Raw genomic sequence first — 57,671 nt, 5'->3', positions numbered from 1 at the left:
TCGTTTAGCAGATGACTGCATGAAAGAATGGCATCCCTTTTTTGAATACATTGATTCGATAATGATGTATGACGGCGAAGAGCCGCTTGCACGTCTTCTTGAGGCTCTTGACTCTGGTGATGACAATCTCGACTGTGTTCCAAACCTTTGCCATGCTAAAGGTGGAAAGATATATAAAAACCATCGGATTGAGCAAACATTTATCAACGATACAGTTCCCGATTTCGATGGCTTCGCCCTTTCTAAATACTTCATGCCTGAGTTAATATTGCCGGTTTATTCCTCTAGGCAGTGTTTTAATCATTGCGCCTTCTGCACCATTCCCGGTGCTACCGGTGGTTGTTACCGAAAGATGCCTATATCGAGAGTATTTGAAATAATGTGTCGGTTAAATGAAAAATACGGCACGAGAGTTTTCTCTTTTGTGGATGAAACATTCGAAGGCAAAAGAATGGAGCAACTCGCGGATGAAATAAACGCATCGGGAAAAACGTTTTTCTGGCATGGAGAAACGAGGTTCTCTCCAACCCTAAGTACAGAAGTTTTTAACAAGATATACCAAAGTGGATGTAGGCAGATTCAGTTTGGCCTCGAGTCATACAACCAAAGAGTTCTTGATCTAATGAAGAAGAACACGAGAGTTGATTGGATTGATCGCAATGTCCATGATTGTCTCAATGCGGGTATTCCTGTTCATCTATTTTTTATGATTGGCTTTCCGACCGAAACTAAAGAAGAGGCTCTGAACACCTTAGCTTATACAGAGAATGTTTTGAATTATTCAAAACAGGTATGTGGTGTTCCATATTCCACGAGAGGATTTACGAATTTTGGTCTCGTTATGGGGTCGGATGTTTGGAATCATCCCGATAAGTATGGTGTCTCTGTAATGCCGAAGTCCCAATATGAGGATTTGCGCCTCGAAGTGGATTATGTTTCAGGCACTGGTTTAACTTTAAATGAAGCAAAATCCTTATCTGATGAGCATCATATTGATTTTTATATGCAAGAGGTCATAAACGGTAGCGACACAATTGACTTGCCCCAGCGGCTTCATATTTCAGAGGTGACCTGGATCCTAGATTCTATTCACGCTGTCAGGTATAAGGGACATTTGACCAAAGTAAAGCGACGGCTAACTAGTCTAAATCCAGCTGATCGAATCTGGCTGGATTCCAAGACCTCTGTCGTGCTCGTTGAGCCATTTGCCTACTTCTATAATTCTGAATACCATCATGTCTATGCTGTTTCCCAGTTGGTATACCTTAAGTTGGCCCGTTTATTGGAGGCCGATTGTAGCATTTCTCTTATTCTTGATCAGGGCGACCTCGAGCTGACAAGGGCGATAGAAGAACTGTTGCATTATGGATTGCTGAATACAAATATCGATGCCGATTATGTAATGCACGATAACGGTTTTCAATTGGTTAAAAGTTCGTTTGTTAAAGAAGTCGGACGCTCAAAAGAGGGGTTAAGAGTACTGCTGAGTTGTGCCACCCATAGAATGTGTGCGGTTAATGATTTTTCGTTCGCTTTGCTTTCGTTGTTTGAAAAGCCGATTACTAAGAACGAGGTGCGCGACATTTTGAAAAAAGAGGGACTATCGACAAACGAGGAGCAATTAAACAAGTTGGTTGATAATTGCATGAAAGCAGATATACTACAATTGATTAGATAGAGGAGGTTTCTGCATGGACGTTATTAACAAAGATCTCTTGGAGCAACTGAAAGAGTCTCAGGAAGAGGGCGTCGTGGTAGAAGTGTTCGACTTTGAGGACTACATGGATAAATTCTGCCATTAGTTTCGGAATTAACTTGCCTCGCTTAAAGGAGAAGTCGATTATCGATTTCTCCTTTTTTAATTAAAGATATTTTTGGAATACATGCTCTTAGCACAGGTTGGCGTCTCAGTAAACTGAGAGGTTGCTTTGGCTAGTTAGAGATATGTGAACGTCCGTTAGACTGAATCTCAGGGTAGAAGGGGCCTCCAGTGTCCAGATCAACAAGGCAATGCTGCGTTTCGGCTAATAAGAACGACGGCTTTTTGCGTGTGGCGGCGGCCTCGCCCAAGATTCGCGTTGCCGATGTCGAGGGCAATGCCGAGGTTGCGTTGGCGGCTGTTCGTGAGGCTGCCGAGCGTGGCGTTCGCGCGCTGGTGCTGCCCGAGCTTAATCTGTGCGGCTATACCGCGGCTGACCTGTTCCATAACCGCACACTACTGCATGCCTGCGAGGCGGCACTTGAGTTTATCCTCGATGGAACCCGTGAGTTGCCGATCGTCTTTACCGTTGGCTTGCCCGTTGCGGTGGCAGAAAACATCTACAACTGCGCCGCCGTGTGCTGCGCGGGCGAGCTTTTGGGCCTTACGGCCAAGAAGTATCTGCCTAACTATGGCGAGTTCTATGAGCGCCGTTGGTTTGCTCCGGCGCCTGCGGATCCCGTGTGGGTTGATTTTGCCGGTCAGGGTCCGGTCCCGCTTGGCTCGGGGCTTATCTACCGCTGCTGTGATGAGGGCGCCGAGGACCTGGTGCTGGGTGTTGAGGTCTGTGAGGACCTGTGGGTGCCGGCACCCCCGTCGACCGAGATGGCGCTTGCCAGTGCGACGGTGATCCTCAACCCGTCGGCCTCGGACGAGATCATCGGCAAGGCGGATTACCGCCGCGGCCTTATCTCTAACCAAAGCGCGCGCCTGTACTGCGCCTATGCCTATGCAGACGCGAGCGAGGGCGAGTCCACGACCGATATGGTCTTTGCGGGCGAGAACCTTATCTACGAAAACGGCTCCAAGCTTGCCGCGACCAAACTGCTTACCTGCGATATGGCCATCGCCGACGTTGACCTTGACCGTCTGGTTGCCGAGCGCCGCCGCTCGACGACGTGGACGCGCGCCGACGATGCGCCGGAGGCCACGACCGTTGAGTTTTCGTTTGAGGGCGTGCTGACAGACGAACCTGTCCTGCGCAACGCCTGCGACATCGACCGCGTCTTCCCCCGCGCGCCCTTTGTGCCGGCCGACCACGGTGATCTGGCCGAGCGCTGTGAGACTATTCTCAATCTGCAGACTGCTGGCCTCAAGACCCGCCTTGCCCACACGGGCACCAAGGCTGCGGTCATCGGCCTTTCGGGCGGCTTGGACTCCACGCTGGCGCTGCTTGTGACCGTGCGTGCCTTCGATGTGCTGGGGCTGCCGCGCACGGGTATCACGGCGGTCTCCATGCCAGGTTTTGGCACGACGCATCGCACCAAGTCGAATGCCGAGTCGCTCGCCCGCGACCTAGGCGTGAGCTTCCGCGAGGTTTCAATCCATGCAGCCGTGGAGCAGCACTTCAGGGACATTGAGCACGATCCGGCCGTCCAGGACGTGACCTACGAGAACAGCCAGGCGCGCGAGCGTACGCAGATTCTGATGGATTTGGCCAACCAGGCTGGCGGTTTTGTCATCGGCACGGGCGATCTGTCAGAGCTGGCGCTCGGCTGGGCTACCTATAACGGCGACCACATGAGCATGTACGCCGTCAACGCGAGCGTGCCCAAGACGCTTGTGCGTCATCTGGTGCGTTATGCGGCTGATGTCTTTGGCGGGCGTATTGCCGAGGTGCTGCTCGATATCCTCGATACGCCGGTGTCCCCCGAGCTTCTGCCACCAACGGGCGATGGCGAGATTGCGCAGAAGACCGAGGATTTGGTGGGCCCGTATGAGCTGCACGACTACTTCCTCTACTACCTGCTGCGTTTTGGCTTTGAGCCGGGCAAGATCTACCGCATGGCGCTCAAGAGCTTCGAGGGCGTCTACGACGCCAAGACCGTCCGCGCGTGGTTGCGTACGTTCTATCGTCGCTTCTTTGCCCAGCAGTTTAAGCGCAGCTGCTTGCCCGATGGTCCCAAGGTGGGCTCGGTGACGCTCAGCCCGCGCGGCGATTGGCGTATGCCGAGTGACGCCAGCTCGCGTTTGTGGCTTGCGCAGATCGACGCGCTCAATGCAATTGACTAAGGTTGGCTAAATTGAACCAATGCGGGGTTTGTAAGCGTTACACTTTTGCAATCTGATGGCCCGTATCGCGCGGCGCTCTTGTCGGAGCGCCGCGTTTTTTATATCGAAAGGTGGCACCATGCAGGCATCGCAGCGTCTCGACCGCTTTGGCGCGGAGGTCTTCGCCTCGCTCAACAACATGCTCCTCGCGCTGAAGGCTCAGGGTAAGACCATTTACAACATGAGCGTGGGAACGCCCGACTTTAAGCCGTACGGCCACGTGGTCGAGGCACTCACGCAAGCAGCCCAAGATCCCGAGATGTGGAAGTATGCCCTGCGCGACCTGCCCGAGCTCAAGCAAGCCGTGTGCGATTACTATGAGCGTCGCTTTGGCGTTTCGGGCATTACGCCGTCCATGGTGCAGTCGTGCAACGGCACGCAGGAGGGCGTGGGCCATTTGGGCCTGGCCCTGCTCGATCCGGGTGACACCATTCTGGTTCCCGATCCGTGCTATCCGGTCTTTGAGGCGGGTGCCAAGATCGCCGATGCCAAGCTCGAGTACTATCCGTTGGTCGCCGAGCATAATTACCTGCCCTATGTGGCGGGTATCGATCCCGAGGTTGCCGATCGTGCCAAGTATATGATCGTGTCGCTGCCCGCGAACCCGGTCGGCTCGGTGGGCACGCCCGAGGTCTACGAGGAGATTATCGCTTTCGCCCGTGAGCACGACCTGCTGATCGTTCACGACAACGCATATTCCGACATCGTGTTCGACGGCGAGCCGGGCGGCAGCTTCTTGCAGTATCCCGGCGCGCTCGAGGTGGGCGTGGAGTTCTTCTCGCTCTCCAAGTCGTTTAACGTCACCGGTGCGCGTATCGGCTTTTTGGTTGGCCGAGAGGACGCGGTCTCTGCCTTTGCCAAGCTGCGCGGCCAGATCGACTTTGGTATGTTCTTCCCGATCCAGAAGGCTGCTATCGCCTGCCTGAACGGCCCGCGCGATGAGGTCGAGGCGCAGCGTCTGAAGTACCAGGAGCGTCGCGATGCCCTGTGCGACGGTCTTGAGGGACTGGGCTGGGAGCGTCCCAACGCGCATGGCTCTATGTTTGTGTGGGCCAAGCTTCCCGGCGGCCGTACCGATTCCATGGCGTTTTGCGAGGAGCTCATGGAGAAGGCCGGCGTTGTGGTGACGCCGGGTGCGAGCTTTGGTCCTTCGGGCGAGGGGCACGTGCGCATGGCGCTGGTCCTGCCGCCCGACCAGATTGCTTTGGCTGTCGAGGCCATTCGCGAGGCGGGCCTGTATTAGAAATCCATTTAGGCGCGTCAATAGCTCGAAACCGATTTCGTGCAGTTATTTTACGAATCCTGCAAATAATTTCGGTAAACGGTCGATATTTGGCTGCGAATAGGAGCATAATCAAAGTCCCGATTGGATGTATTGGGATTACGGCAAGCCGCTCGGGTCGTTCCCGGGCGGCTTGTTTGTGGAGAGAGATGGGAGTTTCTAATGGTTAACGAGAAGAAGGTCGCTATTGTCGGCTGCGGTTTCGTCGGCTCGTCTTCGGCGTTTGCGTTGATGCAGAGTGGTCTGTTCTCCGAGATGGTCCTCATCGACGTGGACAAGAACCGCGCCGAGGGTGAGGCTCTGGATATCGCGCACGGCATGACGTTTGCCGAGCCGATGAAGATCTACGCCGGCGATTATTCCGATGTCGCCGACGCCGCCATGATCGTCGTCACCGCTGGAGCTGCCCAGAAGCCCGGTGAGACCCGCCTGGACCTTGTCAACAAGAACGTCAACATTTTTAAGTCCATTATCCCCGAGATTAAGAAGTCCGGCTTCGACGGCATTCTGCTCATCGTCTCCAACCCGGTCGACGTTTTGACCTACGCCGCCATCAAGATGTCCGGCCTTCCTGAGGGCCATGTCATCGGTTCCGGCACCGTGCTCGACACCGGCCGTCTGCAGCAGATGCTTGGTGCCCACGTTGAGGTCGACCCGCGCGATGTCCAGGCCTATGTCATGGGCGAGCACGGCGACTCCGAGTTCGTTGCTTGGTCCAGCGCCCAGGTTGCCGGCGTTCCGCTGAACACCTTCTGCGAGCTTCACGGTCATCTGGAGCATGAGGCTGCCGAGAAGCGCATCGCCGAGGACGTCAAGAACTCCGCCTACACCATCATCGAGAAGAAGCACGCTACCTACTATGGCGTCGCCATGGCCGTCAAGCGCATCTGCACTGCCGTCATGCGTGACGAGCAGACCGTTCTGCCCGTTTCCTCGCTCATGGTGGGCGAGTACGGCCTGTCCGATCTTGCCATCTCCATGCCGACCGTCGTTGGCCGCGACGGCGTTGTCTGCCGCGTCCCCGTGCCGCTGAACGATGACGAGCAGCATGAGCTTACCGCCTCCGCCAAGGCCCTCAAGGACATCATCGACAGCGTCGACTTCTCCTGCTAAATCAAGCTCTTTTGGGCAACAGGCTACAATGAAAGGCGTCCGGTCCACACGGTCCGGGCGCCTTTTTGGTGCAAAGTAACCTTATCCCAATGCGCCATAGTTGATGGGAGCGCCATGTCGGATTCGCCTAATTTTTTGACCTATGCCCAGACGGCGTTTGACCCGTTTGAGGAACGGCCGTTCTGCGCGGTGGATAGCCTGGTCTTTGCGTGGTTGTCCTATTTGCGTTTGCCGGGTGATATGGCGGAGCTGACGAACTGGCAGGGCCTAGACGTACGCGAGCTGCTTCGTGCCGAGTGCTACCGGGACATGATTGGCGACCTGTGGGACCCAGAGGGGAGCAGGGCCTTGTTGGAGGCCGTGGCAGCAAGCCCTCGCTACCGTGGCGTGCACGTATGCGGCTATCGTGCCGTGAGCGATGTGGTGGCGACAGAGCAGTTTGCAGCCATGGCGTTCCGGTTTCCGGCGGGGTTTAGTTATCTTTCCTTCCGGGGGACCGACAGCACGATTGTGGGCTGGAAAGAGGACTTTAACATGGCGTTCCGGTGTCCCGTGCCCTCCCAGGAATCCGCGGCGCGTTATGTGGACGAGGCAGCGGATGCGATTGGCGGGCCGCTTTTGTGCGGAGGTCATTCCAAGGGCGGAAACCTTGCGGTGTACGGTGCAGCGATGTGCTCCGATGTCGCCCGTGGGCGAATCGAACGGGCGTATTCCCATGATGGTCCGGGCTTCGTCGAGGAGTTTCTGAGCGGCAGCGCCTTTGCCGATCTTTCCGGTCGAATCGATAAGACGCTGCCTCGGTCGTCGATCTTTGGCATGATGTTCGAGACGCAGGAGGACTATGCCATCGTTGAGAGCACCGAGTTCAGCCTGCTGCAGCACAATCCCTTTAGCTGGGTGGTTGATGGTCGCGACTTCGTGTACTGTGAGCGCCTGTCTGCCGGCGCTCGATACGTTGATGGCTCCATTCGCGAGATGCTGCTTGCGGTGTCACCTAGCGAGCGCGAGCGTTTTGTAGATGCGTTGTTCTCCGTGTTTGAGGCTACGGGTGCTGAGCGGTTTGCGGATATCGCTGGGAATCTGCGCGAGAGCCTGCCTGTGATGCTCCAGGCTGCGCAAGGCTTTGACAAGGATACGCGACGCTTTGTCTCGCAGACCATCGTGGCAATCCTTAAATGCGCGCTGTTGCCCAAACGACCCCAGGTCGACATGCCCGTTGCCGGCAAGAGCTTTGCCGAGCAGCTCGAGGCATGGCAGTCCGAGCTCCTGCGCTAACCATTGGTGCAAAGCAACCTGACCCCGATGCACCAATCTGCCGACCGCTATACTGATTTGTGCTCAATTCGATCTAGAACGGAATGCCGTATATGAAAATCAATCACGCGATTCTGCATATCCTGGACTTTGACTCTGCCGTCAACGTCATGAGCCAGCGCGAGCTCGATATCGAGAGCCGTACCGTGCGCAGCTTCGTGACCACGCATCTGCGCCGCGCACGCACCTCTGCCGATAATAAACGCGCCACGTTTGCCGAGAACTCTGCGTTTGGCGGCGAGCTCAAGGGCTATTTCTTTGGCGAGCGCGAGTTCGTGGACCTGTCGCAGCAGATTGCGGAGTTTATCTCCTCCGAGCTTACCAAAGCCGAGAAAGCCGAGTCCACTGACGTGCTCGTGGCCGATTTTGACGACGATGAGGATGCCCGCTGGTTTGCCGTGATGCTGCTGGGCTCCAAGCAGGCTTTTATGCACGAAGTGGGCCGCGAGGAGGGGGAGGTGCGCAACGACATCGCGCGCCACTACGCCATTCTGCCGAACCCCTCGCAAAAGGTGCCGAGCTATGCCATCGTGCGCGCGAGCACCATGGAGATCGGCTACGTGGACAAGAAGCGCAAGATTGCCGGCGAGGACCGTATGCTTATCCCCGATGGCCTGCTGCAGTGCGACACGGGCGTATCGGGCAAGGAGGTCATCGACACCGTGACGCGTGTGGTTGAGGAAGTCGCCGAGGAGCACGGCGCCAACACGGCCGTGGCACTCGCCAAGGTTAAGGCCGCTGTGGCCGAGAAGGTCGAGGATGACGAGGAGCTTCCGCCCTGGGATATCGTCGATGAGGTCTTTGAGGACGAGCCGGTCATCAAGGAAAGTGTGCGCGCGGCACTGACCGAGGAGAAGGTTCCCGAGCGCGTTCCCGTGGAGCGCAAACAGGTCGAGCGCGCGGCGGTGCGCAATCATAAGATTCGTACCGATACGGGAATCGAGATCAGCTTCCCGGCCGAGATGGGTTCGAACTCCGAGTACATCGAGTTTGTCAACGAACCCAACGGCCTCATCTCCATCGAGCTCAAAAACATCGGCAGCATCGAGAATCGATAACATAAGAGCGGGCCGAAGGAACTGTCCCTTCGGCCCGCTGTCCTTTTCTCTATTTCTGCTATTTCTCTTGGCGCGGGATGGGTGGCGGAGTTGTTGACCTGGCGAACAAATCCGCCAGCTCCTGAATGATTCCCGCGGATTGCCAGTCGGCCATGCCCTGCTTCCACACCAACGTCGAAGTGTCCAATGACCCCGCAGCGCTCATTTGACGCAGCGTTTGAATGGGAAAAGGACCATTTGCTTCGTTGCCACTGGCAACATAGTAGCCATCACGGGGGAGGGGCGGCGGAGTTTGAACGCCGACTTCCAACAGACTATTCATGTTACCGGCTATATTCTGTCCTAGGGCACCTCCGATTGCTATCCCAGCTGTGATTCCAGCCATGTTCAATCCTGAATCTGGGGTTGCGCCTCCAGTTTGGCCGCTTTGACCAAGAGCCTCTGCGCCCGCAACGCCGACAGCTGTTTGTGCTTCAATTTGATAGGCGGCCATATTGGAGGATTGAGTCTGCTTGTGAATGCTGTACTGAGATTCCTCTCGTTCAATGCGGAGCTGTTCTGCCAGGTTCTGCATCTTTATTTGCTGGGCATCATGAATGGTTTTAATATCAGCCTCGGCCTTCGCCCTAGCGGTTGCGGCTGTGATATCGCGGGTAACGGCCATCAGTTGATTGAATGCCTCGCTGTCCTTATCGATATCAATCGCAGAGACATCAACGCTGGACAGTTCGACCCCGAATAGTGCATTGAGCTTTTCCGAGAGCGTCTCAATCGCTAATCGGGAGATGTTATCCGTCTTGTTTTCAAGCTGTTGAATGGGGAGCTGTTGTGTTGTGGCCACGTCCGCCACGATGCTTTTAACCTTGCGTGCAACGTGGTCTTTGATTTGCTTCTGGAGGTCCGCGGCATCGAATTCATCGAGGCGATGCAATTTGATGAAACGTCGGTAATCGGCTATGCAATACGTGATGGTTCCTCTTACGGCGACCGGAATCCCGAACTCTGGGTAACGAGAATCGAAGACGTCGAAGTACCTGACTGCAAATTTAGATTGCAGCACTTTTGCAAGGTTGATGAAATAGACTTCGGCTTGGAAAGGTGTCCCACCGCCGTATGCTAGCGCGACGAGGTTGGCGATTATCGGCAGGTTCGACGTTTCAAGGGTCTTGTCAAATGGGCCTTCGATATATTCCTGAATGAGTTCGCCACCCCTTGGTCGATAGACAAAAACGGCAACGGATCCCTCTCTTACGCGGAGCGACGATCCCCATCGAATCGCATTCTCGCGACGAGCGTTATTGTCAGGTCGCCATTTCCAAATCAGATAATCCTTTTGATCGCATCTGATTTGGTCCATCATTCCTGTGTTTATTGGTTTTGACGACATGTTGACCTCCGGGTTTTCGATGCTAGTGGCTGCAAATGCAACGGATTTGTTGGTGAATTAATCTGCTCCACAGGCGCGCAGGGCAAATAGGACACCCAATGAGCCTAGGGAGAGCGCAATTGAAACAATGAATGGAATCGCCGTTGAGATTGCAGCGGTTTTTTCGCGATCTTGAAGTTCCTTTTCCTTACTACCCCTCATCACTTTGAATTGCTCAAAGTCCCTGGTATTTCCGAATAGTCGTTCGGCTTTCGCATATGCTTGGTCAAACTGCGACTTCCACGCTTTGGAAATAAGCCGCTCTGATTCGCTGATTTTCGAGGCGTCGTGAACATCTGTGTATGGGTCGATGTTCGAATTGGCAACAGAAAGGAATTCAATAAGATCCTCTTTTTCAGAGGGGATGGGAAACGATTTGATTGCACTTGCAATTTTCTTGTCGGTGGGACTAATGTCTGTCGATGTGGCTTTTTCCTTCTTTGGACGCTTCTCTTCAATCGAGTTGATGGTTTGATAGAGCCGTCCGATGGCTCCTTCGGAAGCTTCTTTGAGTTTGTAGCCGCATGACGGGCACGTGTTCTCATGGGGCGAGAGGAGCTCACCGCATGCTGGGCATTTGAGGGGCCCTTTATGTTTCTCCTCTGCCTCCTGCTTATTATTGTCAGACTTGTGCTGCGGCTGATTTGGCTCAGAGGATTGTTTGGCACTGTGCGGAACGGATTTTTGGGCCTCATTGGGTAGGCTCTCTTCCTCGCCTGGGATTTTGCGCATCCATTCCGGTACTGCCGCACCGCAGTGACCGCAGTAGATATCGCCATCGAGCAGTATATTTCCGCAGGTTATGCAATAACGCATTGTCAGATTCCGTATCAGTAGGGGATTGATTTAAAACAGAAAGAACAGTCTGCGAAGCATGGACCAGATGAACAAGGCGGCGATAGCGGCTGCGATTTTTCCCTTGGTGTTAAGGGTTTTCCATTTTTTGAATCCCAATGTGGCCAGGTTTGCGAGTTCGCGAAAGGTCGAATTCACCGCCGTGGACAATTCGCTGGAATCGGGAGACTGGTTTATCTCGACATTGTGGTCCTTATTTGATTCATCTGTCCGTAATTTATCGTCTGCGTCTTTGCTGGTTTGTGCCTGCTGATTGGAGTCGAGATACACGGTCTCCGTCTTAACGGCCCCTGGGGCTTTAGTAGAATTCGAGTTCGGCTGGGCTGGAGAGGGCACCGCTTTGCCGCATTTTGTGCAGAAGGAGAGTCCTTCGCGCATTTCAGCTCCGCAGTAATAGCAATACTTCATTTTTTAGGCCTTATTCTAATAGGGTAGATATAATGCGAAAGCAAACAAAAGGGCAATCTCTCGATGGGACTGCTTGTCGAACAGCACGACGATGGTTTTGTCGTCTTTTGGCTTGACAGCTGCAACAAGGCTTCCATCCCGGTAAATCTCGGTTTTCGTTGGTTTTTTGCACCCGAAAGGTTTGCTGCTCTTAGCGATGTATGGACCGGCCACGTGTTGCTGTTCACCCGAAACGAAGCCGAGCGGGTTGAAGCTCTCCTCAAATCGATAGCTTTCATCTTGAGTGAGCCTTGGCTTGTGCGTTACGAGGCGTTCAAGCAGGGAATTGGGGCGCTCAGGCATTTCTTTTCGCTCCCTATCACGAACGTCCTCATGAGAGATGTGCATCTGGACCGAGCTGTCATAGCTGCCCGAGTCGTCAGGATTAAACATATCTCCATCTATAGCCATATGCATAAATGTAAGTGATGCTTGGGGATATCCACCTTCAGCTAAAAAAGAGTAGACGGACTTATCTTCGCTTCGTTTTCCTTTGACGTGATATACAAGGTCTTTGGTTGCATTAATTACTTTGTAAGAGCGAGTTTTATTAAACGCGTCAAAAGGAGACAGATCGGCATTGCCTTTAATGAACAGCTTGTTGTCGTCCTTAGTCTTATTCTTTTTAGATTTGGGCGATTTCGGTTGTTTGGGTTGGACGGGCTCGATTGGTATGGGGCTTCCGCAATAGCTGCAATATGATTCAGAACCATGGAGCGGCTTGCCGCAATGAGTGCAGAAGGGCATCGGTAACCTCGCTAAAAGAAATCAAGCGGCTTGACGGTACCGTCAAGCTTCACTAAACAAGTTAGTGAAGCTTATTGCTCCCTCTCTGATTCACTTTAATCATTCCATCATGGAAAGGTTGATAGGTGGTTAAGTATTGCCTGGCTGTTGGGTTAACTGTAACTTGAAATACTGTCCGGAATGTTGCTCGTACGATACTGGAGACAATCATGGCTCCGTTAGTTTTGGGAAAACCGGTATTCAAGAAGGATCAGGTCCTTTCGACTACCGAGGCAAGCGAATCGCTCTCTACAATTCGCAAGTGCCCTAAATGGGCGCTGCAGTATCTGCGCGAGCTTGAGATTGATCGCATCGCGGTGGACAGAATCAAGAATGGTCCGCACGAGTTTATTCCGTTTGAGGACGCCTTAACTCCTGAGGAGCTCGCGGAGTTTGAGTCAATGGATCACGATGCGATTTCCGACGAGGACCTTTTCGAATGAGTGGGCGTTTTGTCATCGGCTTATTGAATGGTTGAATACGATGGAACCCTGAGATGAAGAAGGCCGAAGCCCTTTGGGACTTCGGCCTTTTTGCTTGGAGCTGAATTGAGTTGCAGACTGAGCATACGTTAGCGAAAACGCCCCTAGGCGAGCAAGGTGACGTGAAAGAGGAGGGAAGCGTACTTCGGTACGCGACCGACGATTGAACGTCAGATTGCCGCCTAGGGGCGTTTGTAGCGTCGACTAGTTACGCGGTTTGGTAAAACCGCGTAACCCTACAGTTGACGTAGGCCCTCTTCGAGACCGGTCTTACTGTCGGTCTTCTCGTCGCGCATCTTGATGACGCGGGCGGGGACACCGGCCACGACGGCACCGTCGGGGACGTCCTCGACGCACACGGCGCCGGCGGCGACAACAGCGCCCTTGCCCACGCGCACGCCTTCCAGGACCACGGCGTTAGCGCCGATCATGACATCGTCCTCGATGATGACGGGCGTGGCGCTGGCGGGCTCCACGACGCCCGCCAACACGGTGCCGGCGCCGATGTGGCAGTTCTTGCCCACGGTGGCGCGACCGCCCAGCACGGCGCCCATATCGATCATGGAACCCTCGCCGATGACGGAGCCGATGTTGATGATGGCGCCCATCATGATCACGGCACGGTCGCCAATCTCGACGCGGTCGCGGATGATCGCGCCCGGCTCGATGCGGGCGTTGATGCCCTTAAGGTCGAGCATGGGCACGGCGGAGTTGCGGCAATCGTTTTCAACGTCGTAGTAATCGATGGAATCGGCATTGGCGTCCAGGATGGTCTTAAGCTCATCCCAGTCACCAAAGACGGTCTTGCCACGACGACCGCCGTAGACGTGCGCATTGCCCCACTGGACCTTCATACCCGGCTTTTCGCGCACGTACAGTTTGACGGGCGTTTTCTTGGGCGCGGTGGCGATGTAGTTGATAATCTCCTGTGCATCCATCTCGGCTGCGTTGCTCATATGCTGTCTCTCCTTTGAGGGGATATGGTTGATAACTAGTTAGGCGAACATGACCTGGTCGAAGGTGTAGAAGCCGGGTTCGCGGGTGACGAGCTTTTGCGCGGCTGCCAAGGCGCCGTTGACAAAGATCTGACGACTCGTGGCGCGGTGGGTGAGCGTGATCTCCTCGTCCTGGCCAAAGAAACTCACCTCGTGCACGCCGGCTACGGTGCCGCCGCGCAGCGAGTGCATGCCGATTTCCTTGGGGTCGCGCGCGCCGCACATGCCCTCGCGGCCATAGACGGGGTGGTAGCCTGCCTCGGGCTCAGCTTCGACGACGGCGTCGAGCAACAATTTGGCAGTGCCGCTGGGGGCGTCGACCTTTTGGTTATGGTGCGTCTCGACGATTTCGCAGTCAAAGCCCGGTAGCTCGCGTGTGGCCTGTGCTACCAGATGACGCAGGGCTGCGATACCGATGGAGTAATTGCCGGAGTGCATGACGCGGGCGTTCTGACCCAGCTCACGCAGGCGATCCATCTGCTCGGGTGTGTAGCCCGTGGTGCCCGAGACCAACGCGGCGCCCGTGCGTTCGACATAGGCGACGACGGCGTCGAAGGTCACGACGTTTGAGAAGTCGATAATCACATCGGCAACCGGTGCGTTCTCGAGCTCGCTCAAATCGAAGCCAATCTGGGCCACGATATCAAAAACGGGCTCTCCAGCGGCGTCGACAACGCCCTCGGCGGTAGTGCGGATGAGCGAGCCCATACGGCCCGTTCCCATAATGACGGTCTTAATCAAGCAGACCAGCTCCCTTCAGAGCATCGGTAAGTGCAGCGCGTGTGTCGTTGGCCATGGGGCACAGCGGCATACGGTAGTTTGCCTCGATCATACCCATCTGGGCGAGCGCTTCCTTAACGGGGATGGGGTTGACCTCACTAAAGAGGGCATTGATGAGCGGCTGGCCGGCAATCTGGATATCGCGGGCACGCGCCACATCGCCGTCCAGATAGGCGCGGCACATGTCGTGTACGAGCTGCGGCTGAACATCGGCCCACACGCTGATGGTGCCCGAGGCGCCCAGGCTCATGAGCGGTACGGTAAGTGCGTCCTCGCCTGAGTACATGCGGAAGTCGTCGGACAGCAGGTGGGCGATCTTGGCCGCGTAGGCGACGTTGCCCGAGGCTTCCTTAATACCCATGATGTTGGGGTGCGCGGCCAGGCGCTCCACGTTGCGCTCGCTGATGCCGCAGCCGCAGCGGCCGGGGATGTTGTACAGGATGCAGGGGATATCTACGGCATCGGCAACGGTCTTAAAGTGCTGGTAGATGCCCTCTTCGTTGGACTTGTTGTAGTAGGGGGTAATGAGCAGCAGGCCGTCGGCGCCCAGACCCTGATAGGTGAGCGACTTGGTGAGCATGGTCTGCGTGGAGTTGGAGCCCGAGCCGGCGATGACGGGGACACGGCCTGCAACCTGCTTGACCACCGCGGCGACAACGGAGTTGTCCTCGTCGTCGGTCATCGTAGCGCTCTCGCCGGTGGTGCCCAGGGTGAGGATGGCGTCGGTGCCATTTTGCAGGTGGAAATCGATAAGGCGCTCAAGTGCGTCAAAGTCGACACTGCCGTCCTTTTTAAACGGGGTGACGAGGGCGACGACCGAGCCCTCGAGGTTGCGGACATCCATGTTTTTCTCCTTCGCTTCCGCGATCTGGACGCGTTTGTTCCATTGGGCGGCGACTGCTAGGCGCTCGTCCTGAGCGCGACGGCGGGCGCTTTCGGCGCGCGATTTGGCCAGCAGCTCGCGGCCGCACGGCAGCACGTCGAGCGTGGCAAAGTAATCGCCCGGGCGCTCGGCGCGGCGGATGAGGTCTGCCGCGCCATCGGGGCGCAGCAGGACCTCGGCGGAGCGCAGACGGCCGTTGTAGTTGTAGCCCATGGAGTAGCCATGCGCGCCGGTGTCGTGAATCACGAGCACATCACCCATGTCGATATGCGGCAGCTCGCGGTCGATGGCGAACTTATCGTTGTTCTCGCATAGGTTGCCCGTGATGTCGTAGGTGTCCGTAACGGGCGCTGTGGTCTTGTCGTCGCCACCCGGCTGGCCCATCACCGTAATGTGGTGGTAGGCGCCATACATGGCGGGACGAATAAGGTCAACGGCACTGGCGTCCACGCCGATATAGTCCTTGTAGATCTGCTTCTCATGGATGGTCTTGGTGACCAGGCACCCATAGGGGCCCATCATAAAGCGGCCCATCTCGGTACAGATTGCCGCATCGCCCATGCCGGCGGGAACCAGAATCTCGTCGTAGGCCGTGTGCACCCCTTCACCGATGGCGTGGATGTCGTTGGCCTGCTGCTCGGGCAGGTAGGGGATACCGACGCCGCCGGATAGGTTGATGAAGGCGACGTGTGCGCCGGTCTCGCGCTCCAGGCGCACGGCAAGCTCAAAGAGGATGCGCGCGAGCTTGGGGTAGTAGTCGTTGGTGACGGTGTTGCTGGCAAGGAATGCGTGGATGCCAAAGCGCTCGGCGCCCTTGGCCTTGAGCGTGCGGAAGGCCTCGAAGAGCTGCTCGGTGGTCATGCCGTACTTGGAGTCGCCCGGATTGTCCATGATGCCGTTGGAGAGCTGGAACAGGCCGCCTGGATTAAAGCGGCAACTGACCGTCTTGGGGATTGGCCCCGCAACGTGCTCAAAGAACTCGATGTGGCTGATGTCGTCAAAGTTGACGATGGCACCCAGTTTGTCGGCGAGCTCAAAGTCGGCAGCCGGCGTATCGTTGGACGAGAACATGATGTCGTGTCCCGTGATACCCAGCGAGCGGGCGATCATGAGCTCGGTATAGCTCGAGCAATCGCAGCCGCAGCCGTATTCGTTGAGAATGGAGATGAGCGCCGGGTTGGGGTTGGCCTTGACGGCAAAGTATTCCTTAAAGCCCGGGTTCCATGCAAAGGCGTCGCGCACTTCTTGCATGTTGCGGCGGATGCCCGCCTCGTCGTATAGATGAAACGGCGTGGGGAACTGCTCGACGATATGCTCGAGCGTCTCCTTGTCCACAAACGGCTGCTTGGCCGCATATGCCTCGTTGGGGGTCAATGCCATGTCCCGTAAACCTCGCTATCCAGACGGCGCCATCTGCGCATCGAATCCGCATAGCGTGGACCCAATGTCCGGATAGCGCTCCCGCATTGCTGCAGACAGTCCTGTGGGTGTTTCCCACAGGCCCACCAGGTTGTTCGTGCCCGAAAAACCCAGTTCGGCGGGTTTCGCCTCCCCACGGGGTCAAAGCCTGCCGGCTCGCCCGCGGTTCTTCGTGCCCGCGCCTCTATCAAGTGGTAACGACCCTACCACGTTGCACTTTACCAAACAAGAGTATTCGTATATAACGTTTAAAAAATGCAGGGATATGCTGGAAATAAGGGTATGGCAATCTTGCGGCACAATAGATAGCAACCGGCGCACACCAATGAAAGGAACCTCTATGACCGAGCTCCAAGAACTCCGTCGCTATCGGCGCGACTTGCACAGGATCCCGGAGCTCGACTTCGATCTTCCGCAGACTATTGCCTATATCGAGGGCGTGTTGGCGTCGCTTGCCTGCGAGGTGACCCATCCGTGCCCCAGCTGCGTCTGCGCTTTCTTTGACGCTGGCGTTGGTGCCACGCATGCCACGGCGATTCGTGCGGATATGGATGCGCTGCCCATTGCCGAGGCGACGGGTGCGGCCTTCGCCTCGTCTCATCCCGGCAAGATGCACGCTTGCGGGCACGACGGACACATGGCCATGGCGCTCGCCGCCGCGACGTATGTCGACCGCACGATTCGCGAGCAGCCGGGTTCACTTAAACGCAACGTGCTTTTTGTGTTCCAGCCGGCCGAGGAAACGACCGGTGGTGCCAAGACGGTATGCGAGAGTGGTGTGTTCGAGCGCTATGGGGCCGACCGCATTTTTGGCTTCCATGTGTGGCCCGATCTGTCTGCCGGCACGCTGGCGAGTTGTTCTGGTCCGCTGCTGGCGCGTTCGAGCGAGACGCATATCCATATTCACGGTACGAGTATCCATATTGCTAAGACTTATGGTGTGCCGGTTGAGGAGTCACACGATGCCGCGTTGGCGGCAGCGAAGTTTTTGGTTACCGAGCGCGAGCTGATGGACGAACTGGGCACCGACGAGCCCTGTATCGGCAAGTTTGGCCTGCTGCAGGCCGGTACCGTCTGCAACGCGGTGGCGGGGGAGGCCCATGTGGCCGGCAGCTTGCGTGTGTTTACGGACGGCATGTTCGACCGTGCACGCGAGGGTGTGCGCCGCGTGCTTGATGAGGCATGCACTGCAACGGGCTGCACGTACGATCTCGACTTTGCCGAGGGCTATCCGCCGGTCGACAACGATCCCGAGTTGTTTGATCGAATCGCGCCCGTTCTGCCCGAATTGCAACTTGTGGACGAGCCGCTGCTAATCGCCGAGGATTTCGCGTTCTATCAGCGCCATCTGCCGGGCGTGTTCTTCTTGCTGGGCACGGGCGTGCCAGAGGGACAAGAAAACCCGATCGACGCTGATGGCTGCCCAGCCTATGCAACAAGCGCTCTGCATACCGATACCATGCTCTTTGACGAGGAGATTCTTCTCAAAGGCCTTGATGTCTACAAGCGATTGCTTTTGCTTGACTAAGGCGTGAAGGACTATTTGTTCTAGAAAATACGAACAAACGTACGATATAATAGAGATGTAAGTCTATAGAAACGTTTGACGTTACTAACGTAAGGCGATACTATGATTGCATCGTATAAAGATGAGGATACCGAACGCTTTGCCATGGGTGTGCGGGTCAGGAAGTTCGTGCCCTTTGAGCGTGTTGCGTTGAGGAAGATTCGCCAACTGCAGGTTTGTGCTTCGCTTGATGATCTTCGCGTTCCACCGGGCAACCGCCTGGAAGCTTTGAAGGGCGATCGTGCCGGGCAATATAGCATCCGTGTTAACGAGCGCTATCGGGTCTGTTTTGAGTGGAGACAGGAGATGGCTTGGAATGTCGAAATCGTCGATTATCACAAGTGATGAGACCTCGGCCGATTTGCTGTCGCCAGTGACTCCTGGTGAGCTTCTCAAAGAGGAGTTTCTTGTTCCCATGGGCATTTCTCAATATCGCCTTGCGAAAGAGACCGGGATTCCGGCTCAGCGTATCGGGCAGATTGTCTTGGGAAAACGTCGCGTGACGGCCGACACCGACCTCCGTCTTTGCCGTTATTTTGGCCTGACGGATGGTTATTGGCTGCGCGCTCAGATGGCGTTTGACCTTGAGGCCGAGAAAAGGCGGATCGAACCGGAACTCGATAAGATCGTTCCTGTTCAGCAGGCCATCGCACTGTAGTGCTCAGAGATGATGGGGGTGGCGCGGCGATGAAGCGACGCCGACAGTCTGCCGTATATAGTCCGGGTGGATGCGGGTGCGGTTTGCTGCTGCTTCCGGTCATCGCTGTGAGCATTGGCGTGATGTTTGCGCTTGCTGGGCTTGCCGCGGCGGCGCTCGTGCTGTTTATCACTGCCATCGGCGTGACGATTTGGCTCTGCCGCAATCGCGGGCAACGCCGTGCCGACGGTAAAACCAATGTCGGCTGGGTCGTCTTTCTGATCATTGCGTACCTGCTGAGTGTCAGCTATCTTGTTTTCTTTGTCCTGTTGATGATCAGTGCTTTTACCGGGGAATCCGTCACGGTGGGTTGATCACTGCTGGCAGACGGTCGCGCAAAGTGCGTTTGCTCGGCGTTTGGATAACTGCATTGGCCGTTTACCGCAACCTTAGCTCTCAGCTAATGAATTCAAGTTCAATCCTTCCTACGATGTGCTGTGTGCCGGCACGGTAGCCGGATCGTAGGAAGGATGAATAATGGCAAAAGAGGGAAAGAAGCCGATCGGCAAGATTGTCCTAGGCATCATCGTGGTGCTGGTTATTGTCGGTGCCGTGGGCTCTATGGGCGGCAACTCAACCGATTCGTCTGCGAGCGATTCGGCAAAACCTGCCGAGACGACACAGCAGGCTGAGGAGCAAAAAGAACCGCAAGAACCGTATACCATTGCTGACGAGGCTGAAGATACTTCCAATCAGTTTACCTATAAGATCTCGGGCACGCTGACCAATAACACGGACAAGGAAAAGAGCTACATTCAGATTGAATATGTTCTGTATGATGCCGATGGCAACCAGGTTGGAACGGCTCTTGCAAACACCAATCATCTGAAGGCGGGCGGCTCCTGGAAGTTCGAGGCGCTGGGTACGGTGTCTCCCGACCAGGTTGCTAGCTGGGAGCGTTCGGACGTAAGCGGTTTCTAGCATGTTGCATGCACTGGGGGAGGTGAGGTCGTATGCCCGATAAAAAGCTGACTGACGAGTTACTCAATGAGCTTCTCGACGCGCCAAACATCGATGGCTATATCAAGGAGCACGACTTTGCCACCCCGTCGCTTTCGGACTACCTGAAGCAACTGCTGCAGGAAAAGGGCTTGGAGCGCTCGCGCGTGGTTCGTATGGCCGATCTCAATGAGACCTTTGGCTATCAGATCTTTACCGGTGCGCGTCATCCGAGTCGCAATAAGGTGCTGCAGATTGCCTTTGCGATGGCGCTGACGCTCAAAGAGACTAACCGTGCGCTGACGGCTGCCGGGGTAAGCGTCCTTAACTGCAAGGACCGTCGCGATGCGATCATCATCTTCTGTATCGATCGCGGGTGCAGCCTCCAAAAGGTCAACGAGGAGCTGTATCGCTTTGGCGAGGAGACGGTGAGTTAGCGGCTGATATCTGAGCCGGCGGAGCTGCCGAACAACGATGCAAACGAACGGGGCGCGGATGCCATGGGGTGTCTGCGCCCTGCGCTATGATGGAGGCTATGGATAATCAGACCCCAACATATTCCGATGATGAGCTGACCGCAGCGCTTGCCGAGCACCTGGCGTCGCTCGATCGTGACGACAGCTATCGCGTGGAGCGTGTACTTAAGCGCTCGTCCGTTGAAACAACCGAGCTTGTGTACTTTGAAGGAACCGGCGGTGGTTCGCTCGGCCCCTTTGTCCGTAAACGCATCGATGCTTCGGCTCAAATCGGCGGGGCATACGAGCGTCTGTTTGCCGCTCAGCGGGCAGGCAGGCGTTTTGAGCACCTGCCCAGAATCGTCGATTGTCGTCGTGTGGGCGACGAGCTCAACGTGGTTATGGAATACATCGAAGGGGAGACGCTCGGGGTGCTGGTGTACCGTCTGGGAGCCACCCCCGATTATGCGCGTGAATTGTATCCTGCCCTATGCGACGCCGTGGGCGAGCTCCATGCCGGTTTTGCAATGGCGGGGGAGACGTCGGTGCCGGTGATCCATCGCGACCTCAAGCCGTCGAATATCATCGTGACAGGTGCCAACTATACGCCTGATGACGGCCTGACGTTTTCATCGCTGGTGATTATCGACTTGGGGATCGCGCGCGTATGGCGCGATGGCGCCGATGCCGATACCGTCAAGTTTGGGACACGGCCCTATGCGCCGCCCGAGCAGTATGGGTTTGGGCAGACGAGCGTGCGAAGCGACGTCTACGCACTTGGCGCCCTGTTGTTCTTCTGCTTGACGGGAGTCGACCCTAAACCAGGGCTCGACATGCGCGAGCAATGCGAGGCGCGCGGCATTCCCACTCCACTTGCCGATGCCGTCTGCATGTCGATGGCGCTCGACCCGGCCAAGCGTTTTGCGAGCGCGGAAGCGTTGGGACGGGCGACGCGCGCGGCATACGATCTAAGTCGCCCCGTGCGGCCTCCTGCGCCTGTGCTTGTCCGTGCTCCGGCCTCGGAGACGGCGTTGACGCCCCAAGGGCTCCAGAACCCCACAGGGCTTCCTAGGCCTGCCGCCTCTGTTGCATGCGGTCTGCTCTCTCGCGTTCCGGAGTCTCTGGGGCGTATTTGGAATACGCTCGTCTGCTTCTCACTGCTTGTGTTCTTTGCCGGAAGTCACTTTGCCGTCTTTCACCCCACGGGAGCAAACCAAAGCTACCCGACGTGGCTTCTCATAATCGAGTATTTTTTCTTTGTCGATGGCCTTATGGTGCTTATGCATTTTGCGCTGCTCGATAAGCGCCGTCTTCGTCGGCGATTCGCACTGCTCGACAGCTATCGCGGCAAGAAGCTCGCGAAACTCTGGCTCAAGGCATTGGGTGTGCTGCTCCTATGCATGATCGTCATAGTCGCGGTTGCCAATGCGACCGGCGTCGTCGATACCTCCGCTACCTAAAAGAAAAGGGCCCCATTGGGGCCCTTTGCAGTTGCACTTAGATGCGGTTCATCTGAGCGGCGACTTTGTTGTACCAGTCCTGCCACGTGGGCGGGCAGTACTTTTTGGCCGCTGCCGGGGTAAGGGTGGAGCCGTAGTTGGCGCCCAGATAGGCGACGTGAGCGGAGATGCCCTCGCTCCAGCTGCCAAAGCTGCGCCAACCGCCGCCACGGGCACTCCAGCCCCAGGCGTTGTAAGAATTGGCGCAATAAGCACCCTTGGTGCTCTCGATGCAGGCGATGGCGGGGGACCAACGGGGGTCGACACCGGTATTCCAAGCGGCGACGGCAAAGTTGTAGCCCTGGCCTGCCATGGGGGAGCCGGCGAGATAATTGTCGATGCGGCCCGTCCACTCATTAATGAACGAATCGTAATCGGAGCTACCGGTATTGGCGTTGTTCACCGTGGTGTCGATGGTGGTGTTGGTGTTGGTGGCCTGGCTGCTGGAATTGCTGCCGCTTACGCCCTCGCCCGAGAGCTTCTCGGCGGCAGCGGCCTTATCGGCCTCAAGCTTGGCAAGTTCGGCGGCATTTTCCTGCTCGGCTTTTGCCTGTGCCTCGCTGCGGAGCTGCTGGGCCTGAGCTAACGCATCCTCGGCGTTTTTCTGCTCTGCCTCAAGCTGAGACTTGGCCTGCTGGAGCTCGGCCTTGTTCTGCTCGAGTTCGGTTTGCATGTTATTGAGCTGTTCGATCTCGTCGACGCTCGAGCTCGTGATCTGGTTGGTGTATTTGCAGGTCGTGATGAACTCACCCAGGCTCTGCGCATTGACCAGGAAGCTCACGATGGGATTGGTGCCCTTCTGATACTTGTACAGATCGCGCATGGCAGAGCTTGCCTTGGCCTGCTGCTCGGGAAGCTTGGCCTCGATTTCCTCGATGCTTGCCTCATTGGAGTCAATCTGCTTTTGCAGGTCATCGAGTTTGGTGCGGGCGTCATTGTAGGCGCTCGTGGCGGCTTCGATCTTCTGCTGGGCTGCGGAAAGCTGGTCCTGCGTTGCCTGCGAGGCGGCATACGCCGCAACGGGGGAGAGCATCGGTGTGGCCGTCAGCGCAACGGCGAGCGCGGCGCTCGTGATGATACGAGCCGGCTTCGACGCAATGAGCGCTGCGGTGCGATGATTCGAATGCTGCATCCAGTCCCTCTGCAATCAATCGTAGGTTATGATTCGAACGGTATTCTACTACTGCTTTCGACCTCAACTTGAACCTTAAAGGTTCCAAAGGGTCAAGTTGAACTTGAGGCTTTGGCTTTGACCTGCAGTTATGATGAATTGTTGAGAAACCATAGAGTTCAACTTTAACGTTACGGGAGCCTGTTTAAGAGGAGTTTGGGGCTGTAAAAGCTATCTCAACGTGGGGTTTTACAACTACAAGATCCCATCGCGGTGAGCACGGCCTTTATGCTGGACGATTACGTCGATTGCCATAGATACGGTGGAGCTTTGGGCGCCGGCGGCTTGGCACGCTAGAATAAATCAGTTGCGCAAAGACCGCCCGTTGTGTGGGCAGTTCATGATAGGAAGTTTCCATGGCATTGCAATTTACAGAGCGCGAGTTCATTCCCGTGCTGCTCGGTGGCGACATCAACGCCTATTCGGTGGCGCGCGCCTTCTACGAGGAGTATCAGGTCAAGAGTCTGGTCTTTGGCAAGTACCAGACGGGTCCCGCGTACCGCAGCCAGATTATCGACTACACGCCCAACGTGGATATCGACACCATGCCCGTGATGCTCAAAACCGTCAACGGCATTGCCCAAGCGCATGCCGACAAGACGATTGTCCTTGTGGGCTGTGGCGACAACTATGTTGCCCTCGTGGCTCAGGCCAAGGATGCCCATGAGTTGGCGGATAACATCGTCGCGCCTTACGCTCCCTATAGCATGCTTGAGCAGTGCCAGAAGAAGGAGATCTTCTACGAGCTGTGCGAGAAGCATGGCGTGCCCTATCCGCACACGTTTACCTTTACCAAGGCGATGCTCAATGCCCAGGGTGAGGCGCCTGCCGAAGTGCTCGACCAGATCGATTTTCCCTACCCGATGATTCTGAAGCCTTCTGACGGCATCATGTGGTGGCAGCATGAGTTCGAGGGCCAGAAGAAGGCCTATGAGATTGCCGACCGCGCCGAGCTGGAACAGGTCATTCGCGATTCGTATGCCAGCGGCTACACCGACGATCTGATCTTGCAGGATCGCGTGCCCGGCAACGACGAGTACATGCGCGTGCTCACCAGTTATTCCGATCGCAACGGCAAGGTGCGCATGATGTGCCTGGGCCATGTGCTGCTCGAGGAACATCAGCCTCACGGCGTCGGTAATCACGCCTGTATCATTACCGAGCCCAACGACGAGCTCATGGGCGGCGTGCGCAAGTTGCTCGAGGACCTTCACTTTGTGGGCTATTCCAACTTTGACGTTAAGTACGATGAGCGCGACGGCTCGTTTAAGTTCTTCGATTTCAACACGCGCCAAGGTCGCAGCAACTACTACGTCACTAACAGTGGCTTTAACGTTGCCAAGTATGTTGTGGACGAGTATGTGTTCAACCGCCCGTTTGAGCCGGAGTTTGTGACGGCGCAGGACGAGGCGCTTTGGATGGTCGTCCCCATGGGCGTCGTCGACAAGTACGTCAAGGATCCCGAGCTGCGCGCTAAGGTGCATCGCCTGGACAAGGAAGGCAAGGGCGCCGACCCTTCGTTTATGAAGGGTGACTTTGTCTTTAATCGCTGGCTGCGCATGTGGCACACCAAGCTGCGCCACTTTAAGCTGTTCATGACGTATTACAAGTAGATGAGTGCGGCGCCCGTCCGGTTTACATCGGGCGGGCGCGGGTATGATACGCGCAATTGCGCAAGCGTCACCAAGGAGGCGGCGATGGAAAAGCTGGGAGTTATCGGCGGCATGGGCGCCGAGGCCACGTCGTATTACTACGACCAGGTGGTGCGTCATACGGCTGCTGCCTGCGATCAGGAACATATCGACATGGTGGTGCTCTCCAAGTCGACCATGCCCGACCGCACGCTGGCCATTAAGACCGGCGAGCATGCCAAGCTGCTGGCGACCATGAAAGAGTGTGCCCAGGCACTCGAGTCGCTGGGCTGCGCGCACATTGCCATTCCCTGCAACACGTCACACTACTTCTACGACCAGATCCAGTCGTTTACGAAGGTGCCGATTATCCACATGCCGCGTGAGTCGGTGCGCTATGCTCTGGCCGGTGCGGTGATGGGGGAGTGCGAGTTCGATCCCAACCTGAGTATGCCGGCCGAGCCGGTGCACAAGATTGGCATTATGGGAACCGATGGCACCGTGGGCGCGGGCGTCTACGGCCGCGAATGTAAGGCTGCGGGTGTTGAGGTTGTCTATCCCAGCGATAAACGTCAGAACGATGTGATGTCGCTTATCTACGATGATGTGAAGGCCGGACGTGAGCCCGATATGGATAAGTTCGACCGCGTGATGTGGGAGTTCGCCCGTAGCGGCTGCGACCGCGTCATTCTGGCCTGCACCGAGCTATCGGTGCTGCAGAAGTACCGAGAGATGCCCGAGATTACCCTCGACGCCATGGATGTCCTGGTGCGCGAATCCATCATCCGCAGCGGCGCCCCCTACCGCCTCTAGCTGCCGACCTGCCAAAAAGGGACAGGTTTATTTTGGTAGGTTTTATCTGGTGAAACAGTAAAGGCCTCGGCTCGTTTGGTGCGAGCCGAGGCCTTTTGCGTTGGGCGGTTGCTGTCGGTGGTGAACTAGAACAGGAAGCCGATGGCGATGAGGGCGATGCTGACGATGAGCACGGCGATGTCCAGGCCCTTGATGGGGTAGCGCTTGTACGAGCTGGCGCGTGTACGCAGATAGAAGCCGCGCTGTTCTGCCGCCAAGGCTGTGGCATCGGTCTTGCCCACGCTCGAGATGAGCAGTGGCACGCACAGTGGCAGCATGAGCTTAAGCTTCTTGATGGGGTTCTTGGTGTCGTACTCGACGCCGCGTGCGGTCTGCGCCTCCATGATGGCGTTCATCTCCTGACCAAACACCGGCACAAAGCGCAGCGCCGTGGTAAAGGTGAAGGCATAGCGATACGGTACGTGCAGCACCTCGACGCAGGCGTTGGCAAGGTCGTTGAGCTTGGTCACCATGAGCATGAGGATGAGTGGTAACGCCACACCCAGTAGGCGCAGACAGGCCTTCGATCCTGTGATGAGGCCCGTGTCGGTGATAAAGCCCCACACCACGTTGCCATCGCGCATAAAGGCCAGCTGGAGCACCAGCATGATAAGCGCGAGCGGGATCAGCAACTTGAGCAGCGAGAACAGACGGTCGACGACGCCGGCATAGGCACCCAGCGCAAGGGTGAGTGCCAAAAAGCCCAGCAGCGCTACGTAGGTGTCGGACAAGAAGATGCCGACGATGATGGCGGCGGCGAGGCCCAGTTTGACGACGGGGTTCAGGCGATGCAGTAGCGTATCGCCCGGCATGTAGTCGATGACGTTAACCACGGTGGACCATCTCCTTGGTAATTCGAACGACATCGGTGACCTCGCTCACCTGTGCAAAGGCGGGAGAGACGGAGGATGCCAGACGACGAGAAAGCTCTATGACCTGAGGTGGCTCAACGTAGGCTTGCTGCATGAGCTCGCAGTTCGAGAACAGCTCGTGCGTGCGGCCGCGCTCGAGGATGCGGCCGTCGGCCATCACCACGATGTGCTCGGCAAAGTCGGATACGACTTCCATATCGTGGCAGACCATGATAACGGCGCAACCGCGCTCGGCCATGGTGCGCACTGTTTCCATGACGGTCATGCACTCGCGGTAATCAAGGCCGCTCGTGGGCTCGTCGAGCACGACGATCTTGGGCTCAACCACTACGACGGAGGCAAGCGCCACCATTTGTCGCTGACCGCGCGAGAGCGAGAAGGGCGCCTCGTCGGCCGGCAAGCCAAAGCGGTCGATGACGAGCTGGGCGCGACGCAGCGCCTCGGCACGGTCGATGCCGGTAAGCTCCAAGCCAAAGGCGACCTCGTCGAGCACGGTGTCCTTGCAGATTTGACGGTCAGGGTTTTGGAAGAGGGTCGCGACCTCGCGGGCAATGCGGCTCGTGGGGACGGTTGCGGTATCCAGTCCCGTGACGCGCACGCTGCCCGAGGCGGGCTTGAGCAGGCCCGTGAGCAGCTTGGTGAGCGTGGTCTTGCCGGCACCGTTCTGGCCGACGATCCCCACGAGCTCGCTAGGATAGAGCGTCAGGCTAAGGTCGTGTACGGCGGCGCCGCCATTGGGATAGGCAAACTCAACATGGTTGAAGGTGAGTACGGGTTCGGCGTCCTTGGCATGAGGACGCAACGACGGTGCATGCGGGGACCCGGCGGGTGCCTGGGCTTCGATGGCCGCGTGTGCGGGGTCGACGATGCCCGAAATCAGGCGCTCGGCCTCATCGACATCCAAGCAAGGGGTACCGCTTACCAGGCCATCAGCCTCGAGGCTATTGAAGATGCGCGTGACGCGAGGGCAGTCGACGCCGATGGCACGGAGCTCGTCGGTATGCGCGAAGACCTCGTGTGGCTCGCCCTGCAGCGCGATTTCGCCATGGTTGAGCACGAGCACGCGGTTGCAGTACTCCGAGAGCAGGGCGACCTTTTGCTCAACGACGACGATGGTGATTCCAAGTGCGTGGTTTGCCTCACGCAGCGTCTCGAAGACCAACGTGGAGCTGGCGGGGTCGAGTGCCGCGGTGGGTTCGTCGAGAACCAAGACGCGCGGACGCATGGCGAGGATGGCGGCGATGGCAACCTTTTGCTTCTGGCCGCCCGAAAGCGTGGCGATCTCGCGGTCGCGCAGGTCGCTGATGCCGACGGTCTCGAGCGTCTCGCTCACACGTTGCTCGATCTGGTCGTGGGGAACGCCAAAGTTCTCCAGGCCAAAAAGCATCTCGTCCTCGACGACCGAGGCGACCATCTGCGTGTCGATATCCTGCAGCACACTGCCGACGATTTGCGACACGTCGGTGAGCGAGACTTCGCAGGTGTCGTGGCCGTCGACCATGACGGACCCAAAGAACGTGCCGGTGTAGTGGTGGGGCACGGCGCCCGACAGACAGGCGGCAAGCGTGGACTTGCCGGCGCCCGAGGGTCCGACGATGCCGATGAAATCTCCCTTGTTCACGCTGAGCGAGATGTGGCTGAGCGCCTGCTCGGTCTGCGTGCCATAGGAGAACGAGACATCGTCGACGTTGATGATCGTTTCCATGGATACCTTTCATAGTCATTGGGGACGTTCTTACATGACTAGTCGTTTAAGAACGTCCCCAAAAGCTAGTCGTTTGGGACAGTCTTTGTTGGTGGAGTGCGGAGACGGCTTTACGAAGGACCCCAGGTTAGCGCGAAAGAGAAGCGAAACGTACTTGGGTACGCGAGCGACGAATGAACGCCAAGATGGGGTGGCTCGTAAAGCCGAGCGGGTTAGTTGAGCTTCAGGGCCTTCTGGATGGGCAAGTAGAGGGCGCCGACCAGAATGGCGTTAAAGACGGCGGTCATGGCGACGACGGGCAGCATAGCGGCGGCGAGCTCGCCGACCACGCCGAGCATGGCCATCTTGATGACCATGAAGATGACGCCGGAGACAAAGGTGGTCAGGAAGGTTGCGACAATGGCGATCGCGGGCTTGACCTGACCGTTCTTGCCGGCGGCGTTGACGATGCCGGCCATGAGCATGGCGGCGATGCCCTCAGCAGCAAAATCGACGAACGGCGAAGTGGTGGTGATCTGGATCACGGCAGCCGAGATGAGGCCAATGACGAGCGCCTGGCCGATGTTGGGGCGAACGACCAGGATGGTGAGGCAGAAGGCCGAGATGATGAACTCGGGGCTGATCATGCCGCCCGAGATGCCCGAGATTGTCTTGCCGACGGTGAAGTTGAGGATGAAGCCGGCGGCGAGCAGGATGGCGAGCAGGACGAGGGCGCGGACATCGAGTTTGCCGCGGTCGGCAGTCTGGACGGTGCGGGGCTGGGCGGCGGTGGTGTTCTGAGACATGGTGAAAATCCTTTCGGAAGGGGAGTGCAAGAGAAAAGCGGAGGCGCGTGATGCGAATGCAATCGGGCTCGAGATAGAAAAAGGCCCCCGGTCGAAACCGGAGGCCTTCCAATCACCTAGAGCGCAAAAACAGGCGTGAGGGACTCACTGTCGACCGATCGTATTCGCATCACGCCACCACCAGTTGTTGAGAGACGTCATCGTGTTCTTCATGTCGGTGGCTCCTTTCGTGATGCCATAGTACGGTCGCACCTAGTTGCTGTTGCGCTGCACTATAGCACAGCAAAGTGTGTGCGGGGAAATCTTTTTTGAAAAGATTTCAGGCGGGTTTCCCGTCGGTCAAAAGGCGGGTTAAGCGGGCGAGGCTGCCATCGCTGCCTTGCCCGCTCGGCTAGGACATGAGGGCCTTAGGCCTTCTTGCGACGATAGACCACGTAGGCGCAGACACCGATGACGACGACGGCGCCAACGGCCATGGCGGCCATGTTGTTGCCCTCGGACTTCTCCTCGGTGACCTCTTCCTCTTCGGCCTCGGGCTCGGCCACGTCCTCATCGGAAAGGGCCTCGTCGGCGTAGGTGATGGACTCGACCAGGCAGTCGTTGTCGGCATCGTAGTCACTCGGGACGAACTCCTCGGAGAAGTCGCCCTCCTGGAGGTAGTCACGCATCTCCTCGAGCATGGCCTTGCACTTAACATAGGTGTTCTTGGTTGCAGCCTTGCCGGCCTTGTTGGCTAGGGCGGTGCGGGCTTCGGTGCCTTCTTCGGCCTGCATGGCCTCGTCGACGGTCAGGTTCTGCTCGATGAGTTCCTTCTGCAGGGCGTCGAGATAGGCGCGGACGCCGGTGGCGCAGTGGTCGCGGTTCTCATAGGCGAGCGTGTTGATGTCCATGAGGACGTAGTTGATGGAGTTCTTGGGCTCCTCGTTGTTCACGACGTCTTCCTCTTCGCAGTGATCGAAGGAGACATCCTGATCGCTGAAGTAGGGGCTGACCTCGGTGAGCAGTGCGGAGTAGAGAGGGATGGCGACGGAGAACTCGGCGTTGGAGAGCATCTCCCACTGAATGGTCGCGATCTCGGGATCCATGCCGTGACGGATCTGGAAGGTGTGGATCTCGGTGTTGCGGTTGGAGCCGATGGCATAGGCGCCGTCGGTGTTGGCGTTGAGGCCGGCGACATTCTCGCCGCGAGCGGCGAAGGAACGAATCATCTCAAAGGTGTTCCAGTCGGACTTGCCGGGCTGGAAGAACAGCGGCTGCATCTCGTGGACCAGGGCGCCGGTCGTCGCGCGAGCGTCTTCGCGCTCGTCCTTGACGATCTCGTAGTCGGTGCCCTCAGCAAGCGGAGCCATGAAGTAATCGCGACCCTGGATATAGCGCGACCACTGGTGCATACCGGCCTCGCTGATCTCCTCGCCGTAGGTCTTGGCGACGTCGAACTTGCCGTCGGTGTACTCGGCAAAGCCCTTCTCCTTAGGCATGGACTCAATGCCCTCGGAATGGAGACAGTTCTCAGTGTCATCGAGGTCGACGTTATAGGTGAGGTTGCCGATGTTGGGGTTGAGCGAGGCGATATCATCGGCGAGCTTCATGGCAATCCACTGATGGCCGGAAAGCGCGGCGAACAGCCAGGTCTCGGTGCTGTCGGCGATGATGATCTGGTCGTTGGAGCAGACGCCCTGCTCGTCAATCAGGCTGCCGATGAGCTCGACGCCCTCGCGGGCCGTGGCACTCTCGCCCAGGATGACGCTGGCATAGCTGTACTCGCCAATGCCAGTCTCCTCGGTGATGGGGTCGGCCTCTTCGGCCTTCTCGTTATAGGAGGTGCTCAACGTGGCAGAGCAGGAGACGCCCTTCTCGTTGATGCCTGCCTCGGAATATGCGTCGTAGCGATCTTCCCACTGTGAGGGGTTGTCGCGAACGAAGGTGTAGCGGTAGGTTGCGCCCTTGGACTTGTACTCAAAACCGGACTCGACCGAGGTGTACTCGTTGCCGTCCTTGTGTGCGGGCTCAATGCCAAAGTGCTTGACATAGCGCGGACCGAAGTCCTCGGAACGGCCGTAGTACGTGTTGCCGTCTGCCGTGAGCTTGCTGCCCATGTAGATCTGGGTGCAGGCGAGTGCCGAAGTCGGCATGGCCATGATGGCCGCTGCTCCAAACGCAAGGCCGCAGCCGAGCTTTTTGAGCGTGTTGACAGGATGAGTAAACCTCATAATCCCTCCCAACCGTTGAAACCCCGCGAAACCGTGCAGGATTTCAGCTAATAAATACATCTATTAGCCTAAAGGAAGTGTAAAGAGTATTCATTCGACAACAGCTTTTACTCGATGAGCGTGAAGAAATATACGATGAACGGATAATAATACTCATTTTATGGCTTTAGTTAAATAAAGGCACCCTGCATTTACTGTAGCTGAATAAAGCATTAGACGGCGGTCAAAAAGAAAACTCTCCCGCTGTTTAGGGTTTGCATAAACAACGGGAGAGACGATAATTGGATGAATATCAGACCAATGTGGAATTACTTCTTTCGGCGGTGAATCACGTTGATGGCGTAACCGACGAGCATGGCCAAGACGATGACAATAAAGCCGATCAGGGGATTGTCGTTCATGGGGTCCTCCTATTTACCAAGCGGTGAGAATTCATCGACGATGAGGTCGAGGCATTGCGGAAGTGCGCGGGCACCAAAGACGCCCGAGTTGCTGGAGATGATCTCGCCATCGAACTGCATGCCCAGCGACGGGGTGCAGGTGATCTTGGCTTCCTTGGTCTGGATGATCTTGAACTGCGGGCGCCCGAGTACCTTGCCGGCGGGGTCGAGTGCGGCGGTGATCACAGTCGGTAGAAGCTGCACAGTTTTTACGGGTTCGATGACCGCAATGTCGACCATGCCATCGTTCATGCGGCAGTCGGGGAACAGGTTGATGTCGTTTTGGATGACCGAGGTGTTGCCGGCCATGCAGCAGATGCCGTCGAGCTCCTCGACAATGCCGTCGTGCTCAATAGTAAAGTGCGCCACCGTGGGGTTGGGCGTGGCGAGCGCGGAGAGGAAGTAGGCGATCTCGCCGATGTCGTTTTTGGTGGGGGCGGCCTTCATCATGATCTCGGCGTCGAAGCCCGAGCCGGCAATGATGATAAAGCCGTGGCGCTTCTCGTTGCCGTCCTCGTCGAGCCAAAAGAGCTCGCCCATGTCCACTTTGACTGTGCGACCGGCGCGGCAAGCCTTGGCAAGCGCCGCTGCCTCGGGGGCATTACCGATGTTGTTAAAGAACAGGCAGGCCGTACCGGAGGGGAAGACGAGCGTGGGGACACCGCACCCGCGCATCTGGTCGAGCACGTTGGAGACGGTGCCGTCGCCGCCCGAAACGACCACGCGATCGAATTCGCGCACGTCCGCCACGGCATCCTCGGGTTCCATACCATCGCCGATAAAACGCATCACGACCTCGTCGCCGCCCTGCGCGAGGGCGTGCGTGAATGCGTAGATTTCATCTGAGCTGGGGCCCGATGCCGGGTTGTGGATGATAAGGCAGCGCATACTTACGTTCCCGTTCTGTGACTAACCGAGTATAGTTGTAAGGCAATGCCGATATCCTACCCGTGTTTTTCGGGCCTAACCTTATTCGATGGGTTGATATGTACATTTCCACACATCAGGCTCTACTCGACTTTTGCCAGCGCGCCCGTGAGTTCGACGCGATTGCCGTCGATACCGAGTTTTTGCGCGAGCGCACGTTCCACCCGCGCCTGTGCTTGGTCCAGATTGCCACCCCTGCCGAGAGCGTAGCGGTCGATCCTCTGGTAATCGACGACCTATCGCCGCTGGCCGAGCTTATGGCCGACGAGAGCGTGACCAAGGTCTTCCACGCCTGCTCGCAGGATATGGAGGTCATGCTCCATACCGTGGGCGTGCTGCCGCATCCGATTTTTGACACGCAGGTGGCCGCCGCTTTTTTGGGCGAGCGTCAGCAGATTTCCTACGGCGCACTCGTGCAGACGTTTTGCGGCGTCTCGCTGCCCAAGACCGAGTCGCTGACCGACTGGTCGCGTCGCCCGCTGACCGATAAGCAGATTGAGTACGCGATCGATGACGTAAAGTACCTGATCGTCGCCTATACCGAGATGATGAGCCGCCTGCGCGAGCTGGGTCGTGTGGACTGGGTGCTCGACGAGCTGCGCCCGCTGGCTGACGAGTCGCACTATCGCGCCGATCGCCACGAGGCGTTCCGCAAGGTCAAACGCATCAATTCGTGCAGCCGTCACCAGTTGGGCATCGCGCGCGAGCTCGCCGCCTGGCGCGAGGACCGCGCCGAGCGCCGTAACATCCCGCGCAAGTGGGTTATGTCCGACGACACGCTGCTTGCCCTGGTTAAGCGCAATCCCGTGCGCGTTGAGGAGTTCCGCAGCATCCGCGGCACCGACCAGCTGGGGGAGCGCGACGTGGACGGCGCGCTCATGGCCATCAAGCGCGGTGCGAGCTGCCCGCACGATCGTCTGCCGCTCATGGTGCGCGGACACCGTCAGATCTCGCCGGAGCTGGAGAGCGTGACAGACCTGATGTATGCGCTCATTCGCCTGGTTGCCGAGCGCTCGGGCGTGGCGACCTCGGTCATTGCTTCGCGCGATGACCTGGCCGACTATGTTGAGCATCCTGAGCAGAGCCCCCTGCGCGAAGGCTGGCGCTTTGAGCTTGTGGGCTCGCGCCTGGACGATCTGCTCTCGGGCAATATGGGGTTGACGGTCAAAGATGGCAAAATTGAATTGCTATAAGGAAGCCTAGTCTGCTGAGTGGGTAGAATGCCTCCAACGTGTAACTCGATTCGGAGGAATTCGTATGCCCTATTACTATGGATACGGCTTTGGCATCGACCCGCTGTACCTGCTGGTTGTTCTTGTTTGTACGGTGCTCGGTCTTGCCGCGCAGAGCTATATCAACTCGACGTACAAAACCTGGTCCAAGGTTCGCTCGGACGGCGACACGGGCGCTGCGGTCGCGCGCCGCATGCTCGACGCCAACGGCTGCAATGCCGTGGGTATCAAAGGTGTCGCCGGTGAGCTCACCGACCACTACAACCCGCAGGATAACAACCTGTACCTCTCGGACGCCAACCGTTCGGGCGGCTCGGTTGCAAGCGTTGCTGTCGCTTGTCACGAGGCAGGCCATGCCGCGCAGCGTCAAAGTGGCTATGCCATGATGAGGGTGCGCACTGCCCTGGTCCCGGTCGTCAACTTTACCCAGAACACCTGGACCATCGTGCTACTCATGGGCCTGTTTATGAACATCGCGGGACTCACGACCCTCGCGTTGATCTTCTTCTCGTTTAGCGTGCTGTTCCAGCTGGTTACGCTGCCGGTCGAGATCGATGCCAGTCGCCGCGCCGTGGCGTATATTGAGCAGTCGGGTATGAGCTCCAAGCAGGTCAACGGTGCCAAGAAGGTACTGACGGCCGCCGCGCTTACCTATGTTGCCGCAGCGCTCACTTCGATCATTCAGCTGCTCTACCTGATGGCTCGCTACAACAGAAACTCCAACCGATAACAAGTTGGCTTGACAGGCGCCGTGGGGATTTGTGTCCCCGCGGCGCTGTACTATGTGTTGGACTTGAATTAGCGCAGGGCCGGAGCCCATGTGCACGATGACGAAAGGGGGCTGCGTGGCAGGCTGGAATCTAACCGGCAATGCCGTTTCCGCCGAGTTCGACGGTTTGGACGACCAAGAGCGCAAGGAGCTCAGCGTGAGCCAAGCGGTGGAGATCGCCGCCGGCGCGCTCGATGCCATTCCGCAACTGAGCGTTTTGGGCGAGGTCACGGGTTTCCGTGGCCCCAATGCCCGAAGCGGCCACTGCTACTTCCAAATCAAGGACGACTCGGCGGCCGTCGACTGCATCATCTGGAAGGGCGCCTACCTTAAGCGTACCTTCGATCTGCGTGATGGCATGCAGGTGAGCTTTAAGGGCAGCTTCAATCTCTACAAGCCTACGGGTCGCATGAGCTTCGTTGCCCGCTCGTTCTCGCTGGCGGGGGAGGGCCTGCTGCGTCAGCAGGTGGCTCAGTTGGCCGAAAAGCTGCGTCGCGAGGGCCTGATGGATGAGACGCGCAAGCGTCGCATCCCGGTGTTCTGCTCGCGTGTGGCAGTCGTCACCTCGCTTTCGGGTGCCGTAATCGACGACGTCAAGCGCACGCTGCGCCGTCGCAACCCGCTCGTCGAGCTTGTCTGTGTGGGCGCCAAGGTCCAGGGCGAGGGTGCGCCGGCAGAGCTTATTGAAGGCTTGCGCCGCGCCGCTGCCATTACGCCGGCACCCGATTGCATCTTGCTGGTGCGCGGCGGTGGCTCCTTCGAGGACCTCATGACCTTTAACGACGAGGAGCTTGCCCGTGCGGTGGCAGCCTGTCCCGTGCCTGTGGTGACGGGCATTGGGCATGAGCCCGATACCTCGATCTGCGACATGGTGAGCGACCGTCGCGCCTCCACGCCAACGGCAGCGGCAGAATCGGTGGCGCCGGCTATGACGGAGCTGGCAGACGTGCTCGAGACGCGTCATCAGCGTCTGGGCGCTGCGATGGCTTCGATGATCGGGTCGGATCAGGTCGATCTGGAAATGCTCGACCAACGCGGCCGTCGTGCCTGGGACACCTATACGGCTCGTCTGGGCGACGCGCTCGATGCAGCCGTGTGCCGCCCGTGTCTTAACGATCCAACGTTTATGGTCGAGCGTCGCGAGTCCGAGCTTGCCCTGACGGCCGATCGTCTGTCTGGCGCCATAACGCGTTCGGTCGGGTCATTCCGTTCCGACTTCGAGCGTCTGCCCGAGCGCTTGATCGCAAGCACCTCAGGGCTCGATGGCAAGCGCCATGCTCTCATGCTCGCAAGCTCCCGTCTAGAGCATCAGGGGCGCACGATGCTCAGCAAGCCAGCGTCCGACCTGGGCCGTGCGGCGGCTTCGCTCGATGCCCTGTCGCCGCTCAAGGTACTTGCCCGCGGTTACTCCATCGCGTACAGCGACGACGGTGTGGCCACGAGCGCCAAGACCTTTAAGCCCGGCGACGCCATCCGCGTGCGCATGGCAGACGGCAACGTGGCGGCAACGGTCGATACGGTCGAGTAGGCCGCGTTTCATAGCGATAAACCTTTAGGAAAGGAAACAGATATGGCAGAGAAAACCCCGGTCGAGCAGCTTACGTACAAGCAGGCTTCGCAGGAGTTGGAGCTCATCATCCGCAGCTTGGAGTCGGGCGATATGGAGCTCGAGGAGTCGCTCGAGAGCTATACCCGCGGCGTAGAGCTCCTCAAGAGCCTGCGCACCCGCCTGTCCGATGCCGAGCAGAAGGTCTCGGTGCTTCTTAAGGACGTCGACGGCAACGACGTGCTCGCCGACGGCGAAGCCGCCAACACCGACGACAGCCTCTCGTTCTAACCATCCCGACCAAATATAATTACCTTGGTCTGTGAGAAAGGAACCAACCATGTGCGATTGCATCTTCTGCAAAATTGCCAACCACGAGATCCCCTCGACCGTTGTCTATGAGGACGACCAGGTCATCGCGTTCGACGACCTCAATCCCCAGGCGCCGGTCCACACGCTCGTGATCCCCAAGAAGCACTACAGCGACATCGCCGACAACGTACCGGCCGAGACCATGGGCGCCATGGCTCACGCCATCCAGGAGGTCGCTAAGGCCAAGGGCTTGGAGGACGGTTTCCGCGTCATCTCCAACAAGGGCGTCAACGCCGGCCAGACCGTCATGCACTTCCACATGCACGTTCTCGGTGGCAAGAACCTGGGCGAGAACCTCATCTGAGGGCGCGTAGGCCGTCGACTTGGCTGCCTTTGGAGTAATCTATGCAGCTTTCTCAACTCGAATACCTTCAAGCTGTAGCGAACTATGGCGGCGTGCGCAAAGCAGCTCGCGCCGTTCACGTGAGTCCGCAGGCCGTTTCGTCGGCAATAAAAAAGTTGGAATCTGAGTATCAGATTGTTTTGCTCGACCGATCGGCGGGGGAGGCTGTTTTGTCTCCGGCGGGCAGAGAATTTGCGCGTCGTGCACGCGTGATCCTGGCGCAAGTCGACGATCTCAAAAAGTACGCTCAATCGGGGAACGGCGGCGTTTCGCCCGACGGCCATTTCCGTCTTTACGCCCCCGGTCTTCACGGGCGGGGGCGCCTTTTTTCCGAAAACTGGTACGACTCGTTTGAAAGCTCGCACCCTCAGATTCATCTTGATGTGTGGCATCAGCCAACGGCAACATGCTTTGAATCACTTATACTTGGAATTTCGGACGCGGCTATCTCGTTTGAGGAACCACGGGACAACGTCCTTTCTTCAAAATATATGGGTGAAAAGGAGCTCAGGGTTCTTTCATGTCCAGCTGGTCATCAATCTGTTGACGCTATGACCATTCGTGAGTTACTGGGCGGCAGGCTCGCTGTTCCCATTAATTTGTCACCCTGTCTCAATGCAATCAATCAATGTCCCGAAGCTCAGCTGGTTAATTTCCGCTTTCGCGATGTCGAATACGGAAGCAGGGCGCAGGCTGAGTTTCTTCAAGCCGGGGGATTGATATTGAGTTTTTCTGGCTCTTCTCTCGCATCGGATGGATCGGAAGTGAGCGAGTGCTCCATTGAAGCCTCACATGACGTAGCCCTGCCCATCTACTTTTGCTATCGACAAAATGCCTGGACCGATCGACACCAGACGGTATTTCTTCACCTATTGCGTCATCTCGCTTCGTGAGGCCATTTGGCCTCGTGTCGTCAAGTGAATGTTGACGCCCTGCAACACATAGCTGACAGCTTTGCCCTCATGCTTTTCCAAGATTTCGATTTAGATTGCTGACTCTTGGAGGGCGGAGCATGAAAAACCGTACGGTTTTGCTTTATATGACGTTCGTTTTTCTGTCGAACTTCAGCACCATTTTGTATTTTCTGACGGTTTACCTTGAATTCGTCGGATTCTCGATAGTGGCGATTTCTAGCATGATGATTGCATATCAAGTGAGCAAGTTCATCCTCGAAGTTCCCACTGGCTATATTGCTGATAGGTTTGGACGAAAGACAAGCGGTCTCGTTGGCGTCGTGGGGATGCTTGGATACTACGCCGCCCTGCTTCTCGTCCGTTCCCCTCTGCTTTTAATCGGTGCGTTCGCTCTCAAAGGTTTTGCCGTTGCATGTCTGAGCGGATCCATAGAAGCGATTTACATTGACAGCGTCTCTCAGGACCAGCTCGTAAGACTTAATGTCTTTGAGCGATTTGTTTTCTATGCCTCTTATGCCATCTCCGCTTGCGTGGGCGGTTTCATTTCGTCTGTCGGTGCATATCTCATTGGTCTTTCGGCAGATATCATCGCAATGGTGTTGACGTTGGTTGTTGTTGTCTGCATTCCTGAGATGCGAAGAGGGGGCACTGCGGGGGCACCTGAGCGTGGAATTAGCCCGAAGATGATCGGTGCCGCTATTGCGTGTAATGGCATTCTTCGGTCAGCGTTCATCATGGACTGTTCTCAGGCATTTGCCTTCGTCGCTCTGGAAGACTTTTTCTCACTGTTGCTTGCAGGCCGCGGAATGAATGCCGTCGCTTCGGGCGTGACCATTGCGGTCCAGCTCCTTGCCTCCGCCTCCATAGGGTTTATTGTGCCCAGTGTGATTGCTCGTGTCGACAAGGGCCGTTTTGCGCGTATTTGCGGCATCATTCGCTTAGCATTGACAGCTTTGTTTTTGATTCCCCTTACTCCGGCTAATTTGCTGCCCGTGTTCTATGTGTTGCAGACGGTCGCTTACTCGTTATTTGCTCCAATTAAATACTCAATTTTTCAAAATGCTGCTGATTCTTCGATGCGCTGTTCATTGATTTCGGTTCAAAGCCAGATGGTGGCGGTGGGTGCTGTTCTTTTCTATCTGCTCAACGCTGCGTTGAGCAGCGCTGCGGGCATTCGAGTCGTATTGCTTGTCGCGCTCGGGATTTCTTCTTTGGTGTATATTCCCGCGCTATTTCGTCTTACAAGCCAAAGGACATGAGTATTTAGGCACCGATAACTTATATATCAACGCCAATAAACCCGAGCGCGAGGGCGTTTGGGTTTATTATTGAAGCGTATGTAACCTGGCGGCGCCACACCGCCTGTTAGTAGGGAGACACATGAACGTTCTGGTCGTCAACGCGGGATCTTCGACCCTTAAGTATCAGGTCATCGACACCAAGTCCCACAAGGTGTCCGCAAAGGGCTCCTGCGAGCGCGTCTGCTTTACCGGCGGTACCTTCACCCACGCTGCTAACGGTTCCAAGAAGGTGACCGAGAACATCGAGTTCCCCGACCACAAGGTCGCCATCGAGGTCGTCCTGAAGGACCTCGAGGCCAACGGCGTCAAGATCGAGGGCATCGGCCATCGCATCGTTCAGGGCGGTTGGTACTTTGGCGATTCCTCCCTCGTCGACGAGGACGTTCTCGCCAAGATCCGCGAGGTCGCCCCGCTGGCGCCGCTCCACAACAACCCCGAGGCCAACGTTATCGAGTTCTGCCTGGAGCAGTATCCCGACCTGCCCAACGTCACGGTCTATGACACCGCTTTCCACTTCAACATGCCCGAGGTCGCCAAGACTTACGCTCTGCCCAAGGACGTTTGCGACAAGCTGCACATCCGTAAGTACGGCGCCCACGGCACCAGCTACCGTTACATCTCAAAAAAGGTCGCCGAGATGACCAACGGCGAGGCCCGCAAGGTCGTCGTGTGCCATATCGGCTCCGGCGCTTCCCTGTGCGCTATCGAGGACGGCAAGTGCATGGACACCACCATGGGCCTCACCCCGCTCGACGGCGTCATGATGGGCACCCGCTGCGGCTCCATCGACCCGGCTACCGTGTGTTACCTGCAGCGCGAGGGCGGCTACACCTTCGACGAGGTCGATGAGATGATGAACAAGAAGTCCGGCCTTTTGGCTGTGACCGGTGGCAAGACCAATGACTGCCGCAACGTCGAGGAGCTCGCCGCCGCTGGTGACCCCGAGGCTCAGCTCGCTTTCGACATGTTTGTCTACAAGATTGCCGCCAAGGCTGCCGAGATGGCTACTTCCATGTGCGGCATGGACACCCTGGTCTTTACCGCCGGCATCGGCGAGCACGCTCCGGCTGTCCGCGCTGGCGTGGCCGACCGTCTGGCCTTTATGGGCGTCAAGATGGACCATGCCCGCAACGCCCTGCGCGGCGACGGCGCTTGGTGCCTGTCCGCCAAGGATTCCAAGGTCAAAATCTTTGTCATCCCCACGGACGAGGAGTTCATGATCGCTTCCGACGTCGAGCGCATCGTCAACGGCAAGTAATTGCAAGAGGGGAGGGGCTGGACGACCGAGCGCCGTTCGGCCCCTCTTTTGTGCTCGTTGGGCGATATGCTTGATAGCTATTTATCAAGTTGTGATAACTTCTTATTAAAATGCGGCCGCCTTAAGGGGTCTGCGTCGACCGTATTGCACTGCAAAGGAGTCTCATGAACGTACTTGTTGTCAACGCCGGCAGCTCAAGCCTTAAATATCAGCTTTTGGATACCGATACCCGCGAGGTTTTCGCCAAGGGCAACTGCGAACGTATCGGTTCGGACATGGGCATCTTTGGCCACTCCGAGAACGGTGGCGCCAAGCAGACCGAGGAGGTCCCTTTCCCCGATCATCGCTCTGCTATCGCTCGTGTGCTCGAGGAGCTCGAGAAGACCGACTTTACGATTGATGGCATTGGTCATCGTATCGTTCAGGGCGGCTGGCACTTCGATGATTCCGCAGTTGTCGACGACGAGGTCATGGCTAAGATTCTCGAGGTGGCCCCGCTCGCCCCGCTGCACAACTACGGCGAGGCCGCGGCGATTGAGTATTGCCGTGAGAAGTATCCGGAGCTGCCCAACGTGGCGGTCTTCGACACCTCGTTCCACATGACCATGCCCGAGGTCGCCTATACCTACGCGCTGCCCAAGGACGTGTGCGACAAGTACCACGTTCGCAAGTACGGCGCCCACGGCACGAGCCACCGCTATGAGTGGATGATGGCCAAGGAGATCCTGGGTTCGCGCTGCCACCGTCTGCTTTCGTGCCATTTGGGTAACGGTGCTTCGCTCGCTGCTATCGAGGACGGCGTGTGCCGCGACACCACGATGGGCCTCACGCCGCTCGACGGCCTGATGATGGGCACTCGCTGTGGTTCCATTGATCCTGCCACCGTGTGCTACCTCCAGCGCGAGGGCGGCTACAGCTATCAGGAAGTCGATGACATGATGAACAAGCAGTCTGGTCTGCTTGCCATCTCGGGCATCTCCAACGACGCCCGCGACATCCGCACGCGCGCCTCCGAGGGCGACGAGCGCTGCCTGCTCGCCTTCGATATGTTCGCCTACAAGGCCATGCAGCAGGCTGGCTCCATGATCGCTTCCATGGCGGGCGTGGACACCATCACCTTTACCGCCGGCATCGGCGAGAATGACTGGTCGATCCGCAAGGCCTTCTGCGACTGCTTTGAGTGGCTGGGCGTACGTATCGACAACAACAAGAACCGCGAGGCCGTGGGCAACGGCCCGCAGGTCATCAGCGCCGCCGGTTCCGCCGTCACGGTCATGGTCATCCCCACCGACGAGGAATACATGATCGCCCACGACGTCGAGCGTCTGACCAAGAACAACTAACGCGTTCGCTTGCGATTGAACGAAAGGCCTCCTGAGCAGCAGCTCGGGAGGCCTTTTTGCTAGCAGGCGGAAATTCCAGTCCCAAAGTGATCACCACCAGCAACGCCTGCGCTCCCAGTAACGGCACCCGACCATTCAGATCCTCAGCTCCAGCTCGTAGCCAAGCCGCCGTCCACTCCAGATGCCCTGAATGCCACGTGACGGTAGAAGGCAGCGCAGGTTAACCCCTGAAAACACTCCGCAGACCAGAAACGCCCCCGTTCATAGCTCCGAAGGAGCAGAACGGGGGCGTTTCATTGGTCGAGGACGTTTTCAGGGGTTAACCTGCGCTGCCTTCGGCGGGGATATGTCTGGCTACTCAGCCATCTGAGCCTGGACGGCGGTGATGGCCACGACACCCACGATGTCGTCGGCAGAGCAGCCGCGCGACAGGTCGTTGACCGGCTTGGCGATGCCCTGCAGGATGGGGCCGTAGGCGTCGGCGCCGGCGAAGCGCTGGACCAGCTTGTAGCCGATGTTGCCGGCCTCGAGGTCGGGGAACACGAGCACGTTGGCCTTGCCGGCAACGGAGGAGCCGGGAGCCTTGAGCTGGGCGACGGTGGGGACGATAGCGGCATCGAGCTGCAGGTCGCCGTCAATGGCGAGCTCGGGAGCCTTCTCCTTGCAGAACTTCACGGCCTCTTGGACCTTCTTGGCGACCTCGCCGCCAGCGGAGCCCATGGTGGAGTAGGAGAGCATGGCCACGTGCGGCTCAACATTGCCCATGAAGGTGGACCAGGAGTGAGCGGAGGCGATGGCGATCTCGGAGAGCTCGTCGGAGGACGGGTTGATGTTGAGGCCGCAGTCGGCGAAAATCAGCGTGCCGTCGGTGCCGAACTGCGGGGTGTCGGTGCACATCACGAAGAAGGCCGAGACCAGCTTGGTGCCCGGGGCGGTCTTGAGGATCTGCAGCGCGGGGCGCAGGGTGTCGGCGGTGGAGTGGCAGGCGCCGGAGACCAGGCCGTCGGCGTCGCCCATCTTGACCATCATGGTGCCAAAGTAGGTGGCGTCCATCACCTGGGCGCGAGCCTGCTCGATGGTAACGCCCTTCTTGGCGCGGAGCTCGGCAAACTTCTGTGCGTACTCCTCGTGCTTCTCGGCATTGCGCGGGTCGATGACGGTGGCGCCGGGAACGTTGATCTCGTTGGGATCGCCCAGGATGACGATGTTGGCCAGGCCTTCCTCGATGATCTTGTTGGCCGCGACGATGGTGCGCGGATCCTCGCCCTCGGGCAGGACGATGGTCTTAAGGTCGGCCTTGGCGGCAGACTTCATACGGTTTAGGAAATCGCTCATGTTACTCCTTACAAGCGTTTCGCTAAGCTCCAGGCGCCCGGCTGTTCACGAATAAACCCGCTGCTAGCGGGTCTACCTTTCAATTATGTTCGCCGCTGTGCTTGAGCTTTCCTTGTGTGGCAAGCTCATTATAGGACGCATTAGCGCTATAATCGCTCTGATAAATATGTCTCGAAGAATGTTCGAGAAAAGCCCAGCTAACGAGCCCGTGGCTTTTGACAAGGAGTATCGATGCAGATTACCTCAGGCCTGCCTGAAGGCTTTAACGCCGGCGCGTACGACATGATTGTCGTCGGTGCTGGATATGCCGGTGCCGTTTGCGCCCGCCGTCTTGCCGAGACTATCGGCTATCGTGTTGCCGTTTTGGAGCGCCGTAGCCACATTGCGGGCAATGCCTATGACTGCGCTGACGAGGCCGGAATCCTGATCCACGAGTACGGTCCGCATATCTATCACACCTTTAACGAGCGCGTGCACAATTTCCTGTCGCGCTTTACCAAGTGGACGGATTATCAGCACAAGGTGCTCGCCAACATCAACGGCACTCTTATGCCTGTGCCCTTCAACCATGCGAGTCTCAAGCTCGCCTTTGGTGACGAGCGCGGCGAGGAGCTGTATCAGAAGCTCGTGGAGACCTTTGGCAAGGATGTCAAAGTGCCCATTATGGAGCTGCGTAAGAAGAACGACCCCGACTTGGCCGAGGTCGCCGATTACGTATACGAGAACGTCTTTTTGCATTACACCATGAAGCAGTGGGGCCAGACGCCCGACCAGATCGACCCCTCGATCACCGGCCGCGTCCCCGTCTTTGTGGGCGATGACGATCGCTACTTCCCGCAGGCTCCTTTTCAGGGCATGCCGCAGGACGGCTATACCGCGCTGTTCGAGCATATGCTCGATCACGATCTGATCGACGTGTTCTGTGACGTAGACGCCCGTGACCTCTTTGAAATCGACGAGACCACCGTCAAGATCGACGGCAAGGTCTATGGTGGCGAGATCGTCTACACCGGTCCGCTCGACGAGCTGTTCAACCTCGACCTGGGCGCGCTGCCGTACCGCACGCTCGATATGAAGTTCGAGACGCTCGATATGGATCAGTTCCAGCCCGTGGGCACCGTCAACTACACCACGAGCGAGGACTATACGCGCATTACCGAGTTCAAGAACATGACTGGTCAGGTCCTGCCCGGCAAGACCACCATCATGAAGGAGTACTCCAAGGCCTATACGCCCGGCTCGGGCGAGACGCGGTACTACGCCATCCTGGAGCCCGAGAACCGTGAGCTCTACGAGCGCTATCTTGAGCGCGTCCAGAACCTGACGAACTTCCACCCAGTGGGTCGTCTGGCCGAGTATCGTTACTACGATATGGACGCCGTGACCAACTCCGCCCTCGATCTTTCGGATGAGATTATCGCCTGCCATGCATAAAGTCATAACATTCGGTATTCCCTCGTATAACGCCGCCAAGGATATGGACCATTGCATCACCTCCATCTTGGAGGGGAGCAATTACGCCACCGATATCGAGATTATCGTGGTGGACGACGGCTCCAAGGACGAGACGGCCGCCAAGGCCGACGAGTGGGAGGCCCGTTATCCTGGAATCATCCGCGCTGTGCACCAGGAGAATGGCGGCCACGGTATTGCCGTCCTTTCGGGTCTGCGCGAGGCACAGGGCACCTACTACAAGGTTGTCGACTCGGACGACTGGCTCGACGGTGCGGCGCTTTCGACCATGCTGTCGATTCTGCGCGGCTTTGAAGAGCGCGACCAGCGCGTTGACCTGTTTATCTCGAACTACGTGTACGAGAAGGTTTACGAGGGTACGCATACGGCCATTGGTTACAAGTTTGCCCTGCCTCGAAAAAAGATCTTTACCTGGTACCAGATCGGCCATTTCCGTTTGGACCAGAATCTGCTCATGCACAGTCTGTGCTATCGCACGGATGTGCTGCGCGAGTCCAACCTGCCCATGCCGCCGCACACGTTCTATGTGGACAACATCTACGCCTACGTGCCGCTGCCGCGTTGCAAGACCATGTACTACGCCGACATCGACCTCTATCGCTACTTTATCGGTCGCGAGGGCCAGAGCGTCAACGAGGCCACGATGGTCAAGCGCCTGGACCAGCAGTTCCGTGTGACGCGTATCATGATGGAGTCGTTCCACCTGTACAGCGATGTTGAGTCGTCGCGTCTGCGCTCGTACATGATGGGCTACTTCACCATGATGATGGCGATTTGCTCGGTGCTCACCAAACTTTCCGAGGAAGATTGCGCCGACGAGCGCCTAAAGACGCTGTGGAATGATTTGAAGGCCTATGACGAGCGTATGTATCGTCGTGCACGTTACGGTGTGGTCGGCTTCTTCACTAACCTCCGCGGTCGTGCCGGAGACAAAACCACACTCGGCCTATACCGTCTTGCCTCAAAGATCTTCAAATTCAACTAGCTGCTGAGTAATCGCTGCTGATAGGTTGACTGGGCCCCTTGGCCTTTAGTTTGATACTGCGAACAGTCCTGCTCGCACGGAAAGCACATTAAGTGCTTTCCGGCTCGTGCGGAACTTGTATCAAACTAAAGGCCAAGGGGCCTCTGCTATAAGAATCGATTGTCAGCTAGTTGAATTTGAAGATCTTCGACGCGCGGTACACAGGGGCCTGGGCTGAAAGGGATCTTGTTGAGTAGGTTGCCCGGTGGGGCTTGGTTATGTTTGTCGCGAGTTCCGCACGAGCCGAAGAGCACTTAATGTGCTCTTCGTGCGAGCCAGGACTGTAGAGCAGCAAACATAACCAAGCCCCACCGGGTAACCGGTCAGGTTAGGCTACTTTGCGGCGCCGGGGATGCCGTGGGAGGTTTTGGCGGTTTTGGCTCCATTTACGATGGCGGTTTCCAGGGCCCTTACGGCGAGCATGCCCAGCAGGTCTAGGGGAACGGCGGCGCTTGCCTGGGCGCCCAGTTTGCCGCTGGCGAGGGTGTAGATGGTGTCGCCGTCGTTGGTGGTGTGCGTGGGACGGATGGCGTGTGCGTAGGCGTCTGCGGCCATCTGAGAGACCTTGGTGGCTTGTGCCTTAGTGAGCTCCATGTTGGTGACGATGCAGCTGATGGTGGTGTTGGTGCGGTCGAGCGGCATCTGCATGGATCCGGCGGCGGCAAAGGCTGCGAGTTCCATGTCGACGATCTGGTCGCTATCGGCTGCGGCGCGCATACCGGCGACCCACTCGCCGGTGAAGGGGTCGACAACGTTGCCACAGGCGTTGACCGAGACCACGGCGCCCACCTTGATGGGGCCGAGCGCCACGGCGGCAGCGCCAAGGCCGGCCTTCATGCAGGTGGCAGGGCCCATGAGCTTACCCACGGTGGCACCGGTGCCGGCGCCCACATTGCCTTGCTCGAGCGTGGTGGGGGTGTTGTCGAGTGCCTCGCGCACGGCGGCGATGCCGGCCTCTATGTCGGGGCGTACGGTGGGGTCGCCAAAGGCAAGGTCGAAGATACAGCTGGAGCACACGATGGGCACCTGCGTGGGGCCGACGGGAAGGCCGATGCCGCGGCTCTCGAGTTCGCGAGCGACGCCGCTTGCAGCCTCGAGGCCAAAGGCCGATCCGCCCGAAAGGCAGACGGCGTGAACCTTGTCGACGGTGTTCTCGGGTCGCAGCAGGTCGGTTTCGCGCGATGCTGGAGCACCGCCGCGAACGTCAACGCCGCCGGTGGCACCCTCGGGCGCCACGATTACGGTGCAGCCGGTGCCAGCCTCCTCGTCCGTATAGTTGCCAAAGCAAAAGCCATCGACATTGCAAACATCGATGGCTTCGAGCAGTGTGTCCATGTTTTCTCCTATCGGTTTTCCGCCGGGCCTTATGCCCGGTCGGGATCCGTACGGTACGGCAAAATTGTAGGCGCTGGGGGATAACCAGCGCCAGATGCAATTACGAGAGTTTTTGAATCGCGCGTGCGACGCGAGCGATGGGCAAGCCCACCACGTTGTAGAAGTCACCCGAAATATCGTGCACAAGCATGCGGCCGCCTGTGCCTTGGATGCCGTAGGCCCCGGCCTTGTCCATGGGTTCGCCGGAGGCAACATAGCGCTCGATCTGCTCTTCGGTAAGCTCATAGAACGTCACGTCGGTCACATCGACAAACGACAGGCTCTCGGCGGCATGCGGAGCGGCCGTGTCGCCTGCCTTAACGATGCAGACGCCGGTTGCCACCTGGTGCGTGCGACCCGAGAGCTCGTGGAGCATGGTGCGGGCCTCGTCCTCGTTTGCCGGCTTACCCAAAAGCTTGCCATCGAAGGTGACGATGGTGTCGGCCGCGATGGTCAGCTCATTGGGCTCGGCGTGCTCGGCGGCAACGGCGGCAGCCTTAGCGCGAGCTAAGCGCTCGACAAGCGTAAGCGGGGCCTCATCATCAAAAGGAGTCTCGTCGATGTCAGCGGGAATGACGCGGATGTCGTAGCCCGCTTCGCGCATCAACTCGATGCGGCGCGGTGATTGCGAAGCCAAAATCATAGCTGAATGCCCTCGGCAACCTTCTCGACGGCCTTTTCGCCGGCGAGCGTACGCAGCAGCTCAAGCGCAAAGGGGAGCGACTGGGCCATGCCGCTGGCAGTGATGATGTTGCCGTCGTGCGTGACCTTGTCGCCGGTATAGGCGCCCTCGGGGAAGCTCTTCTCAAAGCCGGGGAAGCACGTGGCGTGGCGTCCCTCGAGCAGATCAAGCTCGCCCAGGATAAACGGGGCGGCGCAGATGGCGGCAACATGCTTGATCGCGGCGAACTCGCAGACTACGTCGCAGACGCGCTGGTCGGCGCGCAGGTTGGTGGCGCCGGGCAGACCGCCGGGCAGCACGACGCAGTCATACTCGTCAAAATCGATCTCATCAAAGAGTGCGTCGCAGGTTACGGGGATCTGCAGCGAGCTTACGACCTCACGCGTGGGCATGATCGAGACGAGCGTGGCGCGCACGCCGCCGCGACGCATGACATCGACCATGGTCAAGCATTCAATAGTTTCAAAGCCATCGGCGGCGAGAACGGCAACGCTGGGCATGAGGGTTCCTTTCATAGGCGGCATACAATTAGCCGTCTTATACCCCGAAGACCTCCGCTTGCCACGCTCGATTTCCCAATGTTTAAAATAGCCCCGTCCGAATTAGCTACCCCCACCCATCCTCAACAATCTCAATCTGTAACATCCATCGACCAAAACTAGCCCCAACTGTTACAGATCGAGACAGTCCCCAACAGCACCGCCCCGTTCGGGGAACGACCGCCACAGGTACGGCGGGCAGAGGCTCACTTTTTTCCTCGGTTTTTCTTGACGGAATCTCACCTGTTGTAGTACTATGCTCCAGTCTAAAAACGCGTGGACTTTTCTGGGCGCTAGCCACCTTTTTGCCACGCAACCGAGCAGTCGGTTGCGTGGCTTTTTTCGTCTTGGCAGCAGGTGCCACATGCACCGCCAGAAGACCGCACGAGCCCACCTTCCGACTGCAGGGAACAGACGCACGAGACGTGCGTCTGCAAGACAGCAGACGGAAGGGAGCCTAATGGCAGGAACAAACACAATCAAGCAGCAGGCCGCCGGGGCGGGAGCCACGGGCGCGGGACAGGCCAAGGCGGCGCTCCAGGTCTTTGCGGGCGGCGCCTGCTACGGCGCGATGGCCACGACCTACAAGCTCGCCTACGCCGCGGGCTTCACCTCGGCACAGGTGGTGGCGAGCCAAGCGTGGCTCGGCTGCCTCTTCTTCGCCCTCGCCACGCTCGCAGGGCACGCACTCGGGCGCCGCTGGCAGCGCGTGGGCTGGAAGCTCGCCCTTAAGCTCATGGGCCTGGGAGCCCTCACCTGCCTCACCTCAATCCTCTACTGCTACGCCATGAGTGTGCTGCCCGCCCCGGTGGCGCTCACGCTCCTCTTCCAGTTCACGTGGCTGGGGCTCGTGTGGCAGACCGTCATGACGCGCCGGCCGCCGAGGCCCCTCCAAGTGGCCTCCGCCCTGGTCATCGTCTTCGGGACGGTGTTCGCGAGCGGCGTTTACAAGACCGGCATCACCGGGTACGACCCCGTGGCCCTGCTCTGCGCGCTGGGGGCGGCCGTGTCCTGCTCCCTCTTTGTCACCCTCTCCGGCAAGGTCGAGGCCCCCTGCTCGTCCGAGCAGCGCGGCGTCATCGTGTGCGCGGGCTCCGTGGTCATGTCGCTCACGGTGTGCCCGGACTACGTCGTCTCGGGCGTCCTCGCCCAGGGCATCCTGCCCTTTGCCGTCATCGCCGGCTTCTTTGGCATGCTCTGCCCGGTCTTGCTCTTCGGCATGGGCTCTCCGCACCTGCCCGCGGGTCTCTCCACTGTCATGGCCGCCGCGGAACTCCCCGCCGGCCTGCTCATCGCCATGATCGTCCTCGGCGAGCCGCTCGGCGTCGTCGAGTGGCTGGGCGTTGCCATCATCCTCGCCGGCGTGTGCCTGGCACAGGTCCCCTCCCTGCTTGGAGGCCGGGAGGCACGTCGCGCCGCCGCAGGACAAGCCATCAGCTAGTCACCCCTTCACGGGCGGCCCGCGCGCATCAGGGAAAGGGCCACGGGCCCGGCGCGTGAGGTCGCAAGGACGTTATAAAGCGTCCCCGCAGAGGTGGGGGCGCCAGAGAGAAGGAGGCACCATGCCATTTCCAAAAGGGTTCCTTTGGGGAGGAGCCACCGCTGCTAACCAATGCGAGGGAGGTTATGACGAGGGCGGCCGCGGCCTTGCCAATGTCGACGTCATCCCACACGGGTCGGAGCGCAACGACGTAAGTCGCGGCCTGAGGCGCATGCTCGACTTTGAGCCCGGGTACTACTACCCGGCCCAGACGGGCATCGACTTCTACCACCACTACCGCGAGGACATAGCCCTCTTCGCGGAGATGGGCTTTAAGGTCTTTCGCCTCTCCATCGCCTGGAGCCGCATCTTCCCCAATGGCGACGAGGAGGAGCCCAACGAGGCCGGGCTCGCCTTCTACGAGGACGTGTTCCGCTGCTGCCGCGAGCACAGGATCGAGCCCCTCGTGACCATCACGCACTTCGACTGCCCCATCCACCTCGTCAAGAAGTACGGCGCCTGGCGAAACCGCGCCCTCATCGAGCTCTACAAGCGGCTCGTGACGGTGCTCTTCAACCGCTACCGCGGCCTCGTGCATTGGTGGATCACGTTCAACGAGATGAACATGATCTTGCACCGTCCCTTCATGGGTGCCGGCATCGTCCTCGAGCCCGGGGAGAATGCCCGCGAGGCCGAGTACCGCGCCGCGCACAACGAGCTCGTGGCGAGCGCCTGGGCCACCAAGATCGCCCACGAGGTCGACCCGGAGAACAAGGTTGGCTGCATGCTCGCCGCGGGAAGCTACTACCCCTACTCCTGTCGTCCCGAGGACGTCCGTGCAGCGCAGGTCAAGAACCAGGAGGACCTCTTCTTCGTGGACGTGCAGGCACGCGGGCACTACCCCGGCTACGCGCTCAAGATGCTCGAGCGCGAGGGCATCGACGTGGGCATGACCGCCGAGGACGAGCGCATCCTTGCGGAGAACACCGTCGACTTCATCTCGTTTAGCTACTACTCCTCGCGCTGTACCGCGGGCGACCCCGATTCCGTGGGCGGCGTCGCCGAGGGCAACGCCTTCGCCGGCGTAGAGAACCCCTACGTGCGCACGAGCGACTGGGGCTGGGTCATCGACCCGCTGGGGTTCCGCATCACGATCAACGACCTCTGGGACCGCTACCAGAAGCCGCTCTTTGTGGTGGAGAACGGCCTCGGCGCCTATGACGAGGTGCTTCCCGACGGCACGATCGAGGATGACTACCGCATCGCCTACCTGCGCGAGCACATCGAGGCCATGCGCGACGCTATCGAGCAGGACGGCGTCGAGATGCTCGGCTACACCACCTGGGGGCCGATCGACCTCGTGAGCGCGGGCTCCGGCGAGATGGAGAAGCGCTACGGCTTCATCTACGTGGACCGCGACAACCTGGGCGACGGCACGCTCGAGCGCAGGCGCAAGAAGAGCTTCTACTGGTATCAACAGGCCATCGCCACCAACGGAGGCGACCTGGGCTAACCACCCGGGCAATATCACTAAGGAGAAAAAAATGGCAGAAAAATACGACGACCTGGCCAGATCCATACTCGAGAACGTAGGCGGCGCCGAGAACGTCGCCAGCGTCGCGCACTGCATCACGCGCGTGCGCTTCAAACTCAAGGACGAGTCCCGCGCCAACACGGCCAAGATCGAGGCCCTCAAGGGCGTCATCCAGGTCATCCAGGCCAACGGCCAGTACCAGGTGGTCGTGGGCAACATCGTCGAGGACGTCTACGACGCGGTCCTGGAGGCCGGCAACTTCTCGGGCGGCGCAAGCGCCGACGACGAGCCCCAGGGCGATAAGACCGTTGCCTCCGTCATCATCGACCTCATCTCTGGCATCTTCCAGCCCATCCTGGGACCGCTTGCCGCCGCAGGCATCATGAAGGGACTGCTTGCCCTCATCACCTACTTCGTCCCGGCCTTTGCAAACGACGGCCTCTACACGCTGCTCTACACCGTGGCTGACGGCTTCTTCTACTTCCTTCCCGTCGCCCTGGCGTTCAGTGCCGCGCGCAAGTTCCGCATGAACGAGTTCACCGGCGTGGCAATCGGCGTGGCGCTCCTCTACCCGACGATGGTCGCCCTGACCTCGGGCGAGGCGCTCGGCAGCATCGACCTCGGTGTGGCCGGCACGTTCTCGTGGTACGCCACCGCCCTCGGGCTCCCCATCATCATGCCCGTGTCCGGCTACGTGAGCTCGGTGATCCCCGTCCTTCTCATGGTGTGGTTCGGCTCTATCCTTGAGCGCTGGCTCAAGAGCTGGATGCCGGCTGCGCTCAAGATGTTCCTTGTCCCGCTCGCCACGATGACGGTCTCCATCGTCTTGGGCTACCTCATCATCGGCCCGGTGGCCACCCTCATCACCAACCTGCTGAGCGCGGCGTTCTCGTTCATCTTCCAGCTCCCCGTGGTTGGTTCCGTCCTGGGCAGCGCCCTAGTCGGCGGACTGTGGATGTGCCTCGTCATCTTCGGCTTCCACTGGAGCCTCATCCCCATCTCCATCATGAACCTGAACACCCTCGGCCACGATAGCGTGCTCGCCGCCACCATCGGCCACGGGTTCGCACTCGGAGCGGTCATCTTTGCCATGTACCTCAGAAACAAGGACGAGCGCTTCCGCGGCATCGCCCTTCCCGCGATGATCTCCGCCTTCTTCTTCGGCGTCACCGAGCCGGGCATCTACGGCATCGCCCTCCCCAACAAGCGCGCGTTCGTCGTGGCATGCCTGAGCTCCGCCGTGGGCGGCGCTATCGTGGGAATGACTGGCGCTCTCATGTACATCTCGGGCGGCCTCGGCGTCTTCAACCTGCTCAACTTCATCGACGGGACCCCTGGTGGCGCCGGGATCTCCCACATGATCTTCGCGATCATTGCCTCGCTCATCTCCGCCGTCCTGGCCTTTGTTATCGAGTTCATCACCTACCGACCCAACGACGAGGAGGAAGGCGCCCACTAGCTTGCGCCCTCCTCAATCAGCTCTATGTAATTGAGGAGCAGTTGAGGTGGGTGAGGGCCGAGGGCGATCAAGGTGGCCGCCCTCGGCCCGGGACAACCTGCCAGAAGGCGTTTAGCTTTCTCGGGCGGCGCTGAAATGAACTGCGCCCTGAAACTTAGACGGGTCAATTAGCGGCCTATGCCGCACATGGGGACTGATTCCGGAACTCCTCCGGGGTCAGTCCCTTTTGCTTAACCTGCCTCCTCTTGTTCCAGTGAACGGTGTAGGCGTGGAGGTCCCGCTTGAACTCCTCGAAGCTCCACCACGTCCGGTTCCTGTAGAACTCGTCCTTCAGGCGCCCGGGCAGCAGCTCCGTCGCAAGAGCTCGCCCTCGCGCGCCGCCGGCCCCGGCCGGGTCCGGGCGCCCTTCGGCCTTCGGTGCGCCCGTATCCCCTGTCGCAAAACTCAGCTGCAAGAGTCCTCAGCGTGGCGTCGTGTCCGACTTTCCCGTCCATAAAGAAGCCCCTCATTTCTAATGTCCAAGAAATGAGGGGGCGGTTCAATTTCGGGACGGGGATTAAATAATCATTCAGAACAAATTTTTTTATCCCCGTCCCAGAAAAATCATCGGGCGTGGTCTTGGGCAAACGGTCTAGTTACGCTTGAGGTGGACGACGGTTTCGCAGTGGAAGGTTTGCGGGAATAGGTCGACCGGCGTGATCTTGACGGGGGAGAAGGTGCCCTCCTCGACAAAGCGCTTGAGGTCGCGTGCCAGGGTGGCAGGGTCACAGCTCACGTAGGCGACATCGCGTGCGCTCGTGCTGGCGATGAGGTCGATGGCCTCGGGCGCCAAGCCTGCGCGCGGCGGATCGACTACCAGGACATCGGCGTCCTGGTCGGGAAACTCGCGCACCGCGTCGCCGCCGATGACGTCGACGTTATCGAGCTTGTTGATCTCCAGGTTGCGACGCAGATCGCGCACGGCAGGGCCATAGGCTTCGACGGCGGCGACGTAATCGCAGCGGCGGGCGAGCGGCAGGGTAAAGGTGCCGGCACCGCAGTACAGGTCCACGGCAAGCTCGTCTTCCTGCGGATCGAGTGCGTCCAGAACGAGCTCGATTAAAATCTCGGCACCCTTGGTATTGACCTGGAAGAACGACGGAGCGGACAGGCGCATCTGGCCCTCTGCGATGTTCTCGGTCCACGAGCCCTCGCCGGCGAGCATCTCCACCTTAGAGACGCGACGGGCCTTCTTCTCGCCCTTGCTCATCACACGAACGATGCTCGTGGGATGAGCGGCGTCCGCCAGCACGCGGGAGACCTGCGAGCGCGGAAACGACCCCGTGGGCGTCCAGAGCGCGACCTCGAGCGCTTTGGTGCGACGCGAGGCGCGAATGCCCACGCGCTCCAAGCCCAGGTCGTGGCTGCCGCTCAGATAATTGAGCGCGCCGACAACCGATTTGAGTGCCTTGGGGAAGCGCTTATCGAACAGCGGGCACGAATCGACGGTCACGATCTTGCTGGGATCGACGCCGTGCATGCCAAGACGAACGCGGCCGTTAACGACGGTCGGTTCGAGCTCAATTTTATTGCGGTAGCCCCAATCGTCCTTGGTGTGGCGGATGGGCTGCACCAGCTCGTCGACTTGCTCAGGGGTGAACTTGCCGATGCGCTCGAGCGTGGAGCGCAGGTTTTGCTCCTTGGCGGCAAGCTGAGCGGTGCGCGAGAGATTGCCCCACGAGCAGCCACCGCAGATGCCCACGAAGGGGCAGGGAGGCTGAATGCGACCGGGGCTTGGTTCCAGAATCTCGGTGGCGCGGGCGCGCATAAACGATTTGCCGTCCTGCACGATTTCGGCCTCGACGGTGTCGCCCGCCACGGCGCCCTGCACAAATACGGCTTTGCCGTTATCGGCATGCGCCAGACCATCGGCGCCATACGTCATCGATTCTATGGTGAGCTTCATATTCCTGCCCGTCATTCGCGTTGTTGTCCGCACCATGGTAGCAGGGAAAAGCGCCCCGTACCTGAGGCATTCCTCAAATACGGGGCGCTTCTACAAACGTCTATTTCGTCTTGCCGGTAATGAGCGTCTTGAGTCCTAGGCCGATTAGGCCCAAGCCCATGCGCACGCGACCGGGGCGATGGCGCTCGATGGCTTTGGTCTTGCCGGCGGGTTTCTCGCGGCGGGCGCTTGCCTGGGGCGCGGGCTTGGCGGTCTGCGGCTGAGGCTGGGGCGCATGCTCGGGCTCGGGCTCGGGCTCCAGGTCGGGCTCGATGACGGTCGCCTGGACCTTCTGTACCTTAGGGGCTGCCGGCTGTGGCTCGGGCTTGGGACCCAGAACAGGTGCGGATTCCGGTTTTGCTTTGGCGACGGGCTCCGAAGCCACGGCTGCGGACTCGGCGTTGCGATAAGCGCGCTCCAACAGGAACTCCTGCGAGTTAAAGGGCTTCTCACCCTCTTTTCGCTCTACGGGAACCCAGGTGCCGTCGCTCGTCAGGCTACGTGCCTTCACGTTGTCGCGCAGCTGCACGCCCATGTACTCGTGCACCAGCGCGCGGCAGGTGGGGTCGAGCACGGGGAAGGCGATCTCCACGCGATGCTCGGTGTTGCGCGTCATCATGTCGGCAGAACTCAGGTAGATCATGTCCGAGTCCACGCCGAAGGCATAGACGCGCGCGTGCTCCAAGAAACGTCCGACGATAGAACGTACGTGCACGTTTTCGGTCTTGCCCGCAATGTTGGGCTTCAGGCACGAGATACCGCGGATGATCATGTCCACGCGGACTCCTGCGCACGATGCCTCGGCGATCTTGTCGATGACCTCGCGGTCGGTCAGCGAGTTGAGCTTAAAGAATACGCGCGCGGGCTCGCCGGCGAGAGCGCGTTGTATCTCGCGGTCCAGACCGCGCATGATGAGTGGCTTGAGGCCCACGGGCGCCACGCCCAAAAAGCGGTAGTCGCCGCGCAGGTTGCCCAGCGACAGGTTGCGGAAGAACAGGTTGGCGTCTTCGCCGATCCCGGGATGGGCGGTCATGAGCATAAAATCGCTGTAGAGCTTGGCCGTCTTCTCGTTAAAGTTACCGGTGCCCAAAAGCGTGAGTCGAGTGAGCGCCATGCCCTCGCGATAGGTGAGCTGACAGATCTTTGAGTGGCATTTAAAGCCCTCGGAGCCATAGATGACGGTGCAGCCCGCTTCTTCCAGACGCTCTGCCCACTCGATGTTGTTTTGCTCGTCAAAGCGCGCACGGAGCTCCATGAGCACCGTGACCTCTTTGCCGTTCTCGGCGGCGTCAATCAACGACTCGCACAGACGACTCTGCTTGGCCACGCGGTAGAGCGTGATGCGCAGCGAGATGCACTCGGGGTCGTATGCGGCCTCGTGTACCAGGTCCAGGAACGGATTCATGGCCTCGTAGGGGTAAAAGAGCAACTTGTCGTGCTGCAGCACCTGCTCGCGGATGGAACGGGACATGTCGATGGTGGGGTTGGGCTGCGGCTTAAACGGCGTAAAGAGGAGCTCGTTGCGTAGATGCTCGGGAATCTTGCCCTCAATGCCGAAGACGTAGCCCAGGTCGAGCGGGATATCGCAGGTAAAGACCGAGCGGCGAGAAAGCTCGAGCGCCTTGCGGATGGTCTTGAGCGTCGCCTTCTCGAGCAACCCCGAGACCGCGAGCACCACCGGCTGCAGGCGCAAGCGTTTCTTGAGGATGCGCTTCATGTGCTGACGGTAATCCTCTTCCTCCTCGACGCCCTCGCCGTCCGGGTCGATGTCGGCGTTGCGGGTGACGCGGATGAGCGCGCGGTCGAGCGGCTTATAGGAGCCAAAGCAGCTGTCCAGGCAGGCGAGGATGACGTCCTCGAGCAAGATGTAGGAGTAGGTGCCGGTGGGCGAGGGGATCTCGACCACGCGGTTCATCGAGGTGGGAATCTCGATAAGGCCCAGCAGACTCTCCTCGTCGGTGACGCCGTCCAGGCCGCAGGCCAGGTAGAGTGCGCCGTTGCGCAGGTTGGGGAAGGGGTGGCGCGGGTCAATCACCAGCGGTGAGATGACCGGCGACACGTAGGCCTGGAAGTAACGGGTTACAAAGGTGCGCTCCTCGGGCGTAAGCGAATCGATGCGGGCGCGGTGAACGCCCAGGGTGTCGAGCTTGCCCTCGATGCTCTTAAAGATGGACTCCCATCGGGTAAGGAGCCCGGGCATTTCGGCCATGACAGCATCGACCTGTTCGGAGGCGGTCATATTGCTCTTGTTGTCGACAGGCTGTTTTTTGAGCTCTGCCAGATCGGACAGGCCGCCCACGCGCACCATGAGAAACTCATCGAGGTTAGACTCGAAAATCGACACGAACTTTAGCCGCTCGAACAGCGGAACGGTCTCGTCGAAGGCTTCGTCAAGCACACGGTTGTCAAAGCGCAGCCAGCTGAGCTCTCGGTTCTGCGTGTACGAGAAGTCGCGCGGCGGTTTGCGCAGCTTTGCGGCGGCTTGCTTTTTTTCGATTTTGCTCGGCATATGCATCTGTCCGTTCAGTCCCCGCAGGGGACGGTTGCCTAACACTATTCACTATTGTCTCAATTTAGTCGACTTGTGGCACGGACGTATTGTGCGAACGGTATCTTAACCTACTTCTTACGCTGTCAAGCCATAGAGCTGACGCCCGTCGCGTTGCGAAAAACGGTCTAGATCCTCACTCAACTGCTGAGTATGTGTGAATAAGAATGATAGATAGCTGAATATCATCGAATACAGGCAGAAACACGAACAAGCGTCAATTATATACATAAAACCGTTGTAGATATGCAATTCTTAATCGAAAGATTGGAGTTGTAATTGCGAATGATTTTTGAGAAAAAAGAGCGTTTACCTTAGAAAAGCTACTTTAGAACGCCGAAGTGCATTATGGGGGAATCATATTCGATATACCGTTCATCGCACTTTGTTGACCGTTCGGGGGTGAGGTGGAATTGCGGGTGGAATTTGGATATAACTAGAGCTGTCAGCAAGCAGCGCCCGTTACGGAAGGGCGCTGATAGATTCGGCCGAGAGGCCCGAAAGAAAGGTAGGAGGCCATGACGAAAGGTCTGCACGTGCC

At 58.4% G+C, this 57,671-nt stretch carries 50 protein-coding genes and 1 riboswitch (1 of these 51 running past the window's edge); of the genes, 30 read left to right on the top strand and 20 right to left on the bottom strand.

Features of this window, described 5'->3' with window-relative positions; all coding sequences use genetic code 11:
- The 6 genes from DW024_RS05775 to DW024_RS05750 all read left to right on the top strand — a co-directional run.
- Nucleotides 1-1,678: part of a radical SAM protein coding region (locus DW024_RS05775; protein ID WP_118377198.1), annotated on the top strand (this coding region is incomplete at its 5' end). Its footprint begins 295 nt before the window's first position; the window shows 1,678 of its 1,973 annotated nt.
- A gap of 312 nt (nt 1,679-1,990) precedes the next feature.
- Nucleotides 1,991-3,991, top strand: a complete 2,001-nt coding sequence (locus DW024_RS05770) for an NAD(+) synthase (protein ID WP_118377197.1) — start codon at nt 1,991-1,993, stop codon at nt 3,989-3,991.
- Between the two features lie 118 nt (nt 3,992-4,109).
- The gene (locus tag DW024_RS05765; protein WP_118377196.1) at nt 4,110-5,273 is read left to right on the top strand and encodes a pyridoxal phosphate-dependent aminotransferase; all 1,164 of its coding nucleotides are present in this window, start codon (nt 4,110-4,112) and stop codon (nt 5,271-5,273) included.
- Nucleotides 5,274-5,474: 201 nt separating this feature from the next.
- Nucleotides 5,475-6,425 carry an L-lactate dehydrogenase gene (locus tag DW024_RS05760; protein ID WP_006234343.1) on the top strand — a complete coding sequence of 317 codons (951 nt, stop codon included), beginning with the start codon at nt 5,475-5,477 and terminating at the stop codon, nt 6,423-6,425.
- Between the two features lie 114 nt (nt 6,426-6,539).
- Nucleotides 6,540-7,700 carry an Mbeg1-like protein gene (locus DW024_RS05755; RefSeq protein WP_118377195.1) on the top strand — a complete coding sequence of 387 codons (1,161 nt, stop codon included), beginning with the start codon at nt 6,540-6,542 and terminating at the stop codon, nt 7,698-7,700.
- A 92-nt stretch (nt 7,701-7,792) separates the two neighbouring features.
- Entirely contained in the window at nt 7,793-8,797 is a 1,005-nt protein-coding gene (locus DW024_RS05750; protein WP_118377194.1) for a nucleoid-associated protein, read from the top strand.
- A 58-nt stretch (nt 8,798-8,855) separates the two neighbouring features.
- Here DW024_RS05750 and DW024_RS05745 read toward each other — a convergent pair whose 3' ends face one another.
- Genes DW024_RS05745 through DW024_RS05730 form a run of 4 tightly spaced genes read right to left on the bottom strand, consistent with a single transcriptional unit; the run spans nt 8,856 to nt 12,272 of the window.
- Complete coding sequence (locus tag DW024_RS05745; RefSeq protein WP_158572169.1) at nt 8,856-10,184, bottom strand: SPFH domain-containing protein; 1,329 nt, start codon at nt 10,182-10,184, stop codon at nt 8,856-8,858.
- Nucleotides 10,185-10,241: 57 nt separating this feature from the next.
- Complete coding sequence (locus tag DW024_RS05740; RefSeq protein ID WP_118377193.1) at nt 10,242-11,039, bottom strand: zinc ribbon domain-containing protein; 798 nt, start codon at nt 11,037-11,039, stop codon at nt 10,242-10,244.
- A 30-nt stretch (nt 11,040-11,069) separates the two neighbouring features.
- Entirely contained in the window at nt 11,070-11,456 is a 387-nt protein-coding gene (locus tag DW024_RS05735; protein WP_158572168.1) for a hypothetical protein, read from the bottom strand.
- Between the two features lie 45 nt (nt 11,457-11,501).
- On the bottom strand, nt 11,502-12,272 hold the full coding sequence (locus DW024_RS05730; protein WP_118377191.1) for a zinc ribbon domain-containing protein: 771 nt from the start codon (nt 12,270-12,272) through the stop codon (nt 11,502-11,504).
- Nucleotides 12,273-12,481: 209 nt separating this feature from the next.
- On the opposite strand from DW024_RS05730, the gene DW024_RS05725 reads away from it, so the two are divergent.
- On the top strand, nt 12,482-12,754 hold the full coding sequence (locus tag DW024_RS05725; protein WP_118377190.1) for a hypothetical protein: 273 nt from the start codon (nt 12,482-12,484) through the stop codon (nt 12,752-12,754).
- 275 nt (nt 12,755-13,029) lie between these two features.
- On the opposite strand, the gene dapD is transcribed toward DW024_RS05725, so the two are convergent.
- The 3 genes from dapD to dapA are packed head-to-tail and all read right to left on the bottom strand — an operon-like array spanning nt 13,030 to nt 16,831.
- Nucleotides 13,030-13,749, bottom strand: coding sequence for a 2,3,4,5-tetrahydropyridine-2,6-dicarboxylate N-acetyltransferase (dapD, locus tag DW024_RS05720; protein ID WP_118377189.1), 720 nt, complete (start codon nt 13,747-13,749; stop codon nt 13,030-13,032).
- A 39-nt stretch (nt 13,750-13,788) separates the two neighbouring features.
- Complete coding sequence (gene dapB / locus DW024_RS05715) at nt 13,789-14,529, bottom strand: 4-hydroxy-tetrahydrodipicolinate reductase (protein WP_199576939.1); 741 nt, start codon at nt 14,527-14,529, stop codon at nt 13,789-13,791.
- Entirely contained in the window at nt 14,522-16,831 is a 2,310-nt protein-coding gene (dapA, locus tag DW024_RS10265; protein WP_118377188.1) for a 4-hydroxy-tetrahydrodipicolinate synthase, read from the bottom strand. The genes dapB and dapA overlap by 8 nt, the downstream gene beginning before the upstream one ends.
- A 65-nt stretch (nt 16,832-16,896) precedes the next feature.
- A riboswitch (Lysine riboswitch) is annotated at nt 16,897-17,065 on the bottom strand.
- A gap of 145 nt (nt 17,066-17,210) precedes the next feature.
- Here dapA and DW024_RS05705 point away from each other — a divergent pair.
- From DW024_RS05705 to DW024_RS05675, 7 genes are all read left to right on the top strand, one after another.
- Nucleotides 17,211-18,398 (top strand): N-acetyldiaminopimelate deacetylase, encoded by a 1,188-nt coding sequence (locus DW024_RS05705; protein WP_117735769.1) that lies wholly within the window; start codon nt 17,211-17,213, stop codon nt 18,396-18,398.
- 102 nt (nt 18,399-18,500) lie between these two features.
- Complete coding sequence (locus DW024_RS05700; protein ID WP_117635415.1) at nt 18,501-18,782, top strand: type II toxin-antitoxin system RelE/ParE family toxin; 282 nt, start codon at nt 18,501-18,503, stop codon at nt 18,780-18,782.
- Entirely contained in the window at nt 18,754-19,095 is a 342-nt protein-coding gene (locus DW024_RS05695) for a HigA family addiction module antitoxin (protein ID WP_117635414.1), read from the top strand. The genes DW024_RS05700 and DW024_RS05695 overlap by 29 nt, the downstream gene beginning before the upstream one ends.
- An 83-nt stretch (nt 19,096-19,178) precedes the next feature.
- Nucleotides 19,179-19,448, top strand: a complete 270-nt coding sequence (locus tag DW024_RS05690; protein ID WP_117735768.1) for a hypothetical protein — start codon at nt 19,179-19,181, stop codon at nt 19,446-19,448.
- 163 nt (nt 19,449-19,611) lie between these two features.
- Entirely contained in the window at nt 19,612-20,055 is a 444-nt protein-coding gene (locus tag DW024_RS05685) for an FxLYD domain-containing protein (RefSeq protein ID WP_118377187.1), read from the top strand.
- A 32-nt stretch (nt 20,056-20,087) separates the two neighbouring features.
- Nucleotides 20,088-20,510, top strand: coding sequence for an XRE family transcriptional regulator (locus tag DW024_RS05680; protein ID WP_117757340.1), 423 nt, complete (start codon nt 20,088-20,090; stop codon nt 20,508-20,510).
- 98 nt (nt 20,511-20,608) lie between these two features.
- Nucleotides 20,609-21,988, top strand: coding sequence for a protein kinase (locus DW024_RS05675; RefSeq protein WP_158572167.1), 1,380 nt, complete (start codon nt 20,609-20,611; stop codon nt 21,986-21,988).
- A 37-nt stretch (nt 21,989-22,025) separates the two neighbouring features.
- Here DW024_RS05675 and DW024_RS05670 read toward each other — a convergent pair whose 3' ends face one another.
- Complete coding sequence (locus tag DW024_RS05670) at nt 22,026-23,159, bottom strand: glucosaminidase domain-containing protein (RefSeq protein ID WP_118377185.1); 1,134 nt, start codon at nt 23,157-23,159, stop codon at nt 22,026-22,028.
- 395 nt (nt 23,160-23,554) lie between these two features.
- On the opposite strand from DW024_RS05670, the gene DW024_RS05665 reads away from it, so the two are divergent.
- Nucleotides 23,555-24,811: an ATP-grasp domain-containing protein gene (locus DW024_RS05665; protein ID WP_118377184.1), complete on the top strand. Its 1,257-nt coding sequence runs from the start codon at nt 23,555-23,557 to the stop codon at nt 24,809-24,811.
- An 84-nt stretch (nt 24,812-24,895) separates the two neighbouring features.
- Nucleotides 24,896-25,642 carry an aspartate/glutamate racemase family protein gene (locus tag DW024_RS05660; RefSeq protein WP_233541343.1) on the top strand — a complete coding sequence of 249 codons (747 nt, stop codon included), beginning with the start codon at nt 24,896-24,898 and terminating at the stop codon, nt 25,640-25,642.
- A 125-nt stretch (nt 25,643-25,767) separates the two neighbouring features.
- Here the strand turns inward: DW024_RS05660 and DW024_RS05655 are convergent, their stop codons facing one another.
- The 5 genes from DW024_RS05655 to DW024_RS05635 all read right to left on the bottom strand — a co-directional run bounded on the left by DW024_RS05655 (nt 25,768) and on the right by DW024_RS05635 (nt 32,581).
- A complete protein-coding gene (locus DW024_RS05655) occupies nt 25,768-26,514 on the bottom strand; it encodes an energy-coupling factor transporter transmembrane protein EcfT (RefSeq protein ID WP_022094111.1) in 747 nt (248 codons plus the stop codon).
- The gene (locus DW024_RS05650) at nt 26,507-28,258 is read right to left on the bottom strand and encodes an ABC transporter ATP-binding protein (protein ID WP_118377182.1); all 1,752 of its coding nucleotides are present in this window, start codon (nt 28,256-28,258) and stop codon (nt 26,507-26,509) included. Before DW024_RS05650 ends, DW024_RS05655 begins: the two co-directional genes overlap by 8 nt.
- A 212-nt stretch (nt 28,259-28,470) precedes the next feature.
- On the bottom strand, nt 28,471-29,043 hold the full coding sequence (locus DW024_RS05645) for a hypothetical protein (protein ID WP_118377181.1): 573 nt from the start codon (nt 29,041-29,043) through the stop codon (nt 28,471-28,473).
- Between the two features lie 407 nt (nt 29,044-29,450).
- On the bottom strand, nt 29,451-31,253 hold the full coding sequence (locus tag DW024_RS05640; RefSeq protein WP_158572166.1) for a C69 family dipeptidase: 1,803 nt from the start codon (nt 31,251-31,253) through the stop codon (nt 29,451-29,453).
- Nucleotides 31,254-31,663: 410 nt separating this feature from the next.
- Nucleotides 31,664-32,581: a diacylglycerol kinase family protein gene (locus DW024_RS05635; protein ID WP_117820686.1), complete on the bottom strand. Its 918-nt coding sequence runs from the start codon at nt 32,579-32,581 to the stop codon at nt 31,664-31,666.
- A 98-nt stretch (nt 32,582-32,679) separates the two neighbouring features.
- Between DW024_RS05635 and rnd the strand changes: the two genes are divergently transcribed.
- The 9 genes from rnd (at nt 32,680) to DW024_RS05590 (ending at nt 41,698) form a co-directional block, all read left to right on the top strand.
- The gene (gene rnd, locus DW024_RS05630) at nt 32,680-33,813 is read left to right on the top strand and encodes a ribonuclease D (RefSeq protein ID WP_118377179.1); all 1,134 of its coding nucleotides are present in this window, start codon (nt 32,680-32,682) and stop codon (nt 33,811-33,813) included.
- A gap of 64 nt (nt 33,814-33,877) precedes the next feature.
- The gene (locus tag DW024_RS05625) at nt 33,878-34,582 is read left to right on the top strand and encodes a zinc metallopeptidase (RefSeq protein ID WP_118377178.1); all 705 of its coding nucleotides are present in this window, start codon (nt 33,878-33,880) and stop codon (nt 34,580-34,582) included.
- Nucleotides 34,583-34,697: 115 nt separating this feature from the next.
- Entirely contained in the window at nt 34,698-36,149 is a 1,452-nt protein-coding gene (gene xseA / locus DW024_RS05620; RefSeq protein WP_369834738.1) for an exodeoxyribonuclease VII large subunit, read from the top strand.
- 42 nt (nt 36,150-36,191) lie between these two features.
- Nucleotides 36,192-36,458 (top strand): exodeoxyribonuclease VII small subunit, encoded by a 267-nt coding sequence (gene xseB, locus DW024_RS05615; protein ID WP_117773930.1) that lies wholly within the window; start codon nt 36,192-36,194, stop codon nt 36,456-36,458.
- 49 nt (nt 36,459-36,507) lie between these two features.
- Nucleotides 36,508-36,843 (top strand): histidine triad nucleotide-binding protein, encoded by a 336-nt coding sequence (locus tag DW024_RS05610; RefSeq protein WP_035137921.1) that lies wholly within the window; start codon nt 36,508-36,510, stop codon nt 36,841-36,843.
- Between the two features lie 41 nt (nt 36,844-36,884).
- Entirely contained in the window at nt 36,885-37,775 is an 891-nt protein-coding gene (locus DW024_RS05605) for a LysR family transcriptional regulator (RefSeq protein WP_118377177.1), read from the top strand.
- A gap of 119 nt (nt 37,776-37,894) precedes the next feature.
- Nucleotides 37,895-39,055 carry an MFS transporter gene (locus tag DW024_RS05600; protein ID WP_118377176.1) on the top strand — a complete coding sequence of 387 codons (1,161 nt, stop codon included), beginning with the start codon at nt 37,895-37,897 and terminating at the stop codon, nt 39,053-39,055.
- Nucleotides 39,056-39,176: 121 nt separating this feature from the next.
- The gene (locus DW024_RS05595) at nt 39,177-40,355 is read left to right on the top strand and encodes an acetate/propionate family kinase (RefSeq protein ID WP_055252343.1); all 1,179 of its coding nucleotides are present in this window, start codon (nt 39,177-39,179) and stop codon (nt 40,353-40,355) included.
- Nucleotides 40,356-40,519: 164 nt separating this feature from the next.
- Nucleotides 40,520-41,698: an acetate/propionate family kinase gene (locus DW024_RS05590; RefSeq protein WP_117820680.1), complete on the top strand. Its 1,179-nt coding sequence runs from the start codon at nt 40,520-40,522 to the stop codon at nt 41,696-41,698.
- A 354-nt stretch (nt 41,699-42,052) separates the two neighbouring features.
- Here DW024_RS05590 and pta read toward each other — a convergent pair whose 3' ends face one another.
- Nucleotides 42,053-43,033, bottom strand: coding sequence for a phosphate acetyltransferase (gene pta, locus DW024_RS05585; protein WP_089573084.1), 981 nt, complete (start codon nt 43,031-43,033; stop codon nt 42,053-42,055).
- Nucleotides 43,034-43,264: 231 nt separating this feature from the next.
- Between pta and glf the strand changes: the two genes are divergently transcribed.
- Nucleotides 43,265-44,467 (top strand): UDP-galactopyranose mutase, encoded by a 1,203-nt coding sequence (gene glf, locus DW024_RS05580; protein WP_118377175.1) that lies wholly within the window; start codon nt 43,265-43,267, stop codon nt 44,465-44,467.
- On the top strand, nt 44,460-45,491 hold the full coding sequence (locus DW024_RS05575; RefSeq protein ID WP_118377174.1) for a glycosyltransferase family 2 protein: 1,032 nt from the start codon (nt 44,460-44,462) through the stop codon (nt 45,489-45,491). Before glf ends, DW024_RS05575 begins: the two co-directional genes overlap by 8 nt.
- Before the next feature lie 372 nt (nt 45,492-45,863).
- On the opposite strand, the gene DW024_RS05570 is transcribed toward DW024_RS05575, so the two are convergent.
- The 3 genes from DW024_RS05570 to DW024_RS05560 form a co-directional block, all read right to left on the bottom strand.
- The gene (locus tag DW024_RS05570) at nt 45,864-46,865 is read right to left on the bottom strand and encodes a P1 family peptidase (protein WP_118377173.1); all 1,002 of its coding nucleotides are present in this window, start codon (nt 46,863-46,865) and stop codon (nt 45,864-45,866) included.
- 100 nt (nt 46,866-46,965) lie between these two features.
- The gene (locus DW024_RS05565) at nt 46,966-47,547 is read right to left on the bottom strand and encodes a nucleoside triphosphate pyrophosphatase (protein ID WP_118377172.1); all 582 of its coding nucleotides are present in this window, start codon (nt 47,545-47,547) and stop codon (nt 46,966-46,968) included.
- Nucleotides 47,544-48,086, bottom strand: coding sequence for a DJ-1 family glyoxalase III (locus tag DW024_RS05560; protein ID WP_118377171.1), 543 nt, complete (start codon nt 48,084-48,086; stop codon nt 47,544-47,546). Before DW024_RS05560 ends, DW024_RS05565 begins: the two co-directional genes overlap by 4 nt.
- A 499-nt stretch (nt 48,087-48,585) precedes the next feature.
- Here DW024_RS05560 and DW024_RS05555 point away from each other — a divergent pair, with 499 nt between their 5' ends.
- From DW024_RS05555 to DW024_RS05545, 3 genes are all read left to right on the top strand, one after another.
- Nucleotides 48,586-49,566 (top strand): EamA family transporter, encoded by a 981-nt coding sequence (locus tag DW024_RS05555; RefSeq protein WP_118377170.1) that lies wholly within the window; start codon nt 48,586-48,588, stop codon nt 49,564-49,566.
- A 121-nt stretch (nt 49,567-49,687) separates the two neighbouring features.
- Nucleotides 49,688-51,118: a 6-phospho-beta-glucosidase gene (locus DW024_RS05550; protein WP_118377169.1), complete on the top strand. Its 1,431-nt coding sequence runs from the start codon at nt 49,688-49,690 to the stop codon at nt 51,116-51,118.
- A gap of 31 nt (nt 51,119-51,149) precedes the next feature.
- Complete coding sequence (locus DW024_RS05545; protein WP_118377168.1) at nt 51,150-52,598, top strand: PTS transporter subunit EIIC; 1,449 nt, start codon at nt 51,150-51,152, stop codon at nt 52,596-52,598.
- A gap of 175 nt (nt 52,599-52,773) precedes the next feature.
- Here the strand turns inward: DW024_RS05545 and DW024_RS10410 are convergent, their stop codons facing one another.
- The 3 genes from DW024_RS10410 to ppk1 form a co-directional block, all read right to left on the bottom strand.
- A complete protein-coding gene (locus DW024_RS10410) occupies nt 52,774-53,052 on the bottom strand; it encodes an IS3 family transposase (RefSeq protein ID WP_199576938.1) in 279 nt (92 codons plus the stop codon).
- A gap of 177 nt (nt 53,053-53,229) precedes the next feature.
- Nucleotides 53,230-54,558 carry a 23S rRNA (uracil(1939)-C(5))-methyltransferase RlmD gene (gene rlmD, locus DW024_RS05535; RefSeq protein WP_118377167.1) on the bottom strand — a complete coding sequence of 443 codons (1,329 nt, stop codon included), beginning with the start codon at nt 54,556-54,558 and terminating at the stop codon, nt 53,230-53,232.
- Nucleotides 54,559-54,643: 85 nt separating this feature from the next.
- The gene (gene ppk1, locus DW024_RS05530) at nt 54,644-57,091 is read right to left on the bottom strand and encodes a polyphosphate kinase 1 (RefSeq protein ID WP_233541341.1); all 2,448 of its coding nucleotides are present in this window, start codon (nt 57,089-57,091) and stop codon (nt 54,644-54,646) included.
- Nucleotides 57,092-57,671: the final 580 nt, after the last annotated feature.

This window comes from Collinsella sp. AF37-9 (assembly GCF_003475115.1).
Lineage (GTDB): Bacteria > Actinomycetota > Coriobacteriia > Coriobacteriales > Coriobacteriaceae > Collinsella.
This window is presented reverse-complemented; position numbering and strand designations above follow the sequence as displayed.

What these genes read in the sequence shown, in the direction of transcription:
- DW024_RS05590 (WP_117820680.1), top strand. Translation starts at nt 40,520, where the DNA reads ATGAACGTACTTGTTGTCAACGCCGGCAGCTCAAGCCTTAAATATCAG.
- DW024_RS05765 (WP_118377196.1), top strand. Translation starts at nt 4,110, where the DNA reads ATGCAGGCATCGCAGCGTCTCGACCGCTTTGGCGCGGAGGTCTTCGCC.
- DW024_RS05595 (WP_055252343.1), top strand. Translation starts at nt 39,177, where the DNA reads ATGAACGTTCTGGTCGTCAACGCGGGATCTTCGACCCTTAAGTATCAG.
- DW024_RS05745 (WP_158572169.1), bottom strand. Translation starts at nt 10,184, where the DNA reads ATGTCGTCAAAACCAATAAACACAGGAATGATGGACCAAATCAGATGC.
- dapA (WP_118377188.1), bottom strand. Translation starts at nt 16,831, where the DNA reads ATGGCATTGACCCCCAACGAGGCATATGCGGCCAAGCAGCCGTTTGTG.
- rlmD (WP_118377167.1), bottom strand. Translation starts at nt 54,558, where the DNA reads ATGACGGGCAGGAATATGAAGCTCACCATAGAATCGATGACGTATGGC.
- DW024_RS05705 (WP_117735769.1), top strand. Translation starts at nt 17,211, where the DNA reads ATGACCGAGCTCCAAGAACTCCGTCGCTATCGGCGCGACTTGCACAGG.
- glf (WP_118377175.1), top strand. Translation starts at nt 43,265, where the DNA reads ATGCAGATTACCTCAGGCCTGCCTGAAGGCTTTAACGCCGGCGCGTAC.
- DW024_RS05645 (WP_118377181.1), bottom strand. Translation starts at nt 29,043, where the DNA reads ATGTCTCAGAACACCACCGCCGCCCAGCCCCGCACCGTCCAGACTGCC.
- dapD (WP_118377189.1), bottom strand. Translation starts at nt 13,749, where the DNA reads ATGAGCAACGCAGCCGAGATGGATGCACAGGAGATTATCAACTACATC.
- DW024_RS05565 (WP_118377172.1), bottom strand. Translation starts at nt 47,547, where the DNA reads ATGATTTTGGCTTCGCAATCACCGCGCCGCATCGAGTTGATGCGCGAA.
- DW024_RS05555 (WP_118377170.1), top strand. Translation starts at nt 48,586, where the DNA reads ATGGCAGGAACAAACACAATCAAGCAGCAGGCCGCCGGGGCGGGAGCC.
- DW024_RS05640 (WP_158572166.1), bottom strand. Translation starts at nt 31,253, where the DNA reads ATGAGGTTTACTCATCCTGTCAACACGCTCAAAAAGCTCGGCTGCGGC.
- DW024_RS05695 (WP_117635414.1), top strand. Translation starts at nt 18,754, where the DNA reads ATGTCGAAATCGTCGATTATCACAAGTGATGAGACCTCGGCCGATTTG.
- DW024_RS05665 (WP_118377184.1), top strand. Translation starts at nt 23,555, where the DNA reads ATGGCATTGCAATTTACAGAGCGCGAGTTCATTCCCGTGCTGCTCGGT.
- DW024_RS05680 (WP_117757340.1), top strand. Translation starts at nt 20,088, where the DNA reads ATGCCCGATAAAAAGCTGACTGACGAGTTACTCAATGAGCTTCTCGAC.
- ppk1 (WP_233541341.1), bottom strand. Translation starts at nt 57,091, where the DNA reads ATGCCGAGCAAAATCGAAAAAAAGCAAGCCGCCGCAAAGCTGCGCAAA.
- DW024_RS05550 (WP_118377169.1), top strand. Translation starts at nt 49,688, where the DNA reads ATGCCATTTCCAAAAGGGTTCCTTTGGGGAGGAGCCACCGCTGCTAAC.
- xseB (WP_117773930.1), top strand. Translation starts at nt 36,192, where the DNA reads ATGGCAGAGAAAACCCCGGTCGAGCAGCTTACGTACAAGCAGGCTTCG.
- DW024_RS05610 (WP_035137921.1), top strand. Translation starts at nt 36,508, where the DNA reads ATGTGCGATTGCATCTTCTGCAAAATTGCCAACCACGAGATCCCCTCG.
- DW024_RS05605 (WP_118377177.1), top strand. Translation starts at nt 36,885, where the DNA reads ATGCAGCTTTCTCAACTCGAATACCTTCAAGCTGTAGCGAACTATGGC.
- pta (WP_089573084.1), bottom strand. Translation starts at nt 43,033, where the DNA reads ATGAGCGATTTCCTAAACCGTATGAAGTCTGCCGCCAAGGCCGACCTT.
- DW024_RS05730 (WP_118377191.1), bottom strand. Translation starts at nt 12,272, where the DNA reads ATGCCCTTCTGCACTCATTGCGGCAAGCCGCTCCATGGTTCTGAATCA.
- DW024_RS05560 (WP_118377171.1), bottom strand. Translation starts at nt 48,086, where the DNA reads ATGCCCAGCGTTGCCGTTCTCGCCGCCGATGGCTTTGAAACTATTGAA.
- DW024_RS05625 (WP_118377178.1), top strand. Translation starts at nt 33,878, where the DNA reads ATGCCCTATTACTATGGATACGGCTTTGGCATCGACCCGCTGTACCTG.
- DW024_RS05675 (WP_158572167.1), top strand. Translation starts at nt 20,609, where the DNA reads ATGGATAATCAGACCCCAACATATTCCGATGATGAGCTGACCGCAGCG.
- DW024_RS05750 (WP_118377194.1), top strand. Translation starts at nt 7,793, where the DNA reads ATGAAAATCAATCACGCGATTCTGCATATCCTGGACTTTGACTCTGCC.
- DW024_RS05700 (WP_117635415.1), top strand. Translation starts at nt 18,501, where the DNA reads ATGATTGCATCGTATAAAGATGAGGATACCGAACGCTTTGCCATGGGT.
- DW024_RS05760 (WP_006234343.1), top strand. Translation starts at nt 5,475, where the DNA reads ATGGTTAACGAGAAGAAGGTCGCTATTGTCGGCTGCGGTTTCGTCGGC.
- DW024_RS05670 (WP_118377185.1), bottom strand. Translation starts at nt 23,159, where the DNA reads ATGCAGCATTCGAATCATCGCACCGCAGCGCTCATTGCGTCGAAGCCG.
- DW024_RS05660 (WP_233541343.1), top strand. Translation starts at nt 24,896, where the DNA reads ATGGAAAAGCTGGGAGTTATCGGCGGCATGGGCGCCGAGGCCACGTCG.
- DW024_RS05725 (WP_118377190.1), top strand. Translation starts at nt 12,482, where the DNA reads ATGGCTCCGTTAGTTTTGGGAAAACCGGTATTCAAGAAGGATCAGGTC.
- DW024_RS05570 (WP_118377173.1), bottom strand. Translation starts at nt 46,865, where the DNA reads ATGGACACACTGCTCGAAGCCATCGATGTTTGCAATGTCGATGGCTTT.
- DW024_RS05755 (WP_118377195.1), top strand. Translation starts at nt 6,540, where the DNA reads ATGTCGGATTCGCCTAATTTTTTGACCTATGCCCAGACGGCGTTTGAC.
- DW024_RS05740 (WP_118377193.1), bottom strand. Translation starts at nt 11,039, where the DNA reads ATGCGTTATTGCATAACCTGCGGAAATATACTGCTCGATGGCGATATC.
- rnd (WP_118377179.1), top strand. Translation starts at nt 32,680, where the DNA reads ATGTACATTTCCACACATCAGGCTCTACTCGACTTTTGCCAGCGCGCC.
- DW024_RS05635 (WP_117820686.1), bottom strand. Translation starts at nt 32,581, where the DNA reads ATGCGCTGCCTTATCATCCACAACCCGGCATCGGGCCCCAGCTCAGAT.
- DW024_RS05735 (WP_158572168.1), bottom strand. Translation starts at nt 11,456, where the DNA reads ATGCGCGAAGGACTCTCCTTCTGCACAAAATGCGGCAAAGCGGTGCCC.
- DW024_RS05685 (WP_118377187.1), top strand. Translation starts at nt 19,612, where the DNA reads ATGGCAAAAGAGGGAAAGAAGCCGATCGGCAAGATTGTCCTAGGCATC.
- DW024_RS05545 (WP_118377168.1), top strand. Translation starts at nt 51,150, where the DNA reads ATGGCAGAAAAATACGACGACCTGGCCAGATCCATACTCGAGAACGTA.
- DW024_RS05575 (WP_118377174.1), top strand. Translation starts at nt 44,460, where the DNA reads ATGCATAAAGTCATAACATTCGGTATTCCCTCGTATAACGCCGCCAAG.
- DW024_RS05650 (WP_118377182.1), bottom strand. Translation starts at nt 28,258, where the DNA reads ATGGAAACGATCATCAACGTCGACGATGTCTCGTTCTCCTATGGCACG.
- DW024_RS05600 (WP_118377176.1), top strand. Translation starts at nt 37,895, where the DNA reads ATGAAAAACCGTACGGTTTTGCTTTATATGACGTTCGTTTTTCTGTCG.